The 57,671-nt window shown below is 67.0% G+C and carries 44 protein-coding genes (1 of these 44 running past the window's edge); 12 read left to right on the plus strand and 32 right to left on the minus strand.

All coding sequences use genetic code 11. The annotated features are described in order from the left end of the window. Window positions 1-304: 304 nt before the first annotated feature. The 7 genes from ABH933_RS09180 to ABH933_RS09210 all read right to left on the minus strand — a co-directional run bounded on the left by ABH933_RS09180 (window position 305) and on the right by ABH933_RS09210 (window position 18,405). Complete coding sequence (locus ABH933_RS09180; RefSeq protein WP_429415821.1) at window positions 305-2,527, minus strand: 3'-5' exonuclease; 2,223 nt, start codon at window positions 2,525-2,527, stop codon at window positions 305-307. Beyond that, on the minus strand, window positions 2,527-8,868 hold the full coding sequence (locus tag ABH933_RS09185) for a DEAD/DEAH box helicase (protein ID WP_429415824.1): 6,342 nt from the start codon (window positions 8,866-8,868) through the stop codon (window positions 2,527-2,529). Before ABH933_RS09185 ends, ABH933_RS09180 begins: the two co-directional genes overlap by 1 nt. A gap of 62 nt (window positions 8,869-8,930) precedes the next feature. After that, window positions 8,931-13,517, minus strand: a complete 4,587-nt coding sequence (locus ABH933_RS09190; protein ID WP_429415827.1) for an Eco57I restriction-modification methylase domain-containing protein — start codon at window positions 13,515-13,517, stop codon at window positions 8,931-8,933. A 2-nt stretch (window positions 13,518-13,519) separates the two neighbouring features. Continuing rightward, a complete protein-coding gene (locus ABH933_RS09195) occupies window positions 13,520-16,402 on the minus strand; it encodes a helicase-related protein (RefSeq protein WP_429415830.1) in 2,883 nt (960 codons plus the stop codon). 139 nt (window positions 16,403-16,541) lie between these two features. Then, window positions 16,542-17,177 carry an NERD domain-containing protein gene (locus ABH933_RS09200; protein WP_429415833.1) on the minus strand — a complete coding sequence of 212 codons (636 nt, stop codon included), beginning with the start codon at window positions 17,175-17,177 and terminating at the stop codon, window positions 16,542-16,544. Between the two features lie 79 nt (window positions 17,178-17,256). Then, window positions 17,257-18,012, minus strand: coding sequence for a DUF4352 domain-containing protein (locus tag ABH933_RS09205; RefSeq protein WP_429415836.1), 756 nt, complete (start codon window positions 18,010-18,012; stop codon window positions 17,257-17,259). A gap of 24 nt (window positions 18,013-18,036) precedes the next feature. Then, entirely contained in the window at window positions 18,037-18,405 is a 369-nt protein-coding gene (locus tag ABH933_RS09210) for a DUF732 domain-containing protein (protein WP_429415839.1), read from the minus strand. Between the two features lie 218 nt (window positions 18,406-18,623). Here ABH933_RS09210 and ABH933_RS09215 point away from each other — a divergent pair, with 218 nt between their 5' ends. The 3 genes from ABH933_RS09215 (at window position 18,624) to ABH933_RS09225 (ending at window position 23,290) form a co-directional block, all read left to right on the plus strand. After that, a complete protein-coding gene (locus ABH933_RS09215; protein ID WP_429415842.1) occupies window positions 18,624-20,624 on the plus strand; it encodes an N-6 DNA methylase in 2,001 nt (666 codons plus the stop codon). Between the two features lie 75 nt (window positions 20,625-20,699). After that, window positions 20,700-21,812 (plus strand): hypothetical protein, encoded by a 1,113-nt coding sequence (locus ABH933_RS09220; RefSeq protein ID WP_429415845.1) that lies wholly within the window; start codon window positions 20,700-20,702, stop codon window positions 21,810-21,812. A 41-nt stretch (window positions 21,813-21,853) separates the two neighbouring features. Further along, window positions 21,854-23,290 (plus strand): serine/threonine-protein kinase, encoded by a 1,437-nt coding sequence (locus tag ABH933_RS09225; RefSeq protein ID WP_429415848.1) that lies wholly within the window; start codon window positions 21,854-21,856, stop codon window positions 23,288-23,290. Between the two features lie 214 nt (window positions 23,291-23,504). Here ABH933_RS09225 and ABH933_RS09230 read toward each other — a convergent pair whose 3' ends face one another. From ABH933_RS09230 to ABH933_RS09245, 4 genes are all read right to left on the minus strand, one after another. After that, on the minus strand, window positions 23,505-23,747 hold the full coding sequence (locus ABH933_RS09230; RefSeq protein WP_429415850.1) for a hypothetical protein: 243 nt from the start codon (window positions 23,745-23,747) through the stop codon (window positions 23,505-23,507). A gap of 283 nt (window positions 23,748-24,030) precedes the next feature. Further along, window positions 24,031-24,621 (minus strand): replication-relaxation family protein, encoded by a 591-nt coding sequence (locus ABH933_RS09235; RefSeq protein ID WP_429417747.1) that lies wholly within the window; start codon window positions 24,619-24,621, stop codon window positions 24,031-24,033. Next, window positions 24,555-25,058 (minus strand): replication-relaxation family protein, encoded by a 504-nt coding sequence (locus ABH933_RS09240; RefSeq protein WP_429415853.1) that lies wholly within the window; start codon window positions 25,056-25,058, stop codon window positions 24,555-24,557. Before ABH933_RS09240 ends, ABH933_RS09235 begins: the two co-directional genes overlap by 67 nt. Before the next feature lie 161 nt (window positions 25,059-25,219). After that, on the minus strand, window positions 25,220-25,960 hold the full coding sequence (locus ABH933_RS09245; RefSeq protein ID WP_429415856.1) for a DUF2637 domain-containing protein: 741 nt from the start codon (window positions 25,958-25,960) through the stop codon (window positions 25,220-25,222). Between the two features lie 816 nt (window positions 25,961-26,776). On the opposite strand from ABH933_RS09245, the gene ABH933_RS09250 reads away from it, so the two are divergent. From ABH933_RS09250 to ABH933_RS09260, 3 genes are read left to right on the plus strand one after another with little or no spacing between them, the layout of a single operon-like run. Further along, window positions 26,777-27,646 (plus strand): Ku protein, encoded by an 870-nt coding sequence (locus tag ABH933_RS09250; protein WP_429455019.1) that lies wholly within the window; start codon window positions 26,777-26,779, stop codon window positions 27,644-27,646. A gap of 39 nt (window positions 27,647-27,685) precedes the next feature. Next, window positions 27,686-28,222: a GNAT family N-acetyltransferase gene (locus ABH933_RS09255; RefSeq protein ID WP_429415862.1), complete on the plus strand. Its 537-nt coding sequence runs from the start codon at window positions 27,686-27,688 to the stop codon at window positions 28,220-28,222. Window positions 28,223-28,267: 45 nt separating this feature from the next. Beyond that, a complete protein-coding gene (locus ABH933_RS09260; protein WP_429415865.1) occupies window positions 28,268-29,416 on the plus strand; it encodes an RDD family protein in 1,149 nt (382 codons plus the stop codon). Between the two features lies 1 nt (window position 29,417). Here the strand turns inward: ABH933_RS09260 and ABH933_RS09265 are convergent, their stop codons facing one another. The 9 genes from ABH933_RS09265 to ABH933_RS09305 form a co-directional block, all read right to left on the minus strand. After that, complete coding sequence (locus ABH933_RS09265) at window positions 29,418-29,894, minus strand: DUF2231 domain-containing protein (protein WP_429415868.1); 477 nt, start codon at window positions 29,892-29,894, stop codon at window positions 29,418-29,420. 159 nt (window positions 29,895-30,053) lie between these two features. Then, window positions 30,054-30,476, minus strand: coding sequence for a DUF4189 domain-containing protein (locus ABH933_RS09270; protein WP_429415871.1), 423 nt, complete (start codon window positions 30,474-30,476; stop codon window positions 30,054-30,056). Window positions 30,477-30,617: 141 nt separating this feature from the next. Next, window positions 30,618-30,980 carry a metal-sulfur cluster assembly factor gene (locus tag ABH933_RS09275; protein WP_215923985.1) on the minus strand — a complete coding sequence of 121 codons (363 nt, stop codon included), beginning with the start codon at window positions 30,978-30,980 and terminating at the stop codon, window positions 30,618-30,620. Beyond that, window positions 30,973-31,473, minus strand: a complete 501-nt coding sequence (gene sufU, locus ABH933_RS09280) for a Fe-S cluster assembly sulfur transfer protein SufU (protein WP_429415875.1) — start codon at window positions 31,471-31,473, stop codon at window positions 30,973-30,975. The genes ABH933_RS09275 and sufU overlap by 8 nt, the downstream gene beginning before the upstream one ends. A gap of 3 nt (window positions 31,474-31,476) precedes the next feature. Beyond that, a complete protein-coding gene (locus ABH933_RS09285; RefSeq protein ID WP_429415878.1) occupies window positions 31,477-32,742 on the minus strand; it encodes a cysteine desulfurase in 1,266 nt (421 codons plus the stop codon). Window position 32,743: 1 nt separating this feature from the next. Continuing rightward, window positions 32,744-33,517, minus strand: a complete 774-nt coding sequence (gene sufC, locus ABH933_RS09290; protein WP_429415881.1) for a Fe-S cluster assembly ATPase SufC — start codon at window positions 33,515-33,517, stop codon at window positions 32,744-32,746. A gap of 30 nt (window positions 33,518-33,547) precedes the next feature. Next, window positions 33,548-34,726: a Fe-S cluster assembly protein SufD gene (sufD, locus tag ABH933_RS09295; protein ID WP_429415884.1), complete on the minus strand. Its 1,179-nt coding sequence runs from the start codon at window positions 34,724-34,726 to the stop codon at window positions 33,548-33,550. Continuing rightward, window positions 34,726-36,162: a Fe-S cluster assembly protein SufB gene (gene sufB / locus ABH933_RS09300; protein WP_429415887.1), complete on the minus strand. Its 1,437-nt coding sequence runs from the start codon at window positions 36,160-36,162 to the stop codon at window positions 34,726-34,728. Before sufB ends, sufD begins: the two co-directional genes overlap by 1 nt. Beyond that, the gene (locus tag ABH933_RS09305; RefSeq protein WP_429415890.1) at window positions 36,159-36,974 is read right to left on the minus strand and encodes a helix-turn-helix transcriptional regulator; all 816 of its coding nucleotides are present in this window, start codon (window positions 36,972-36,974) and stop codon (window positions 36,159-36,161) included. The genes sufB and ABH933_RS09305 overlap by 4 nt, the downstream gene beginning before the upstream one ends. 172 nt (window positions 36,975-37,146) lie before the next feature. On the opposite strand from ABH933_RS09305, the gene mptB reads away from it, so the two are divergent. From mptB to ABH933_RS09320, 3 genes are all read left to right on the plus strand, one after another. After that, window positions 37,147-38,826, plus strand: a complete 1,680-nt coding sequence (mptB, locus tag ABH933_RS09310; RefSeq protein WP_429415893.1) for a polyprenol phosphomannose-dependent alpha 1,6 mannosyltransferase MptB — start codon at window positions 37,147-37,149, stop codon at window positions 38,824-38,826. Then, window positions 38,823-39,752 carry an ABC transporter ATP-binding protein gene (locus tag ABH933_RS09315; protein ID WP_429415896.1) on the plus strand — a complete coding sequence of 310 codons (930 nt, stop codon included), beginning with the start codon at window positions 38,823-38,825 and terminating at the stop codon, window positions 39,750-39,752. Before mptB ends, ABH933_RS09315 begins: the two co-directional genes overlap by 4 nt. Before the next feature lie 163 nt (window positions 39,753-39,915). Beyond that, window positions 39,916-40,698, plus strand: coding sequence for an ABC transporter permease (locus ABH933_RS09320; protein ID WP_429415899.1), 783 nt, complete (start codon window positions 39,916-39,918; stop codon window positions 40,696-40,698). A 367-nt stretch (window positions 40,699-41,065) separates the two neighbouring features. Here the strand turns inward: ABH933_RS09320 and atzF are convergent, their stop codons facing one another. The 5 genes from atzF to ABH933_RS09345 all read right to left on the minus strand — a co-directional run bounded on the left by atzF (window position 41,066) and on the right by ABH933_RS09345 (window position 48,355). Then, window positions 41,066-42,697, minus strand: a complete 1,632-nt coding sequence (gene atzF / locus ABH933_RS09325; RefSeq protein ID WP_429415902.1) for an allophanate hydrolase — start codon at window positions 42,695-42,697, stop codon at window positions 41,066-41,068. A 336-nt stretch (window positions 42,698-43,033) separates the two neighbouring features. Beyond that, on the minus strand, window positions 43,034-45,154 hold the full coding sequence (locus tag ABH933_RS09330) for a 5-oxoprolinase/urea amidolyase family protein (protein ID WP_429417749.1): 2,121 nt from the start codon (window positions 45,152-45,154) through the stop codon (window positions 43,034-43,036). A 70-nt stretch (window positions 45,155-45,224) separates the two neighbouring features. After that, window positions 45,225-45,842 (minus strand): urea amidolyase associated protein UAAP2, encoded by a 618-nt coding sequence (locus ABH933_RS09335; protein WP_429415905.1) that lies wholly within the window; start codon window positions 45,840-45,842, stop codon window positions 45,225-45,227. 127 nt (window positions 45,843-45,969) lie between these two features. Further along, a complete protein-coding gene (locus ABH933_RS09340; RefSeq protein ID WP_429415908.1) occupies window positions 45,970-46,725 on the minus strand; it encodes a DUF1989 domain-containing protein in 756 nt (251 codons plus the stop codon). Window positions 46,726-46,840: 115 nt separating this feature from the next. Continuing rightward, entirely contained in the window at window positions 46,841-48,355 is a 1,515-nt protein-coding gene (locus ABH933_RS09345; protein ID WP_429415911.1) for an amino acid permease, read from the minus strand. 199 nt (window positions 48,356-48,554) lie between these two features. On the opposite strand from ABH933_RS09345, the gene ABH933_RS09350 reads away from it, so the two are divergent. Further along, window positions 48,555-49,208: a helix-turn-helix domain-containing protein gene (locus tag ABH933_RS09350; RefSeq protein WP_429415914.1), complete on the plus strand. Its 654-nt coding sequence runs from the start codon at window positions 48,555-48,557 to the stop codon at window positions 49,206-49,208. A 134-nt stretch (window positions 49,209-49,342) separates the two neighbouring features. On the opposite strand, the gene ABH933_RS09355 is transcribed toward ABH933_RS09350, so the two are convergent. From ABH933_RS09355 to ABH933_RS09365, 3 genes are all read right to left on the minus strand, one after another. Further along, window positions 49,343-50,602 (minus strand): MFS transporter, encoded by a 1,260-nt coding sequence (locus ABH933_RS09355; protein WP_429455020.1) that lies wholly within the window; start codon window positions 50,600-50,602, stop codon window positions 49,343-49,345. 217 nt (window positions 50,603-50,819) lie between these two features. Continuing rightward, window positions 50,820-52,103 carry an MFS transporter gene (locus ABH933_RS09360; RefSeq protein ID WP_429415920.1) on the minus strand — a complete coding sequence of 428 codons (1,284 nt, stop codon included), beginning with the start codon at window positions 52,101-52,103 and terminating at the stop codon, window positions 50,820-50,822. 277 nt (window positions 52,104-52,380) lie between these two features. After that, window positions 52,381-52,779 carry a VOC family protein gene (locus tag ABH933_RS09365; protein WP_429415923.1) on the minus strand — a complete coding sequence of 133 codons (399 nt, stop codon included), beginning with the start codon at window positions 52,777-52,779 and terminating at the stop codon, window positions 52,381-52,383. A gap of 120 nt (window positions 52,780-52,899) precedes the next feature. Here ABH933_RS09365 and ABH933_RS09370 point away from each other — a divergent pair, with 120 nt between their 5' ends. Further along, complete coding sequence (locus ABH933_RS09370) at window positions 52,900-53,874, plus strand: COX15/CtaA family protein (RefSeq protein ID WP_308166981.1); 975 nt, start codon at window positions 52,900-52,902, stop codon at window positions 53,872-53,874. A 309-nt stretch (window positions 53,875-54,183) separates the two neighbouring features. Here the strand turns inward: ABH933_RS09370 and ABH933_RS09375 are convergent, their stop codons facing one another. The 3 genes from ABH933_RS09375 to ABH933_RS09385 all read right to left on the minus strand — a co-directional run bounded on the left by ABH933_RS09375 (window position 54,184) and on the right by ABH933_RS09385 (window position 56,428). Beyond that, the gene (locus tag ABH933_RS09375; protein WP_429415927.1) at window positions 54,184-54,771 is read right to left on the minus strand and encodes a Uma2 family endonuclease; all 588 of its coding nucleotides are present in this window, start codon (window positions 54,769-54,771) and stop codon (window positions 54,184-54,186) included. A 184-nt stretch (window positions 54,772-54,955) separates the two neighbouring features. Continuing rightward, the gene (locus ABH933_RS09380; RefSeq protein ID WP_429415930.1) at window positions 54,956-55,735 is read right to left on the minus strand and encodes a transporter substrate-binding domain-containing protein; all 780 of its coding nucleotides are present in this window, start codon (window positions 55,733-55,735) and stop codon (window positions 54,956-54,958) included. Window positions 55,736-56,083: 348 nt separating this feature from the next. Continuing rightward, window positions 56,084-56,428, minus strand: a complete 345-nt coding sequence (locus ABH933_RS09385; protein WP_215924007.1) for a hypothetical protein — start codon at window positions 56,426-56,428, stop codon at window positions 56,084-56,086. Between the two features lie 81 nt (window positions 56,429-56,509). Here ABH933_RS09385 and ABH933_RS09390 point away from each other — a divergent pair, with 81 nt between their 5' ends. Next, entirely contained in the window at window positions 56,510-57,475 is a 966-nt protein-coding gene (locus ABH933_RS09390) for a quinone oxidoreductase family protein (protein ID WP_429415935.1), read from the plus strand. Between the two features lie 29 nt (window positions 57,476-57,504). On the opposite strand, the gene ABH933_RS09395 is transcribed toward ABH933_RS09390, so the two are convergent. After that, a protein-coding gene (locus tag ABH933_RS09395; protein ID WP_429415938.1) for a TetR/AcrR family transcriptional regulator crosses the window boundary here: on the minus strand, window positions 57,505-57,671 show its end. Its footprint extends 508 nt past the window's final position; the window shows 167 of its 675 coding nt (coding positions 509-675); its start codon lies beyond the right edge, outside the window; its stop codon occupies window positions 57,505-57,507.

Here is a 57,671-nt window from a genome sequence, read left to right on the forward strand (position 1 = left end):
AGAATGAAACGGCAACGGAGCTCCTCGGCGACAGGCTGTCTTGGTCGACTACCTGAACCAACGAGCTCCGTTGCCCTATGCCTGAAATCCTCAAACTGCTTGCGCCACCAGCGAAAACACTAACTACCCGGCCTTGGGGAAACCCCAGTGTAACCACGGTTTTCATGGCTACTTTCGAGTTTCGTTTCAAGCGGCCTTCGAAGGTGTTGAGTACGGCTTCCCAGCGGGTGATCCAGCGTTGTCGTGCCGACACCCAACCCCGTTGAAAGATCCGATCATGATCCGCACTGCCGACGGTGAGCCATCACTCTTCGCCCAGCAACTCCGACGGCCGGCCACTCCACGTCACCACCAGCTCATCCCGCGCCCGGCTCGCCGCCACATAGAGCAACGACCGTTCCCGCAACTTCGCCTCATCTCGTTCCTCCTCCGGCACCCCATACAGGCTGTTGCGCAAAGGAACATGGTCTTCATCGACACCGGTGAGGATCACGCAGGAGAACTCCATTCCCTTCGCCCGGTGCATGGTCAGTACCTGGACATGCCCGGGCACCGCCGGAGTGTCGTCGAGCGCGCGGGCGCTGACACCGCGTTCGCCGAGCGCGCGCACCAGCTGCGTCCGGTCGTTCTTGCTGCGGGTCAGGACCGCGATGGTCGAAGGCTCGACCTCGGGGGTCAGCCATTGCTTGACCTTGTCCGCCACCACTTCCAGCTCCTCTGCGACGGAACTGCACTGCCGCAGATCGGGTTTCGGTCCGGTTCGCGCGGACCGATAGTCGCCGGCGAATTCCGGGCCTTGTTCCAGATCGTGGTACTCGCTGCCCTTCAGCACGCCCATCGCGAATGTCAGGTTCTGTGCGGTGGTGCGGTAGTTGAGCGTCAACCGGCGGGAGCGGCCGACGATCTTGATGCCGAGTCGCCCGAGCACGACTGGCTGTCCCCAGATCCGCTGGTGGGAGTCTTCGGCGATGAACAGGTCGTTGGTGCCTTCGGCGACCAGCGCGCGCAGCAGCTTCCAGTGCGTGGCGTGCAGGTCTTGCGCTTCGTCGACGATGACGTGATCGATCAGGTGCGGTAGGCCGGATTCGGCGCGCTTGCTCAGGTATTCGGCGGCGATCGCCAAAACCTCTGGGAAGCTGAGGGTTTCGTCCATGCGGCTGCGGCGCCGATAGGCCTCAATTAGCTTCCATATCGCGATCCGTTGCGGGCGTGACAAACGGACACCACGGCCGGGCCGCGGGGTCCTTGCGTACCGATCCAGTGTGGTGACCTTGTTCGCGAGCACAACCGATGTGTATTCATTGTCGAGGAACGACCACGTGGCCAGCCGTTTGTCGAGACCTGTGTCGATGTTTGCCGCGATCTCCCGCCACACCGTTTGCTGGTCCGTGCGTCTGGTCGGCACCTCGATGCGGGTTCCCAGCACCGCTTCGGTCGCTGCCCCGAGATCATCGGCTTGGCGTACGACGTCGTTGGCGAGTTTGTCCACGCTTTCGACGTAGATGCCGGGATCGCCGGGCTTCGCCGCGATCCGGATGTCCGGATCGAGCGACTTCAGATCGGCTGCGAGGTTCATGGCCAGGACCTTGTTGAACGTGGTCAACACGATGCGCGCCTGCGGATTCCGCCGCAGCAAGTTGCGCGCACGATGGATGGCGACCACGGTCTTGCCGGTGCCCGCACCGCCGGAGAGACGGAACGGTCCGTTGTAGTCCTTCCCGGCGTAGGTGCGCTGTTCGGGGTGCAGGAAGACTCGCCATGCGGCGAAGTCGCCGCCTTCGATGACTCGGCGCAGTTCGTCGCTGCCTGTGATGTAGGTGAATCGCATCTTCGAGGCGGGCCGGTCGAGTGCTTCGATGATGCGGTTGTCTTCGTCGACGGTGGTGTCGACCGGTGTCTCGGTGAACTGGTACTTGTCGCGGATCAGCGCGATGATCTCTTCGATACCGATGCCGCAGGCCAGGTCGAGCAGCGCCTCGCCTTGCCAGCCGTCGACGGTCGCGGCGACGTCGCTCAGGGCGTCGTCGTCGGCGGCGGCCAGGGCGCGTTCGGCGACGGCGGGGTGGATGCCGAGGCGATCGGTGAGTTCGGCGAGCGTGAATCCGGCCTGCGTGAGGAACCCGAGGGGCGGTCGGTTCACCTTCTCACTCGGTTGCGGTGAGGTCGCTTCGGCGCGCTCCGGAATGGTCTCGGTGAGAATGCTTTCGACGATACCGTTGACCGGGTTGACGTGCAGGGTGGCGCGTTCGGCGAGCGAATTCGCCACGTCGTGCGGCCACGTCCCCATATAGACGTAGGTGGTCTCTCCACCGCGAGGATCGACGCGGAAGAGCACCGCACGGTGGTTCAGGTCGACGCGCCCGGTCCGGACCCTGGGGTCGATCGAGCCCTTGATGGGTTCGATGTGCAGTCCCGGGGTCGTATCATCGGTTCCCAGCTTGTGGATGAAGCTGATCACCTTCTGTGCGATCGAGCCGTCGACTCGCTGCATCGCCTTGCTGTTGTGTGCCATCACGATATTCGGCATCACATCACCCCGTTCGCTGTCAGTGCCGCGACGATCGACGCGAGCTCCGGCGGGCAGATCCCCCACCCCTGGTTGATTATCGCTTCCGCGGCTTCTTCTCCGCCGTCGAACAGCACGCCGACGTGGGCGCTGGGCCACGCGAGGTCGATGACGTCGCCCTCGTCGGTCTCGAGCCCCTGCTCCGGCAATGGTGCACCCACCGCCGCGAGCTCGACAAGCAAGGCCCGCTCGATATCGGATACGGCGTTGTCGCACAACGCGTTCCACGCCGGTGAGAGGTCCTGGGAGGACACGGCCGCCACGTCCGGTGCCGAATCGTCGGCGGCCAGCAGCGTTCTGCTCGTGACCAGGTTCGCGGTGTGCAGGCCGAACCAGTTCGACAGGCGCAGCCACTCCCGCCACGCTGCACCCTCATCGGAAGCGATCTTGTCGTCCCGATCGTCCAACACCAGCACCGCCACGTTGGTACCAGTACTCGGCTGGAGGGCGGCGGTGACGGTCAGCGGGCCCTCGGCGTAGGCCCAGCAAGCGTATTCGCCGGCCGGGATCGGGTTGTCCTTCCCGTCGAGCAGGTCAAGGGCCCAGCTTGCGATGGCGGCCACGTCGCCCTTGGCCCGCTTGTCGCGCAGGAACATCATCGGCAGCCACCGGCCCACGCCGGACCATGCCTCGAGGTCAGGATCCTGCATGAAGGCCAGCAACTGTGTGATCGGGTCCGCGGCAAGGAGATCAAACAGTGCAGGCCGGACATTCTTCCTGACGCTCTTGGCTGCGCCCTCGGTATACCAGGATGGCGCATGCGTATCGCTGCGCTTGAACCGGTCGAGATCCTTGTGACCGAACGACCAGACGAGCACGCCACCGGACCGCAGGATGTTTCGCTTGCGGGCGTCGTCGGCGACACGGTTGTTCGGGCCGGGCTCGGCGTGGAATTTCCAGCCGTCGGCGAACACGGCGATCTCCGGCACGTCGGGATCGGTGGTGCTCAGCCCGAAGTCCGGAACGGCGTTGCCCATCTGAACCTGAGGTATCAACGTCCAGCGGCGAATCTTCTTGCCAGGCAGGGTAATTGTCGCCTGGTTGGCGTAGGTGCCGGGCTTCTCCTCGATCGTGGCGCCGAGGGTGCCCAGCCGATCCAGGAACGTGGCGTAGAAGTCACGCTCCAGCGGTGATTCAGCGCTGCCGACCTTCTTGGCAGGAGCCTCTTCGACGATCGACGCCGACCAGCGCTCCCACGATGCGGCCGTGCCAGGCTTCGCATCAAGAATCTGATCGAGGATCTTCGCCGCGGTCTTGCGGGACACCTTGTCGACCTCGTACGGCGGCGCGAACGGCAGCAGGCAGTTGTGGCACGCGAGCCGCTGTTCTGTTGCGCACGAGCAGTTTTCGACCACATCGCGGGCGGCGACCAGAACCGACCACACCTTGGCCGGATCGGCGAATTCGGCGAGATAGCCGGTGCCACCCGGCACCGTGTCGTGGATGAGCAGCGCGCGCTGGCTTTGCGCGTGGAGCGCGTCGGTAATCGTGGCGACATCCAGATGCTCCGGCGACCCGCCGATGACTTGACGCAGGCCGAGCAGGATCGCCGCACTCAGACTGGGATGGGCGAACGTGTCGTATTCCAGGACGTGCGGCACATGCAGCAACACCGCCTGGGTGCGCAATGTCCGGGCCAGTGCGATCTCCCGCACGTGCTTCTCATCGGCGGCCTTGCGGTATTTGCACCAGCTGCGGTGCTCGTGCGGCTGGTTGTGGCCGGCAACGCGGTCGAGTTGCCCGCAGCCGGAGCAGACGCGGAAGAGTCCGCTGGTGGTTTCGATGCCCGCGATGGTCCGCTTGCTGCCCTGTGAGGTCCGCTTGCCCATGTTGAGCCAGCGAATGTCGATACTGCGCAGGTATTCTGCGCCGAAGTCGTGGTCGGTGGCGAACCATCGCCGGGCGATGTTGTCCGGGTTGACGTCTGCGGCGGTGACGACGGTGTAGGTCTCGCGTTTGCGTTCGTCGCGGCTGTCGCTGATCGAGGCTTCATCGCGGCGGACCTCCGCCGACACCTTCGACATCTCGACCACCTGCAATTGCTGGCTCACATCGGCGATGGCACCGGTGTGGCAGCGCGGGCACTGCGTCGGCGGCGCGGCAGTCTCTGCGAGTGCGCTGATGCCGGCCCATCCGCACTGCGGGCACAGCCGCCAGGTGTGGATATTCGCTTCTCCCGCACCGAGATCGATCGCGTCGATCTGCACGGCCAACCCCTGGGCGTAGAAGGTGGATCCAGGTGCGAGTTCGGTGAGCGCGACCCGGGCTCCACGCTGATAGCTCTCGGTGTCGCCGCAGTATTCGTTGGACTCCGGATCGATCCAGGTGATGCCGACATCGAGGGTCACCGAATCATCGAGCAGCGTGTAGTTGGGCAGCACGCCGTAGCGTTCGAGCACACCCACCCAGTGCTCGTCGGTGAGGTCGCTGATGTGCTTGCGGAGCAGGCGCAGCGTGCCTTTCGCGGTCCGAAGGTTGCGACGGTCATCGTCGGTGGCCGCGGGGGAATTGGCGCGCTGCTCGAATTCCGGCAGCGCGGCGTCGACAGCCGTGCGCCGGTTGACCAGGTCGGTGACGTCCCGGTTCCAGCGATGCACAGCCTCCTGCAATAGGGCGACCAGCCCGCTGGGCTCGCCGAGCTCGGCCGGTGACGCCCAGGCCCGCAGGTTGGCGCACGTCTGCGTGTTGAGCAGAGGCCCGAACTGAGCGAGGAAGCCGTCTAGGAGTTCGTCGGCCTTCAGGTTGGCGGTGTCGATCAGCGTCGCCATCCAGGTGCCGTCGTCGAAGCTACCGAGCACGGCGCGCGCGGTGATCGGGTCCAGCGCGCCGGGCTGGCGCGCGAGCAGGTCCACGACGTGAGCCACGTACTGGCGTTGCAGGATCTCTTCAGCGGTGAGGAAGGTGGCCGGTGGCCGCACGTCACCGGAGATCACCGAGGTCGGATCGTAAAGCTTGGGCAGGTGCTCGCCACGGCCACGCACGAACGCCAGCACCAGCGAATTACCGGTGAGACGGCCCGCGCGCCCGACCCGCTGGAGATACGACGCCACCGTGCGCGGCATCGACCCGAGCATCACCGTCGACAGATCGCCGATATCGATACCCATCTCGAGGGTCGGCGTGGCGACCAGGACGTTGGGCGCGGTCGGGTCGGCACTGCCCTGCTTGAACTTGGTCTCGCATTCCAGGCGGATCGTGGTCGGCAGCAGCGAAGTGTGCTCGCGGGACACCACCCGTTTCATCTCGGACCGGTCGTAGAGCCTGCGGTAGAAGTTGTCCTGCTTCACCGCGCGGTGCAGCCTGCCCGGGCATCGGTCGAGCAGGCACGGTGCGCCGTCCAGTTGGTCGACCACGGTGACGCTGCCCGGACTGTACGTCTGGCAGACCTCGCACACCAGCAGGTGCCGACCGGCGGCCAAGTCGCCATCGGCGGGAGCGCCGACGAGGATGCCGTCTTCGCTCAATTCGTACGCGGTGAGCGACTTCTCGGTGGTGACCGTCGTCAGGATGCGTTCCTCGGCGAGTACCCCGAACAGCGAGCGGGCGAGGAAGCCCCCTTCGAACGGGGAAACCTGCAGACACCGCGCCGCCCATCGCGCGTACCAGGACGACGGCGCGGTGATCGGGTCGAAGCCTTCCGGAATGGTCCGTGCGCCCAGAGCCGGAAACGCCGGAGCTGGACGGCCTTTCGGGAAGGCGGGCATACCCTCCCCCTTCTTCCGGCCGCCCCACACCCACCGGCGATTGGCGTCGCGTTTGACGTAGGTGCCCAGCCACGGATGCCGGATCGCGCCTCGGGTCCGCATCCGCTCGAGGGTGCCGCGCACCCACTGTGTGACCGCCGTCGCGTCCGGGTCGGAGAACGTGAGTTGATGCTCCGCGCCCTGCAATGCCGCAACACCCAGTTGCGCAACGCGTTCCGGCGAGCCGAGATCCACCTCGGCGACCACGCTGCCGGTGAGTTCGAGTGTGCGACCGAGCCGGGACTGCAATCCGAATTCCAGGTCGATGTCGAACTGGACCCGCCGCAGCACCTTGCGCCGCGCTGCGCTGCGTTGCGCGGGGGTCTTGTCGGTCTGCCAGTAGGCGATGAACTCCTCGCGTTCGACGATATCGGGGGCGAGTAGATGGTAGCGACGACTCGGGTCGTTGCCGGCCCGGTCGATCACGGCATCACACAGTTCGGTGAGTGTCACCATGCCAGAGTCGGACACCTTGGAACCCAACGCATTGCGCAACGTCGAACGCAAACTCAAAGTGTGCGAGCGGGCCTGGACGAAACCGGCCCGGTGGGCGGCGTCCTGCACGCTGTCGGTGAACATGAGCGCCTTCTTCTCGTCGGCGTCGAGGTCGGCGTCGCCGAACATGCTCGACAGCGCCACCGACAGCTGGGTGGCGATCGCGCTGCCGAGGAACCGGATCCCGTCGGCCGCATTGCAGGCCGGGCACACGTCTTTGCGCGAATCGTCGTCGGCCGCGGGCCCGTGCAGCACCAGGACGGGCAGGACGCGTCCTTCCAGCACCTCGGCGCTGTCGGGATCCGGTGCCTTCTCGCTGATCTCGCGTTCGTCGATGTGTAGCCAGCGCAATCCCTCGACCAGCGTGTCGAGCTGGGCCTCGACCGGGGCGGAAATCAATGCCCGGAACCTGGCGCCGCCCTGGGCGTGGTAGCCGCGCACGGATTTCTGGTCGGGGTCCAGCGCGCTGCCGGTCGGGGCCAGTCGTAGGCCCCATCCCGAGCGACCGCAGTGCCTGCAGAACAGCGCGGTCATGTACTCGAGGTTCGGGTCTTCGACCGCACCGTCGTCGCCCCACCGGAACAGCGTCGTCGCCGACAACGCGCGATCGATACGGGAAAGCTCCCGAACCCACAGGTGCACATCCACACCCAGCGCGCTGCGGCCGATCTCGGCACGCAGGTGCGACAGCGCGGCGAAGAAGAAGTCGAGGTAGCGCTGCCGCTTGGCCTGCCCACGCGGATTGTCCCGCCCGCTGGACGGCGGGGGCAGCACCGCCTCCGCGAGTTCGGCCAGCGACACCGCCTCCGTGGCCCGCTTCAGCACCTGAGCCAACAGGTTGTGCTTTTTCAGCAGGTCGAGTTGCTCGGCTGCGTCGAGCCGACGCAGTGCAGCTGCCATACGCTCCGGCTCTTCGTACACGCCGTCGTTGCGTTCGAACAAGCCCGCCAGCACGGTGGCGGTGAGCTGGGTGTTGCTGGGTGAGGTCTCGACCAGGGCTTCGAGCCGTTCGACGGCATCGTCGACCGCTGGAACGACGCCCCGATATAACCGATCCAGCTCGGTATCGCGGTCCGCCAACCATTCCGCTGGGCTTACCCGGGTTTCGCCGACGAGCGTGTCCTCGGTGAAGACCTCGCCGAAGACGGTGTGCGCGAAGTCCAGCATCGCCGTCGGCTTCCCGTTGGAACCGAGCGTCGCGGACGTAGCGACCGGCGTGATCCGCCCGAGCGGCCGCGCGCGATCCTCGTCGGTGACCGGTGACGAGGAGTCCCAATACGACTTCACCGCCAGCCCCAGTCGGCGCAACAGCATCGCCACATCGGTGCCCTGCGCGCCGTCGTAAGTGTGGAATTCGTCGAGCACCACATACTGCAGTGACAGCGCCGACTGCCGCCACATGGGCGCCCGATCCGGCCGTAGCAGAAGATGATCCAGCATTTTGTAGTTGGTGAGCAGGATGTCCGGCGGTGAATCATGCATCAGCCGCCGATCGGTGATCAACCCCTCCGCCGATACCATCGTGCGCCCACCCGAGGACTGCTCACCGGTGTAGAGGCCGGCCGTCACACCCGCAAGCTCAGGATGCGTGGTGATGAGTTTGGCCAGACGCTGCTCCTGGTCGTTGGCCAGGGCATTCATCGGGTAGATGATCAGCGCTTTCATCCCGGCCACGCCCTGCTTCTTGGCGCGCATCACGTGGTCGAGGATCGGGATCAGGAACGACTCGGTCTTACCCGAGCCGGTCCCGGTCGTCACCAGGGTCGGCAGCGGACGCTGCTGAAACTTGGTCGACAGCCGCTCGAACGCCTTCGCCTGATGCTCGTAGGGGACGAAACCCTTTGGCCACCAATCCAGATGCATGCCCCAATTGCCTTGCGCCGGCGCGAACGGCAGCCGCAGCCGCACATACGGGCCCTTGAACATGCCATCAGCCGGGTGACCGACGAAATCGCTCAACGCACCCTGGGCATCCGGATCGGTCAGGGCGAACGTGGTGGCGAGGTAGTCGGTCAATCCCTCGCGCAGGCGGTCGGCCTGCAACGTCGGCAGTAGCGCCCCCATAGTCGACGTGTATCCCTTCTACTGCTGGCGGTGGTCGCTGACAGCGGTTCGGAGGAGCGGCATTACGACTGGCTTTCGAGCAGCGCGGAAAAGTGCTTGTGGGCCAGTTCCATATCGCGCTCGCGGTCGACGCCGACGAACGGTTCGACGTAGGTGACGCCGTCGACGGTCAGTTCGGATGGGCTGAGGCCGCCCTTCTTCCGGTAGTCGGAGGCGAGTTTGGTCGGCAGCTGGCGGCCGTTGGCGTCGTATAGGGCCTCGCGTTCGTACTTCTGGAGGACCGGGAATTGGGTGCGGTAGATCGTCAGGAGTTCGTCTGCCGTGATGTCGAGCATGATGGCGACTATGGCGTCGATTTCGACGAGGGCTTGGCGGCGGTCAGCGGCGCGGCGGAGGGGAGTGTGCCAGGTCCATTCGGCATCGGTATCACCGAGATCGGTGGCACTACCTACGCCGACACCAGGTACCCACGAATCGTGTTGCCAGCGTGAGCTGTACAGCCCTGACCACAGAGTTGCATACGGCTGCACGAGGCAGTTCAGCCTGAGGGTGCGCAAGAGGAGTTGTGGCTCGAGCTGATGTCCACGTACGTGTGGAATCTTCCCAAGTGCTGAAGTTTTGACGTGTCCAACCCCCATTACCTTGATAAGGAAATCCGCAATAATCGAACTGGTAAACCCAGACATTAAAGCCAGATCAGAGTTGTCTTCGGTGGAGAGTGAGAGTAGGCCGCCAACGTGTGAAGGGCCAGCTGGTATGAGCGCTGAATGAAGCGTACGAACTGTCGCTGAGTCGCACATTTCTCGCCAGGCCAAGCGGAAGTAGTTCGAGCTGGGCTCGCCGTTCCAGTGTGGATATGCTGCTGCATACTCCGACCGTGGCCGGGCTACTCGGTAGTTCGTTCTCGGCATGAAGTCGCCGCCGATGGTTTCGAGTGGAATATCCGAATAATCTTGTTGGTGCTTCGCGGTGCTGTTTGGTTGTTTGAATAATGGAGTCGACACGCTGATATGCGGTCCTTGGAGGATTACATCTTCCCATTTTTCGGGCACCTCGGAACGGGACTCGAAGTAGCCGAGCTTTCGGTCTGCGGATTCGTGCCAACCAGCAGTCCATTCGAAACCCAGGTCGCCCAGGCGAGGTGCGGAGGCGATCTTGTCCAGAACCTCCGCACTGGCACGGTTGACTGGGTACAGCATGCGGGCCTCGTTGGCAGGTGTTCCGGGTGCGTCGATCAAAGCTGCCCACCCGGACAATTCTGATTCGGTAACTTCGATGATTCGCTCTCGATGCGGACGGAGATCCCAATTATCGCTTTCGTCGCGAATCCTAGGGGGTGGACCAGTCCCGTCGTGTGCTAATGACCTTTCAATTACGTCAGGGTGGAATATGGAGCCAGCGTGAAGGAATTTGATGGTGCTGTTTGCTTGTCCATAGATGTGGACTCCAAAAGTGCGCTTGTCGCTAATTTCGCGGAACACGTACATATTGTTCTTGAACCCCCAGTGGCGACGTAATCGCACGTACGCTGCTCGGCGAAGGTTGGTTGCGCGAAGCTCGGTGAAATGACTTTCCGGATGGATCAGCGAAACGATCCCACTTAGCGCGGATGATCTCCACGTGCGCTCCATGAAGCATCGGTACATGTCGGGTTGCAACCCGGTCAGTACAGGCCGGTCGATGCTTGAGCTGAGATGCTGGTTCTGCCCTGCCTGATCCGCGCGTTCATTGAGGAAGACAGCACACGCATCAGGTAGGACTAGGATCTCGGCGGATTTGGCCCGCTTGAGTTGTTCTGATGGTTTTACCGCCAGCTGCCACCACGGATCGAACTCGGCTAGCACGCTTGCCTCGTCCCAATCCGGCCGCACCCACGGCGGATTACCGACCTGAAGATCAAACCCGCCGCGCGCGAACACCGGGGCGAAATCAAGCTTCCAGTGATGGAAGCCCTGCATCTTAGCGATATCGGCCGCGACGGTCAGCCAAGGAAACTCTGCGACCGCCGCCTCGATCGATTTCACTTGCGCGAAAGTACGGTCGGTGTCTTCGGCGATATCCAGCTCGAACCAGCTCAGGTCGCCCGCGATGCTGGTCTGCCCGTACTTCTCGTACTTCCCGGCCTTGGGTGTGATCCCGAGCAGAGCTTCCAGCCCACCGATCCACCGATCCCAGTCCGGTGCGGGGATGTCGGTGGTCAATGGCCATGACCAGAGCGCGCACCAGGCGTCCATGACTCGGCGGAGCCGACGGTAGGCGCCGTTCTCGTCGTGCAGCACCGCTTCGATCTGCTCGCGGGTCACGGCAGGCGTGTACTCGACGGGCTCGCTGCCCCACAGATGCAGGTCACGCCGGATTTCGGATTCGGCAATGGCGAGCCGGCGCAGCGTGAACTGCCACAGAGTTTCTACGCGCTGGGCGAGGGAGGCGAGGCGTTTGGCGATGTCCTTTGACGGGGTCTTGCGGATGTCGTTGCGCCACAGGCGTAGTTCTTCACGCTTGTCCGGTGCGTAGGTCTTGGCTTCGGCGGTGTCGATCACTGCCCCCCACCCTTCGGCGGGCAGCAGGAAGTGGTGGATGCCGATGCCGATCTCCTCGCCGAGCGGCACGTCCTTCGGAACGGTCTTGAGCCACGCCTTTTTCGCGAGCTCGTTCGGCATGTAGACCCCGCGCCGGGCTCCGATGAGGGAGTTGCCTCGGCGCAGATGCAGCCCGAACCACGGGGCTTGCAGACCGGCGACCATGGTGTCCAGCCATAGCGAGATCTCGGCCAGCTCGACGGCTGTCGCGTTCAAGTCGACGCCATACACCTGGTGCAGCGCGATGTGCGCCTTCACCTTCTGCAACTCGACCGGATACTGGTCGGGTTCGATGCGTTCGCCGAGATCTTCCTGCTTGCGCTTGAGGTATTCGGCGGCCAGCTGGCGGACGGCTTCGATCGCGAACGCGCCGGAGCCCAGCGCGGGCTCGCAGATGGTGAGCTGAAGGATCTCCTCGAGGGAGGTCCTACTGTCGTTCTGGTCGAGCAATTCCTCCAGCGCTTGGGACACAACGAATTTCGTCAGCACCTCTGGTGTGTAGTACGAGGCGGACTGCTGCCGTTCGCGCCCGGCGAGCCGGAAGACGAAGGTGCCCTTGCGATGCAGGACCGGCTTGAGTTCGTGCGTGTCGGGGTCCTCCGCCCGCACGAAGTCGGATTCGGCGAGGTGATCGGAGCGGTCCACCGGCACCACCCAGGAGCCCTTCTCCGGGTCACCGTTCTTGGCGACCTCGTAGAGGTCTTCTTCGGCGAAGAACCCGGTGTAGGACATCAGCCCCTCGTACACCGCGCCGAGTTGGTTAATGCCGAGTTCGGCGTAGCTGATGAAACCGCGGTCGGCGCCCTTGCGGGACTTGCTTTCCTTGGTGAGCAACAGGTGTTCCAGCACGCGCTGCGTCGCTTCGTTGCCGAGCTTCACCTCGTCGATGAGCGCGGTGGCCTTGGCGGAGAACAGGTCCGCGCGCAGCGGATTGAAAACCAGGCCGGGCGCGGGATCGTCGGCGACGTCGTCGCGGACATGCGGGGTGTGACCGCCGTCGACCAGGTCGAACAGCTTTTTCAGCGACTCGTACAGGTGGGTGCCGGTGCGGGTGCGGTGCGAGACGAATTCGGTGAGGGTGAGTTCGCGCAGACGGTCGAGGCCGTAGCCTTCTTCGTATTCGGCGGCGCCGGTGGGCAGTACCTGCATTTCCGGTGACGCTTCGGCATACAGCAGGAACAGGATACGGTAGAGGAAACGCAGGGCGTGTTTGGCCAGGTCGTTGCCGTCGATGCCGTCCATGGTCAGGCTGCGTTCGGCGCGGCGGCGGACCACTTCGTTGGCGATGATCTCGATGGACAGCCTGATGCCTTCGCGCAGGTCCTTGGAGACACCGACGGTGTGGTTGACCGAATCCTTCAGGACCTCGGTCCACCAGATGTTCCCGTCGGCGTCCGGCTTCAATGCTTGATGGCCGAAAATAGCAGCGACGCGGTCGATTTCGCCGCCTCGTGCCTCGTGTTTGCGTTCAGCGACGACGAGAAGGTTGACGGCGAGGTAGCGGCCTTCGGCCCAGCGTTCCTTCTCGGTGAGCAGATGCCACTGACCGGCCTGCACCACCACGAACGCCGGCGGCTCGTCGGAGAGGAACGCCGCGGACACCGCCTTGGACACCGAATCGACCGGCTTGTCGTCCTCGAGGGCGGCGCTGATCAGTCGGCCGGTGTCGTGGTCGAGCAGATCCTCCAGGGAGGAGACCGGATTCGCTTGCAGGAATAGCACATTCGGCACGCCGGGCAGTTGCGCGTCGGGGATTTCCAGTTCGGAGCCCGCGCGTACGGCGGTGAACGAACCCAGTTCGCCCAGGTAACCGAAGGCGGCACGCACTGCGGCGTGTGCCTTGGGTGCAGTCTCCGGGTTTTCCGCGAGCGCGGCGAGCTCGGTCTGCAGGTCACGTGTCGCGGCCAGCAGGGAACTGCGGACGGTGGGGCGGCCTTCTTTTGCTTCGGTGTCCCAGAGTTTGCGCAGTTCCATGACCTTGCCGTGGAACGATTCTTTCACCGAGTCGGTGGTGAAGTAGTGTTCGCTGATCCAGTCCTCGCCGACGACGATGGAGTCGAAGGAAGCCATGGTCACTGATCCTTTTCGGGGACGATCACCAGCAGCGGGCGCACCAGTTGCTGGGTGGGGGCGAGCGATTCGGCGAGGCGCTGTTCTTCGGCGATCCGGCGGGAGAGCTTGTCCACCTTCTTTTTCTGACCATGGAGCAGCTCGAGCTGTTCAGCGCCGGAATACCAGCGGTCGGCGCGCTGTCGCCACGCGTCGAGGCGTTCGTGGGCGGTCTGTTCCTGTTGATCGAGGACCAGTCGCATCGACTGGCCGGCCTTCTCCACTGCGACCGGGATGAGCTGTTGCAGGGTGTCGGTGGCTGTGATCGGGCCGGGGTTTGCGGTGCCTGGCTTCAAACCGGTGTCGGTGAGCAGGAATTCGAGGTCGGAGTGGGTTGTCACCATCGCGAACGACGGGTTGTGCGGGTCGAGGAACTCGACGGTGGAGAAGACGCGGGAGATGAGTTGACCGCGCTGGTTCATCAGCGTGCCCATCAGCAGGACGGTGGTTGCGGTGAGTGAGCCTCGGATGGCGAAGATCTGGTTGCGGCCCAGCGCGCTCAAGGCGCGGTCGCTGGCCCAGTCCAGCACCGGATGCAGTGGTCCGAGGAAGTGCGCTTCCGGCCAGGTGGTGTCGTCGACGCCCTTGCCCTTCTTGGCGGCATCCAGTTGGGCGTCGCCGACCTGGCGGGAGGTGGCCAGTTTCAGGCGATCCAGGACGCCGTGCTGGAGATAGTTCTGTGGCAGCTGCCCCAGCCGTTGTTTGAGGTCGCGTGGTGGAACCAGTTCGGCGATACCGTGATTGGCGTGCACGGTCCAGCCGACGCCGCCCGCGGCGGGGTCGGCGTGCGGGATGTCGTGGAAGCCGGCACGCAGGGCTTCGTCTAGGAAGCTGATGTCGTCGGAATACAAGCTCTGGCGCGGGAGTTCCGGCAGGTTGGGTGTGTCCTCGGATTCCAGGTCCAGCTCGGCGAAGAACGCGTCGATGTCGTCGCCGCCGATCACCTCATCGATGCTGCGTACCTGGTCGTCGAGGGTGGTCTTGCCCGCCAGGACATCGCGGATCGCTGATTCCTCGTCGCCCACACTGTGTTTGCCCATCAGTGACGCGACGTCGCCGAGGGTGGAGTGTGCTTGGTTCTCGCGTTCCAGCAGGCGCGAGAGGACACGCAGGTCGCCGGAGAATTCCGGGTCCGCCGGTTCCAGGATCAGCGACGAGATGACCGGTGGGCGTTTCTGGCCGTAGCGGTCGATGCGGCCGTTGCGTTGTTCGATGCGAATCAGCGACCACGGGATGTCGTAGTGGATCAGGTGGTGGCACTGTTCGTGCAGGTTCACGCCCTCGGACGCGACGTCGCCGGTGACCAGCACCCGGATCGGTGAGGTCTCCAGTTTGAAGTTGTCGACGATGGTCTGCTGTTCGATGTCGGACAGGCCGCCGTGCAGCATGGCGACGTTCTCTGGCTGCAATCCGATTGCATCTGGGAGCAATTCGGTGAGCCACTTCAATGTGGCGACGCGTTCGGCGAACACCACTGCGCGGGTGGGCGACTTCGTGCCGACACCGATCTCCCGCAGCCGCTGGATCAGCGCGGCCTGCTTGCCCGCCGACTCGGTGAAGGCCTTGTCGTTGAGATCGGACAGGATGTTGAGCGCGAGCAGTTCGGTGTGCTGCTCGGGAGTGTGCGGGCCACCTTTGTCCTGCAGCTTGGCACGGCGCTGATTGATCGACTCCCGCAACGCGGCGGGCGAGGATAGGAATGCTTTCGCCAGCGTCCAGCTGAACAGCACCTTGGTCTCACCGGAGTACGGTGACGCTCCGGTGAGCGGATGCAACCAGACCTGCGACAGCTCCTGTGCCACAGCGTTTTCCACCAGCGATGGTTCGACCAGGCGGTGCACGGGCTCGGCGCGTTCGGCCCAGTCGCTGCCGACCTCGGCGGCCACCTCGTCGTGATGGCGGTGCCTGCGGATCAGTAATGCGGAGACGTCGTCTTTGGTGAACGACCCGTCCGCCGCGACCGCCGTTGGATCCAGCAGACGCAGCAGTTCGGCGAACGATTCCTCACGACCGTTGTGCGGGGTGGCCGACGCCAGGATCAGTGCCTCGGTGTTCGGGGCGAGCACGCGGGCCAGCTCGTTGTTCTGGGTGCCGACATTGGTGAGGTTGTGCGACTCGTCGATGACCACCGCGTCCCAGTGCTGGCGTTCCAGATGGGCTTTGTAGCGTGGGCTTTTGAGCGTGTCGATCGAGATGATCGCGCGCTTGTAGTAGGTGAACGGGTTGCGTGTGGCCGGAAGCTTCTGACGGACCTTCTGGATGCCGGCCGAGTCCAACCGTACGAACGGCAGCGCGAATCGGCACCACAGCTGGTGCTGCGTCTGCTCCAGCACGTGCTTGGGCGTGACGATGAGGATGCGTTCACCGCGGCCGCGCCGGACCAGCTCGGACAGGATCATGCCGATCTCGAGCGTCTTGCCGAGACCGACGGCGTCAGCGAGCAGAATCCGCGGCCGGATCAGACGCGGATCCAGCGCCTTCGCCACCGCGGCCCGCTGGTATCCGAGCGAATCGGCCAGCATGCGTGTCGACACCGTCAGCGTTTGGTCGCCGTATGGGAATGGCGTTTTGCGTAGCAGAGCTTCCAGCCACAGGCGGGAGTCGCGGTAGCCCGACGAACCATCCGGTACGACTTCGGCTTTGGCGGGATCGAGCACCTCGATGTCGTCGAGACTGTCGTAGAAGGTCGCGGTGGTATCGGCGACCAACTCCGATAGCCCGCGCACCCGGACCAGCCATCCATCCGACCCCTGCTCGGCGGAGGTGACCAGCCACTCCTCGTTGCGGATAAGGACAATCGAACCGGGCGCGACGTTCAGCGAGTCGCGCGCTTCCGCAGAGGTCATCGGTCGTGCTCCTGTGTAAAAGTGTTCAGCCCACTGAACTTACCGTCTCTGGAACGATTTGTGTTTCAGTCTGTTTCGAACTGGGTACTTTGTATTGTTGCCTGTGGGTTTGACATTGGACGGCTCGAAGGCGAACCCTTCACCAGTGCACCCGGAGATGGGTTGTCACCGGGACGATCCCAGCGGCCTCCAGAGCCTCCTCCACGCGGACAACCCGGTCGGCGGTCATTCGTCCCCGAGCATTGTGGGTAGGTCGCCCGAGTCGCTGCATCAACTCGTCGACCGACACCACGTAGCGGCGGTTCCGGGCGGGAAGAACCGCGCGCACACTGTCATTGGTCAGACACAACAGAGCGCGGATGGACACGTCCTCACCAGCAGCTCGCAGCAGGCGCGCCAGCGCTGCGCTTTTGTTGGCTGTGATCCGGAGCGGGTCGCCGTGCTCGATCCGTTCACCGGTCTCCGAGGTCTGGACCCATATGTCACCAATCACCTCGACATCACCTCGCCAGGCTTTGAGCTCAACCATGTGCAGCCCACTCGGCGCGGCAATCAGTAGATCGACCTCGTACAGGCTGCCCATCGCTGTGGCGAAGCTGAAGTTGGACCACGCTCGCCAGGGATCTGCATCAGGCATGGCCAGGCGGATTCGCGCCAGGCCGGCCCGCTCGTGCATGAAGACCGATTCGTTGATCGCCGTCCAGCGCTGCCGAGCTTGCGGTCTGTGCTGCAGCATCATCCGCGGATGCGGCTGTGTGTCGTTCGGGTTGCACACCGTATTCCTCCTTCGGCGCGGTGTCGGTGTGATCGCCACCAGCGGACAGATCGCGATCAGTGCTGACAGGTCGGGTCAGCTACCGCAGCGACACCGTCGCGCCACCGGAAAACATCGAATCGTGCAGGACGATCCGATCCGGAACGTCGCCGGCGGGCAGGTCGAAAACCACCTGGGCGGTCACGGAATTGCCAGGGTTGATCTCCGCGTAGAGGCTGGTGTCGGCTTGCAGATTGATCGCGGCGGACGCGTCGTTGGTGAACCTGCGGTTCTGCGCGTCGTAGACGTACTGGTTGCCGGGGGAGAAACCCTGCGGCACGGAGCCGATGTTGCGCACGGTGATCGAGACGATCGAGTACGAGCCCTGGGCCTTCTTCTGCAGGTACGGGTTGTCGCCGATGATCGAGAGACCGTTCTGCACGTTCGTGACGACGAACTCGAATTTGCCGTCCCGCACTGGGGTGTTCAGGCCGGGTGGCGCGGGTTTGGCCGGTGGCTCGGTCGGCACTGGCTTGGTTGTCGGCAAGCTCGACGCGGCGGGAGCGGGCGCAGCCGCGACGGGTGAACTCGCGGCGGTGGTCTTGCTGTCGGCCTTGTTGTCGTTATTGCCCGACAGCGCGCCGCCGAGCCCGCACAGCAGGATGAACCCGCCGACGACGCTGAGGGCGATGATCAGGGTTGAATTGGACTTCTTCGGGGGTACGGGTGGCCGCGGGTAGGGCGGCCGGCCCGGGATCTGTGGTGGGATCGGGCCTTGCGGGTAGGTTGCCCCGGCTGGGGTCTGTGGCGGAACCGGGCCCTCTGGATAGGGCATGGGACCGTGCGGATTGGTCATCGGAGGCGCTCCTCGTTTCTAGGATCAGAGCTGGTTGTGCGGGCAGTAGGCGTCGATGGAGGCGTCGAGGAAGCTGTACGGGTAATCGACTGCGCCCCGGTTCTTCTCGGCAAGAACGATGTGGTTGTGCTCCGTGTTGCCGTACGCATCGAGCCACTGGCAGTCGGCATGTGCCAGGCGGATGGCAGCGTCCTGGGTGTCGCAGGATTCCTCGTCGAAGTACGACTCGCGCAGGAAGAGGTAGTCGGCGCTGCTGCGCAGGCTGCAGCCACTGGAGGACGAGCCGCCAGCCGAACCGCTGGGCGGGGCGGCGACTGCAGCGGGCGCCAGAGCGGTGAGGGTGGCGGCCGTGCCGATGGCGAGCAGCGTCGCGAACGTGCGGGTGGTGAGCATGAGATTTCCCCTGGTGATGGTGCGGTGAAAACAGCCCGGTGCGGACGTCGGCCGGGTCGGAAGCTGTTGCCGCTCTGGCGAGAACGAGTTCGTCTCGGTGGGCGGCGAAGCTGATGTAAAGATACGGTGGCTGTGAAAGCAATGTCAAACGTTTTTCGGAGGTTGATTTTTGCTCACAGATCGGCCAGGGTGGACGGAACAGCCTCGAGAGGAATGGCATGCCCAAACCCGTGTCCACGGTCAGTGCCGCCGAGCTCTCCCGGCTCGCCGGCGTCACCCGCGCGACGGTGAGCAACTGGCGGCGAAGACACAGTGATTTCCCCAAAGCGGTCGGTGGCAGCGAGGCCCGGCCGTTGTTCGACCTGCATCAGATGCAGGAGTGGTTGGCGGCACGCGACATTCGGCCGGCAGACTCGCCGATGGCCGAGTTGCGAACGATGCTGCGCGCGGACGTGACACCCGACGATGCCTTCCGATTCATGCAATCGCTGCGGCGGGCCGAGGATGGGTGGGTCTTCGACGAGCGCGACTCGGCGAGCGCCGAGTTCGCTACGCGCGCGGTACCTCTCGTGGAGCGAGTGAGCGCGATCGACGGCGCGCGAGTAGCGATCGACGCACTGGCCGAACGAGCGCTCGAGGATGCCGTCGCGACCGGCATCTACGGCACACCGGAGCGGCTGACAGCTTTGATGGCCGAATTGGTCAGCACACCAGGCGAAACGGCGGTGCGCAGTGTGCTGGATCCGGCGTGCGGTGGCGGCTCGCTGCTGTCGGCTGCCGCCGAAATCGGCGCGGTCGATCTGTACGGGCAAGACGTCGTCGCGGTGCAAGTCGAGCGCGCCCGGTTGGCAGTGCACGCGGAGACCGATCTCGCACCGGACGTGCGCCTCGGCGACAGCCTGGTCGCCGACGTGTTCTCCGACCTTCGAGTCGACGCTGTGCTATCCAATCCGCCCTATGGCCAGCGGGACTGGGGCGTCGGGGAACTCGCATTCGATACCCGGTGGGAGTACGGACTGCCGCCGCGTCTGGAGTCAGAGCTGGCCTGGGTGCAGCATGCGGTGGCGCATCTGCGGCCCGGCGGGACCGCGGTGTTGTTGCTGCCGCCCGCGGTGGCGTCCCGGCCATCCGGGCGCAAGATTCGCACAAATCTGGTCCGTTCCGGTGTGCTGCGGGCGGTGATCGGATTGGCCCCGGGGGCGGCGCCGCCATGGCATGTCGGGTTGCAGATCTGGGTGTTGCGGTCACCGCACCCAGACGCGCGGCCATCCGATGCACTGCTGTTCGTCGACTCGACCAGGGTGCCGACCGAGGGCGAGGACCGCATCGCGTGGGATGCCGTCACCGACAGCGTGGTTCGGGCGTGGCGGACGTTCGACGGTGGGAATGACGCGGTGCCCGAGCTGGGGATCGCCGCCGCGGTCGGATTGGTCGACGTGCTCGACGACGCCGTAGATCTCACCCCTGCGCGCTACGTCCATTCGTCGCTGGATTCCGGCGCGGTCTCCGACCGGGTCGACGCAGCCCTAGCACAGTTGAGTGCGTCAGGTGACGAATTCGCCGCAGCGCGAGCGGCGCTGGCGGGATGGACCGGGTCGCCGACGAAGTCGTGGCGCCACGTCACCATCGCGGATCTGGTGAATCATGGTCAGTTGCAATGGATTCGGGCGCAGCAGCCGAGCAAGGAGGTGAGCACGTCGCGGGATCAGCGCTCGGTCCTCACAGTATCGGATGTCGGAGCGGGCAAGCCCCCCTCCGGGACGATGAGTACGGCGCAGCCGGCGGAGCAAGTCGAGATCGAACTTGGCGATGTGCTGATTCCCGTCATGCGCAGTGACCGGACGGGCGGGCGCAACGTGCGTGTTGCGGGGCCGAACGATGTGCAGGCGATTCGCGGCCCACACCTGCACACACTGCGCGTCGACCCGGAACGTCTAGATCCCTGGTTCGTAGCGGGAGTCCTGACCGGCTCCGACAACGTATCCGCGACACGCACGTCCACTGTCCGGTTCGATCCCAGCAAGCTGCGGATTCCGGTGGTCTCGCTGCCGGAGCAACAACGTTACGGCACCCTGTTCCAGCAGTTGTTTCAGCTGCGGATGGCTGCCGCGCGCGCGGCCGAAGCGGCCGAGAATGTCGCTGATCAGATGTTCACCGGGCTCACCGTGGGCGTGCTCGTCCCCGCCGACGAGATTACCGACCCGAGCGCACGGGGCTAGCGCGCAACCGGCGGGTAGCTGAGCGGCGCTGCTACCGTTTCGCTGATACGAGCGACCGAGCGGAGGGGGATGGCCGTGGAGCACGAACCGCTCAGCCGATCGGGTGAGCAAGAGTTCGCGGAACAATTCGGTGCCCCCGTTTACAACACGCGGTACTACGGGAACGACGGCGACCGGCGCTGGTCATCGACAGACGATGCTGTGGGCTGGATGCGTTACTGCCTCGGCCGAGCCGCCAGCGCCGGGGCGATCGCGGTCCTCATGCCCGCGTCGGCGGCGACGAATCGGCAGGCGCGTCCGCTGCGCAGCGTGCTCCTGCGCCACGGAGCGCTTCGCGCGATCGTCTCGGGGCTGCCGGACGAGCAGGACTTGTGGTTGTTGGGTGAGCCCGATGGGGTACGGCCCGATTACCTTCTCTTGGTTGCCGCGTCGCAGAACCCGGCGGCTATATGGCAAGCCTTTCAACAAGGTCCCACGCATCCCGATGCGGCACCGCACGTGGTGCGCATCGTCGACCGTCTCGACGAACGAATCGACCTGACTCCGGCCGAGATTCGGGGGGACCAGCTCGACCGGTACCCCGCACTACGCACGGAGCTCGAGCAGCCGGTGGGAACGCCGCCGCTGCTCGAGCCGAACGCCGTCGTGCACGCAACGGTGTCGCTCGGCGAACTAGCCGAGGCCGGGGCGGTCAGCTTCCTGCGATCGCCGCCGACGGTCGCAGCGGGTGACGGCGCGACGCCGATGCTCACCGTGAAAGACGTTCGGTTGGGGCGCCCGCCGTCGCGGCAGGGGGACGCCGGTGTGCCGGGTGCCGTGCTCATTCGCTCGGGCGATGTCGCGGTGGTGCCGAGCGCACCGGTGGTGCGGGAGTGCACCGACGACGGCGTGTTGCTCGGGCCAGGCATCGAGCTCGTGCGAGCCGATGCGAAGCTGATCGATTCGCGATTCCTCGCCGGTGTGCTGCGGGTGGCGGTGGATCGGGTGAGCGCCGGCGGCGTCGACCTGTATGACGTGGGGTTCCCGCGGCTCCCACTGGCCGAACAGGGCCGATACGCCAATGCCTTCACACAGCTGCAGGAACTCGAGCAGGAATGGCATCGGCGGCGCGGGGAACTGGAGCAGTTGGTGCGCATCGGTTTTGAAGGTCTGGCCACCGGGCGTCTGCGTCCCAGCGGTGGCGGGTAATTTCGAGTATTTGGCTCGGTGGACTCACGGAGGTAATTGCGGTGCACCCGCAGGTCGTCGGTGGCCGATACGAACTCATCCGTCCGGTGGGTTCGGGTGGGATGGGGCAGGTCTACGAGGGGTTCGACCGGAACCTGAAGCGCCGGATCGCGGTGAAGCTCACGCACGCCAATCTCGATTCGGACCCTGAGTGGACCACACGCTTCCTGCGCGAAGCCGAGGTGATGGCGAGTGTCAGTCACCCGGGCATGCCGGCGATCCATGACGCGGGAATCGTCGAAGACCAGTCGCAGCGGCCATTTCTCGTCATGGAATTCGTCGATGGCGACACCTTCGAGGACCTACTGGCGCGACAGGGGCCGTTGCCGATCGGCGTCGTCGCCACGCTCGGCGCCCAGGCCGCCGCGGTCCTGGCCGCAACGCACCGGCACCGGATCTACCACCGCGACCTCAAGCCCTCGAACCTGATGCTCTGTGACAACGGGACGGTCAAAGTACTCGACTTCGGGCTGGCTGTGGCCCTCGATTCCGGCCACAGCCGTTACACCACCACCGGCCAGACCATCGGCACGCCCGCGTACATGGCGCCCGAACAGATCGAGGCGCATGAGGTGACACCGCAAACCGATCTTTATGCGCTAGGGCTGATTCTACACGAGTTGCTCACCGGCGATCGTGTGATGGTGGGAGACAACCCGTTCACGGTCTGGACACACCAAGTCTCGCGACGTGCACCAGAAATCCGCACCGAGAGGCCCGATACACCAGCCGATATGGCCGGAGCGATCATGTGCATGCTGGAAAAGAACCCCGAGAGTCGCCCAGCCAGCGCAGGAGTGGTGCATACGGTGCTGATGCGCCACGCAACCGAACTGCGTGCGCTCGTGGACGACATACACAGTCCGGCAAGGATGTACGCACTGGCCGTGGGGGCTTCGTCGGGGTCGGGCACCTCGCCCACGATGCTTACCTCCACGGCGCTCAACCATCCCGACACAGCCACACCGGCAGGTTCTATTCCAACTGATGATTTCAGCCGCGGCGACCTGCACCGCGCGATAGATCGAGCACGCCATCTCGCCGACGAGTCGCGCTACCATCCGGCGATTCGCGAACTGAAGACTGTGGTGGAAGCTGCTGTACCCCTATTGGGTTCACGCGATGCCGATGTGGTCGACGCCCGGGTGAAGCTCGCTGACCTGCGCGCGGAAGCGAGCGCTCACAGCGAGGCGGCCGAACACTATCGCGCCCTCATCGACGACCTCACCGCCGAGCGCGGACCCTACGATGACCAGGTCATGCACTGCCAGCGCCAACTCGCTGTCTGCCAGGTGCACCTCGGCGACCTGAGTGCGGCACGGGATCGTCTGGAGAGATTGAAGATTCAGATGGAGGCACGGCACGGACAGGCCGACCTCCGGGTAGTGGAGTTGGGCGAGCTGATCGAGGGGATTCGCGCTCGGGGAGCTGAACATTGAGGAGTGAACTCGAGCGATCTGGCTCGACGGTCCTGGTACTGGCCGAAGGCTTCGATCATTTCCGCATCAAGCGCGACGTGAGTGAGCAATTCGCGCCGGAGGGTGTCGTGGTCATTTCGCAGCTGCATCCCCAGCAGCTGTGGGCGACGCAAGCTCGGTCATGTAGTGCACCCCACATGCGCTGCTCGGCAGTCGGCTCGGTCGGCGGGTGAGATCAGGCCGGGACCGACGCGAGACGCACCACCGATGCGGTTTCGTCCGTTTCGTCGGTCTCACTGGTGGTCTCGTCCACAGTTTCGGCGCGATTCCGCTTCAGCGCACGGTTGAGCAGTTCGGCCGCGAGCAGTAGCGGCAGGGGCAGGGGCAGGGGCAGGCATGCTGCCACCGCGACGCTGAACATGCTCGGCTTCGGCGCCGCTGCGATGTTGGCGCACAACGACAGGCAGATCCCGAACATGAACGCCAATCACGCTGCCCACCGACGACCCGCGTGGTGACCGCGAATGGTCGTTCCGCCACCGTTGACATCGTTCGGCGTCGTCGTTCCGGTGGTGGTGCGCAGTGAGCACCGACGAGATCATGATTGGGTTGACTCCGTTGCAGGCCGAGGGGGTAAACCCGCGCGCATCAAGACCCTCGCCGAGTGAGCAGGTCCCGCCAGCCATCCCTTACGGCGGGGCCAACTCGGACTGTCGCCCCCGGGGGTCACCGGTCATCGGGAGCAGGGGTGTCCAATTCGATCAGGATGCCGTCCTGAGTGACGTCGTGAGAGGCCCCGGGTATCCGGTGGTGGGCCGAGACTGGTTGGGGTAGAGGAGGTCTTGGATCTGGGGGTCGCGTTCGGGTAGATCGGCCAGCCGTAGCCGTTGGGTGACGGCGCCGCCGCTCTCGGCTGTCCACAGTGCCCACACCGGCCCTGCCGGGCCGTCGGGATGGGTCAGGTCACGACTGGTGGTCGCGATCACCAGGTCGGGGCGGTAGCTGCCGAACGCGCGGCTCAGCGCGGTCCGTAACCCGGTCTCACGGCGGGCCGAATGCACAGAGAACAGCAGGAGACCGAACTTGTCGGTCGGGAAGCGTTGATAGTCAACGAGTTTGGAAACAACAGTGGTCAACGACTCTGTGCCGGTGTCGTACTCGAGGAAGAACCGCACCGCGCGGCCCTCGTGCTCCCAGCAACCGTAACCGTCCGGGTGGAGTTGGTCCTCGCCGGAGGCGATGGTCCAGAACATCTCGGCGCATTGGCGTTCCGACCACCACTGCGTCAACCCCTGCACCGAATCCGGAATGGCTGGGTCGTGGTGGCGAGCGGGGTTACGGTGGGCGGCCAGGGCGCAGAAGAAGAGCCGTTCACGCCCAGGCGGTGACCGAGCATCGGCGAGCACGCCAGCCGCTCCAGACCGAGGGCGTACTCGGCCGGGGCGGGTGGGGTCTGCGCGCGCTGGGCCGCGATCAGGCGTGCGCCGGGATATCCGAGGGCGTGGCGTGTTTGGGTGGTGCCGCCGCCGTAGAGGGATTCGCGGAAGGCGAACAGCATGCCCATCTCGCGCAGTTTGCGCAGCCTGTCCTGTGCGCGGCGGACCGAGGCGAACTCCAGCGACGCGATTTGGTCGGTGGTGAACGCCTTGTGCTCGGCAAGCAGCGCCAGAAGACGTCGGTCACGATCGAGCAGACGAAACCACGCACCCGCATCCGGATGCCCACCCCGATGCATGCCACGCCCGCCACGCCGCCCCGCGGGGGAATACGTATGAGTATTCGTATTCATTCTGGATTCCGTCCCCTTACCCCGAATGCGTGCCCGACCGGCCCGAATGCCGTTGTCGTATTCGGCGTTTGGGGTGGCGGCTATAGGACGCCGAACACCCGCCACCCCATCCGCCCCACCACACGCCGCCCCACCCGCAACCGTGGTGTCGCCGTGGCCGGTTATCGGGCATCACCGCCGACCGGTTGCCCGGTCCCTGCCGCACGGACCTGGATGTCCGGCCCGTTGACCTCCACCGCGCGGTTCGCATGCTCGCCTGCTGCCTTCCACCGCCGCAGCACCCTGCGACCGTAGTTGTTCGTGCCTGCAATCCGATCCAGCTCCGCGCCAGTCGGTGTCCGCCCCTTCGACCGCTCGCTCAGGTAGTACGCCCACATGCGATGCCCCGCCGTCAACTCCGCGGGTGGGCCCGACCGTGCCGGGATCGGCACGAGACGTACTACCGGCGCCGTCGATTCCGCAGTCTCGTCCGTCCCGCCGGTCTCGCTGGTGGTCTCGGCGTGATGCCGCTTCAGCGCGTGGTTCAACAGTTCGACCGCCAGCAGCAACGCCAGCGGCGGGCACGCCGCCACCGCGACGCTGAACACGCTCAACACCGGTGCCGCAGCGATATTGGCACACAGCGACAGGCAGATCCCGAACACGAACGCCAACCACGCCGCCCACCGGCCGCCCGCGCTCCGATCGCGACCGGTCTTCCACAGCTCGACCGTGGCCAGGGTCAACAGCCCGTCCACGATCAACGGCCAGATGCTGGCCATCGTCTCGTCCGCGCCGAAGCGCAGCGCAAATTCCCGACCGTGCCGGTACGACGCGTACGCCGCACCGATCGCGACCACTGCAGTACACGCGCACTGGATCCACAACGTCCGGTCACGACGATCCGAAATGGCGGTGCTCATCCCAGCACACCTCCCACACGACACGCGTCGCTCAAATGGCAGGAGGCACAGGCGAATACCTGCGAACCGGTGACCGATCGGCCGACCGGCACATGCCGAACACAGATGCGGAGGTAGTCAGCCCCCGCACACCACGCAGGCCAGCCCATCGGCCTGCAACGCGGTCAACCCCGTGATGATCTGTTCGGCATTCACAGCGCACCGCCGGAACGACGACGCCGCCGAACGATGTCAACCGTGGCAGAAACTCGCAGTTCGCGACGGGTACGGTTACGTGCAGATCCTGTACGTACCGCGCCGAGGGCACGAACCTGCGACCGGCACCGAACTTCAACACCCGGCGGCCCGAATCAGCCCGGGACACCATTGCCCCGAACGACGTTCCAGCGCGCCCTTCGCCCGTCACCGGCCTGAAACAGGCAACCGGACAAGCTCAACAAAAAGACCGTCACCGACTCTTGGCGGCCAGCGATGCAAGCAATGCTCCCCTCCAATACCACGTTCTGAAGCCCGGCAACGCCGATTACGAAACCCGACATCTAATGTTTAAATGCGCATATATAGGTACCAGAGTATTAACAAGGTGGTACAAAGCAGGCGATCCGGTCGCCAGAGCCGGTCACCCAGCGCAGTTCCACCACCAACCGAACCGCCCCGAAACGGCACGAGACGTCGCCGAATCGTGTCGATATCAGGATGTCCACAGGACGTCACAGATCCACGAACAGCAACAAACAACAACCGACAACAACCACGAACCCGCAGGTCACGCCAGTTCGCAGGACAAAACCAACCGGTCAAAAGTAGCATCCAAGGATGCGATCGATCTGGAAGGGTTCCATCGCGTTCGGGCTGGTGAACGTCCCGGTGAAGGTCTACACCGCCACCGAGGATCACGACATCAGGTTTCACCAGGTCCACGCCAAGGACGGTGGGCGGATCAAATACGACCGGGTGTGCACGATCTGCGGGCAGTCGGTGCAGTATGCCGATATCGATAAGGCCTACGAATCGCCCGAGGGCGACAAGGTCGTGCTCACCGACGAGGATTTCGCGAAGCTGCCGGTCGCGGAGAAACACGAAATTCCGGTCCTGCAGTTCGTGCCCGCGGAGCAGATAGATCCGATCCTGTTCGACAAGAGCTATTATCTCGAGCCCGATTCCACCACGCCGAAAGCCTATGTGCTGCTGGCCAAGACGCTCGATCAGGTGGAGCGGGTCGCGCTCGTGCATTTCACGCTGCGGCAGAAGACGCGGCTCGCCGCGCTGCGGGTGCGGGACGGGGTGCTGGTGCTGCAGACGCTGCTGTGGCCCGACGAGGTGCGCGCGGTCGACTTCGCCGCGCTCGACGGCGCCGCCGAACCCCGCTCGCAGGAGATCACGATGGCGCAGACCCTGGTCGAGAGCATGTCCGACGGATTCGATCCGGACCAGTACACCGACGAGTACCAGATCGAACTGAAGCGGCTGCTGGACGAGGTGATCGCCTCGGGTTCGGGCACGGTCGCCCGCCGCGAGGAACCGGTGCCCGCCGAGATGGACGCGGAGGTCGTCGACCTGGTCGCGGCCCTGCAGCGCAGCCTGGAGGCCTCCGGTCGCCGGACCGGCACACCCGAGCCCGAGAAGAAGCCCGCCAAGAAAGCGGCCAAAAAGACAGCGAAGAAGGCCGCGCGCAAGGGCGCGTGAATCGTCGGCCGGGAACCGCGCGATGGCACACTGTCGGCCATGGAATCCGACGCCGCGATCGTCCCCATGGGCCTGGGCCACCTGCGTGAGGTGCTCGATCTCGGCACGGAGGTGTTCAATACCGAGGTCAAGCCGTATACGTCGTGGTCGCTGACCTCGGTCGCGGAGCATCTGGACAATCCCGACGGCTCCTGCTGGGTGGCGGTGGATTCCGACCGGGTCGTCGGATTTGTGCTGGGCTCCATGGAATTCGAACTGCGCGAGGACTGGGCCTACCTGGAGTGGATCGCCGTCGCCCCCGATATGCAGGGCCGCGGCATCGCCGGGCGGCTGGTCGAGATGTGCTGTTCGGCGCTGTTCGCGTGCGGCGCGCGCCGCATCGTCACCGACGTCGAGGTGGGCAACACGGCCTCGGCGACGATGATGACGCGGCACGGATTCACCGACGCCACCACCGTCACCCTGTTCGTCCGCCCGAATCCGGTAGAGGCCGAGCGTGCCGCCGACGGTGCGACCCCGGGCCTGTCGCCGGCGGCCAAGCGCACCTTCGCACGCACCGGGCGGCTGCGGCGGTAACGTACGTGGTCTGAGCTCTCGTCCCTTCACCATCGGAGGAATCGCATGAGCAATCCGCCGGAACCGGGCGATTCGAGCGCCCCGGAGCCAGCCGACATGCCACATCCCGAGTTGAATCCACCGGAACAGCTCGGATTCGAGCTCTCCGGGACGCCGGGCTCGATCGCTCCCCCACCGGGAGCTCCGTCCGAAGACGACGCGCCCGCCGCGGGACTCGGCACACCACCTGCCGCTACGCCCGGGCTCGGTCCGGTCCCGCCCGGATACGGCGGGACCGGGGGCCAGTCCCCGTCCGGCGGCCCGAATTTCAGCCAGCCTCCCGGATACGGCGCGCCCGGCGGACCGACCTTCGGACAGTCCCCCGGATACGGCACCCCGGGGCCCGCGACCCCCTTGGGCGAGCCGCCCTATGGCGCGCCCCACGACTATGGAACCGGAGCCGGATATGGCCCCGACCACGGCGGCCCGTCGTCACCCGGCATGCCGACCTACGGCGCGCCGTCGGCCTACGAGACCGGCCCGGCGGAGCACGACGCGCCCGGATGGGCCGATCCCTTCGCCCCCGGCACATACGGATACGACGCGCCGACCGGGTACGGCGCCGGGTACGCCGGTATGACGCCGGGCTACGACCAGGCGCCGGGCGGACACGGCCGGCCCGCACCCGGCTACGGCGGATATCAGCCAACCGCACCGGGTTACGGCTATCCGCCGCCCGGTTACGGACCGCAGCCCCCGTACGCCAGCTGGCTGCAGCGCGTCGGTGCGGCCCTCGTCGACGGGATCATCATCGGCATTCCGGCGCTGATGTTCTACATCATCGGATTCTCCGTCGGCATGCGGCCGCTGGATTGTACGACCGATGCCAACGGGTATTCGGTCTGCACCGGCGGCGGGCTCACCGGTGCCGGCTGGGCGCTGGTGCTGATCGGCTGGCTCATCACGGTGTGCGGCGGCCTGTATCTGACCTACCTCGTCGGCACCACCGGGCAGACGCCGGGCAAGAAATTGCTCGGCATCACGCTGATTCGCGAGGCCGACGGGCAGTTCATGGGTTTCGGCATGGCCTTCGTGCGCAACCTCTGCCACATCCTGGACAGCTTCTGCTACATCGGCTATCTGTGGCCGCTGTGGGACAAGAAGCGTCAAACCTTCGCCGACATGATCATGAAGACGATCGTGGTCAAGGTCTGAGTCAGCCGGCCGACGTCGTCGCGACCTGATCGCCCCACGTCGCCCGGGCTCCGCTGTCGCCGATCCGGTACACCTGCACGGTCGCGGCCACCCCGGCCGCGATAGCGATCACCGCGACGACGCCGACCAGGGCCCGCCCCAGCGGCCGATTGCGGGTCTCGCGCAGGTGCACCAGCAGCAGCAACAGCACCGCCACCAGCAGGCCGAGCGCGAAGTAGATCATGGTGTCGCCCAGATGGGCGTGGTTTCGAATGGCGGGCGAGCGGCCGATCTTGTGCTCGAGCCATTCGCCGGCGTCGGTCGTGATCGGGGTCATCACCACGCAAAACACGGACAGCGCCACCAGGAGCCAGATCAGCCTGCGGCGCGCGGCGGGCCACAGCGCGCTCACGATGGCCAGCAGGGCCGTGAGCGGCACCAGGACCACGATGATGTGGACCAGCAGCACGTGGGCGGGAAGACCGTTGATGGTCGACATAGCGAGCCGTTTCTCCTGAGGATTCGGAACGAGGCAGTCACAAGTATCGAAATCGTCGCTGAGAAGACGCTGAGGCCCCGGGCCGAGTTCACTCGAGCACGACATCGGGCTCGGCAGCGAGCCTACTCGCCACCGAGCCCGATGTTGCTAACCACTCGCTCAGACGTTGTCCGTGCACCCCGACAGCACCACGCGCGCCGCACGCGGCGAGGCCGAACCCAGATCCGGGAACGGCGGGGCACTCATGCCCAGCGATTTCACCGCGGACTGCTCGGCCTCGGTCTTGGAGGCCGACCAGTTCCAGGAGTAACGCCCGTCCGCGCCCTGCGCGACCGCACCGCAGGCGTTCACGATCTGAATAATGTTGTGGCAGTCCGGATGTCCACACTTGGCATCGGCCGCGTGAATGGCATCGGGATAATTCGCGTAGTTCAGCGCGTAGGCGACGGTACCCGCACTTTCCGAGAGCGAAAAGGCACCGTACGCATTGGGATTCGCGTTCGCGGCGCCCGCTCCGGCGACGCTGAGCCCGGCGGTCGACGCGACCACCAGACCCACGGTAGCCTTCCGCAGCAATGACATCGAAGAATCCTCCCCGGTTCGAGAAATATGTCGGGGAGGATCATTGCCGAACGAGGGTGCTTTGTCCAATTCGAATCCGATATGGCGGCGCCCGAAATCTCCCGCGCCGCAACCGGATCGACAGCCGGCTCCGTCGGTGGGTCAGACGGTGAAACCGAGCGCGCGCAACTGCTCGCGGCCGTCCTCGGTGATCTTGTCCGGGCCCCACGGCGGCATCCAGACCCAGTTGATCTTCAGATCCTCCACCAGACCGCTGCGGACCAGCGCGTTGCGCGACTGATCCTCGATGACATCGGTGAGCGGGCAGGCCGCCGAGGTCAGCGTCATGTCCAGCACGGCGATGTCGTCCTCGACCCGCATGTCGTAGACCAGGCCCAGATCCACGACGTTGATCCCCAGTTCGGGGTCGACGACGTCGCGCATGGCCTCCTCGAGATCCTCGAGGAGGCTGAGCTCCTCCGCCGAAGGCTGCGCCGGAGCCTCGTTCACTGGCGTTTCACTCATTGCTACTCCCGTTCGTGGAGATCGTCTTCGCGGCCTCGGCCAAGTTCGTGCCGTCCGCGGACGCCGCCCGCACGACGGCGTCTTTGAACGCCATCCAGCCCAGCAGCGCGCACTTCACCCGCGCCGGATACTTCGCCACACCCGCGAAGGCGATGCCGTCGCCGAGCACGTCCTCGTCGCCCTCGATGGTGCCACGGCTGGAGATCATCTCGCTGAACGCGTCGACGGTCTTCATCGCCTGCTGCACCGGCAGGCCGATGACCTGGTCGGTGAGCACCGAGGTGGCGGCCTGGCTGATCGAGCAGCCCTGGCCGTCGTAGGAGATGTCCGCGACGTCGCCCTTGTCGTCGATGTGCACCCGCAGGGTCACCTCGTCCCCGCAGGTCGGGTTCACGTGGTGCACCTCGGCCTGGAAGGGCTCGCGCAGCCCCCGATGATGCGGGTGCTTGTAGTGATCCAGGATCACTTCCTGGTACATCTGCTCCATGCGCATGGCTTATGCAACCCCGAAGAAGTCCTGCGTCTTCCGCACCGCCGCGACCAGCGCGTCCACCTCGTCGAGGGTGTTGTACAGCGCGAAGGAGGCACGGGCGGTGGCCGCGATGCCGAACCGGCGGTGCAGCGGCCAGGCGCAGTGGTGGCCGACGCGGATCGCGACGCCCTCGTCGTCCAGGATCTGGCCCACGTCGTGGGCGTGAACGCCGTCCACGACGAACGACACCGCGCCACCGCGGTTCTCGTTCTCCGTCGGGCCGATGATCCGCACGCCCTCGATGGCGTCCAGGCCGTCGAGTGCCGCGGTGACCAGCGAATGCTCGTGTGCCGCAACAGCTTCCATCCCGACCCCGGACAGGTAGTCCACGGCCGCACCGAGCCCGACGACCTGCGAGATCATCTGCGAACCGGCCTCGAACCGCAGCGGCGGCGGCGCGAAGGTGCTGTGGTCCATGTAGACGGTCTCGATCATCGAGCCGCCGGTGATGAACGGCGGGGTGTCCTCGAGCAGCGCGCGGCGGCCATACAGGATGCCCACCCCGGACGGGCCCAGCATCTTGTGGCCGGAGAAGGCGGCGAAATCGACGCCGAGCTCGCGGAAGTTCACCGGCATGTGCGGCACCGACTGGCAGGCGTCGAGCACCACCAGGGCGCCGACTTCCTTTGCGCGCCGAACCAATTCGGTGACCGGGGAGACCGCGCCGGTGACATTGGACTGGTGGGTGAACGCGACCACCCGGGTGCGCGGCGACAGGTCCAGCGAGTCCAGGTCGATCCGGCCGTCATCGGTGACGTCGTACCAGCGCAGTGTGGCCCCGGTGCGGCGTGCAAGCTCCTGCCACGGAACGAGATTCGCGTGGTGCTCGAGCTCGGTGATCACGATCTCGTCGCCCGGGCCGAGCCGGTAGCGGAAGCGGTCGTCGGAGAACGCGTGCGCGACCAGGTTCAGCGATTCGGTGGCGTTCTTGCTGAACACGATCTCGTCCGCGCCGACGCCCACGAAGTCCGCGATCCGCGCGCGGGCGCCCTCGTAGGCGTCGTTGGCCTCCTCGGCCAGCGCGTGCGAACTGCGGTGCACCGCGGAGTTGTGGTGGAGCAGGAACTCCCGCTCCGCGTCGAGCACCTGCAGCGGCCGCTGCGAGGTCGCCCCGGAGTCCAGGTACACCAACGGTTTTCCGTCGCGCACGGTGCGGCTCAGGATCGGGAAGTCGGCCCGGATACGCCCGGTATCCAGCGCCGGCACTGCCACGTCCGAGACAGCGGTCATCTCATGCTCCTACAGCGGCCGAAGTGAATCGCACATACCCATTGGCATCCAGTTCCTCGGCGAGCTCGCGCCCGCCCTCCTCCACGATGCGCCCGCCGACGAAGACGTGCACGAACTGCGGCTCGATGTAGCGCAGGATGCGGGTGTAGTGGGTGATCAGCAGGATGCCGCCGTCCTCGCGCTCCTTGTAGCGGTTCACGCCCTCGGAGACGATGCGCAGCGCATCCACGTCCAGGCCCGAGTCGGTCTCGTCCAGGATCGCGATCTTCGGCTTGAGCAGCCCCAGCTGCAGGATCTCGTGACGCTTCTTCTCGCCGCCCGAGAAGCCCTCGTTCACGCTGCGCTCGGCGAAGGCGGCGTCGATCTCGAGCTCGTTCATCGACTCCTTCACCTCCTTGACCCAGGTGCGCAGCTTGGGGGCCTCGCCGCGGACCGCGGTGGCGGCCGTGCGCAGGAAGTTCGACATGGACACGCCCGGCACCTCGACCGGGTACTGCATGGCCAGGAACAGGCCCGCACGGGCGCGCTCGTCGACGGACATGGCCAGCACGTCCTCGCCGTCCAGGGTGATCGTGCCCCGGGTGACGGTGTACTTGGGGTGCCCGGCGATCGCGTACGACAGGGTCGACTTGCCCGAGCCGTTGGGGCCCATGATGGCGTGCGTCTCACCGGATTTGATGGTGAGGTTGACGCCCTTCAAGATCTTGATGGGCTCGCCGGTCTCGTCGGGGTTGGCGACCTCGACGTGCAGGTCCTTGATTTCCAGGGTGGTCATACAGGCGGTTCCTTTGCGGGGTAAGTGGTTTCAGACGCCGATGGCGGCGAGTTCGGCCTCGACGGCCGCCTCGAGCCGCTCCCGGACCTCGGGGACGGTGATCTTCTGGATGATCTCGTGGAAGAACCCGCGCACCACCAGGCGCCGGGCGGCCTCCTCCGAAATTCCGCGGGCGCGCAGGTAGAACAGCTGCTCGTCGTCGAAACGCCCGGTGGCGCTGGCGTGTCCGGCGCCCACGATCTCGCCGGTCTCGATCTCCAGGTTCGGCACCGAATCGGCGCGGGCGCCGTCGGTGAGCACCAGATTGCGATTGGCCTCGTAGGTGTCGGTGCCCTCGGCCGCGGCGCGAATCAGCACATCGCCCACCCAGACCGTGTGCGCGTCGGGCTTGTGCGAGGCCGGATCGCCCTGCAGGGCGCCCTTGTACAGCACGTTCGACTTGCAGTGCGGCACCGCGTGATCCACCAGCAGGCGTTGCTCGAAGTGCTGGCCGTCGTCGGCGAAGTAGAGGCCGAGCAGTTCGGCCTCGCCGCCGGGGCCGTCGTAGCGGACGGTCTCGGTCAGGCGCACCAGATCGCCGCCGAGGGTGACGTTGGTGTGCCGCAGCACCGCATCGCGGCCCAGCTTGGCGTGCTGCGCGGTGGCGTGCACGGTGTCGTCGGCCCAGTCCTGCACGGCGACGACGGTGAGCTTGGTGCTGTCGCCCAGCACGAATTCCACGTTCTCCGCGTAGGTTCCGCTCCCGCGGTAGTCCACGACGACCGTCGCGTTCGCGAAGTTGTCCAGGCGAACCTGCACGTGCCCGAAGGCCGTCTTGCCCTCGCCCGGGCCGGTGATGGTGACCACGATCGGCTCGGCCACTTCGGTTTCCGCACCGACGGTGATCACGGTCGCCTGCTCGAAACTCGAATATGCCTGGGCGGCAACGCGATCCGCGGGCACGCCGCCCTCGCCCAGGCGAGCGTCGGCGCGGGCCACGGTCTCCACGCTCACCCCGGCGACCGGCGCGACCTCGACCAGGGCCGCACCGTCACGCACCGCGGTGCCGTCGTGCAGCCCGCGCAGGCGGCGGATCGGGGTGAAGCGCCAGGCCTCGTCGTGGCCCGAGGGCACCTCGAACGCGTCCACGTCGAACGAGGTGAAGACCTCGCCCTTGTTGAGCCCGGGCACCCGGCCCTCGGCGGCCACAGCGATGTTATCGACCGGCATCAGCCGACGGCTCCTTCCATCTGCAGCTCGATCAGGCGATTCAGCTCGAGCGCGTATTCCATGGGCAGTTCCTTGGCGATGGGCTCGACGAAGCCGCGCACCACCATCGCCATCGCCTCGTCCTCGGTCATGCCGCGGCTCATCAGGTAGAACAGCTGATCCTCGGAGACCTTGGAGACGGTGGCCTCGTGGCCCATCGTCACGTCGTCCTCGCGGATGTCGACGTACGGGTACGTATCCGAGCGGCTGATCGTATCCACCAGCAGCGCATCGCATTTCACGGTCGACTTCGACCCGTGCGCGCCCTTGTTGATCTGGACCAGGCCGCGATAGGAGGCCCGGCCGCCGCCGCGCGCCACCGACTTCGACACGATGGTCGAGGAGGTGTGCGGCGCCAGGTGCAGCATCTTCGCGCCGGTGTCCTGGTGCTGGCCCTCACCGGCGAACGCCACCGAGAGCACCTCGCCCTTGGCGTACTCACCCATCATCCACACGGACGGGTACTTCATGGTGACCTTGGAGCCGATGTTGCCGTCGATCCACTCCATGGTCGCGCCCGCCTCGGCCTTGGCCCGCTTGGTGACCAGGTTGTAGACGTTGTTCGACCAGTTCTGGATGGTGGTGTAGCGGCAGCGGCCGCCCTTCTTGACGATGATCTCGACCACCGCGGAGTGCAGCGAGTCGGACTTGTAGATCGGCGCGGTGCAGCCCTCGACGTAGTGCACGTAGGCGCCCTCGTCGACGATGATCAGCGTGCGCTCGAACTGGCCCATGTTCTCGGTGTTGATCCGGAAGTAGGCCTGCAGCGGGATGTCGACGTGCACGCCCGGCGGCACGTAGATGAACGAGCCGCCCGACCACACGGACGAGTTCAGCGCGGAGAACTTGTTGTCACCCGAGGGAATGACCGAGCCGAAGTACTGCCGGAACAGCTCCGGGTGCTCCTTGAGGCCGGTGTCGGTGTCCAGGAAGATCACGCCCTGCGCCTCCAGGTCCTCGCGGATCTGGTGGTAGACGACCTCCGACTCGTACTGGGCTGCCACACCGGCGACCAGGCGCTGCTTCTCCGCCTCCGGGATGCCCAGCTTGTCGTAGGTGTTCTTGATGTCCTCAGGCAGGTCTTCCCAGCTCTCGGCCTGCTTCTCGGTCGAGCGCACGAAGTACTTGATGTTGTCGAAGTCGATGCCCTCGAGGTTCGAGCCCCAGCCCGGCATGGGCTTGCGGTCGAAGATCCGCAGGGCCTTGAGCCGGAAGTCCAGCATCCACTCGGGCTCGTTCTTCTTGCCGGAGATGTCGCGCACGACGTCCTCGGACAGGCCTCGCTGCGCGGCGGCGCCGGCCGCGTCGGAATCCGCCCAGCCGTAGCCGTAATTGCCCAGGGAGGCGATCGTTTCCTCCTGGGTCAGCGGCAGGGCCTGATCGGCCGTGGTCGTCATTGCGCACTCCTTCCGGAGTTGGGTCGCGCCACCGCGGGCTGCGCGGCGGCGTCGGTTTCGTTCGGTTCGGGAGTAGGTATCTCGGGGGTCGGCAGGAACAGTGGCACGTGGGTGGTGCAGGCGCAGTCGCCGTTGGCGATGGTCGCCAGGCGCTGCACGTGCGTGCCCAGCAGCTCCCGGAAGGCGTCGAGTTCGGCGGCGCACAGCTCCGGGAATTCCTCGGCCACGTGCGACACCGGGCAGTGATGCTGGCAGATCTGCACGCCCGCACCGACTTTGCGCGTGGAGGCGGCGAATCCCGCGTCGGTGAACGCCTCGGCGATCTCGTGCGCTTTCTCCGCGGTGGTCTCCGGCGTGTGCGGACCCAGCGCCTCGATCCCGGCGACGATCGTGCCGACCCGCTTGCGCGCGAATTCGGTGATCGCCGACTCCCCGCCGATCTCGCGCAGCTGGCGCATGGCCGCACCGGCGAGATCGTCGTAGGTGTGCCCCAGGCGGCCGCGGCCCGCCGCGGTCAGCTGATACTGCTTAGCCGGACGGCCGCGCCCCTGCTGCTGCCAGCGCGCGGAGCGGGTGGCCCGCGCCTCGCCCGACTCGATCAGCGCGTCGAGGTGCCTGCGCACCCCGGCCGGGCTCAGGCCCAGCCGCTCGCCGATCGCGGTCGCGGTGATGGGACCCTGCTCGAGCAGCAGCTGCACCACCGCCTCGCGGGTGTGACCCTCGCTCGCCGGCGCTGCGGGCGCAACAGCGTTCCGGGCGCCAGCCTGGCGCCCGGACTCCGCACTCGCGTTCCGCAAACCCACGGTTTTCACAACATCAGTGTGACGGAATTCCTTCCCGCATTCTAGTAAGGGTCGCCTGAGTAGTCCGGCCACCGGGGAGAACCGGCCGGTCGGGCCCGTATTCCGGCCTTCCCGCGAGCCCGGGTGAATTAGTCCGATCCCGTCACCGCCGCGGCTCGTGCCCGAACTAGGCTCTTTCCCCGTGGCGGTAGTGGAGGACATACGGCGCAGGTCGATCGCGGTAGGGCGCCGGGCGTTGGGCCTGGACGTCCCCGCACCCGATCACACCATCGCCGCGCTGCACACCAACGAGTCCGAGGCGCCCGGCCTCGACGCGCGGGAAATGGTGCAGTTCAAGCGGATTCGGTTGCTCGGCGCGACCGGCGCGGTGCTGATGGCGATCAGCGCGCTCGGGGTGGGCGCCCAGCCGGTGCATCAGAATCCCGTGTCGGGGATGCGGGTCGTCGGGATGTTCGCGCGGGCGGCCACCCCCACGCTGGCCATGTGCATGATCGGCACGGCCGCGGTCGTCGGCGCCTGGCTGCTGCTGGGCCGCTTCGCTGTCGGCTACGGCGGGGGTCCGCTGCACCGGCTGAGCCGGTCACAGCTCGATCGCACGCTGTTGCTGTGGATTGTCCCACTGTCCATCGCTCCGCCGATGTTCTCCAACGACGTCTACTCCTACCTGGCGCAGAGCGAGATCGCCGAGCGCGGCATGGACCCGTACGTCGTGGGTCCGGCGAACGGCCTGGGCCTGGCCAATGTCCTGACCAACAACGTGCCCAACATCTGGCGCGACACCCCCGCGCCCTACGGCCCCCTCTTCCTGTGGATGGGCCAGGGCATCGCCAAGCTGACCGGCGACAACATCATCTTCGGCGTCTGGGCGCACCGGCTGCTCGAGCTCGGGGGCGTGGCGCTGATCGTGTGGGCGCTGCCCCGGCTCTCGCGGCGCTGCGGCGTCGCGCCCGTCAGCGCGCTGTGGCTGGGTGCGGCCAACCCGCTGGTGCTGTTCCACCTGGTCGGGGGCGTGCACAACGATGCGCTGATGCTCGGGCTGATGCTCGCGGGCTTCGAGTTCTGCCTGCGCGGGCTCGAGGACGGCGTCGTCCTGGACCGGCGGGCCTGGGCGTGGATCGTCTTCGGTGCGACGGTGATCACGCTGTCCGCATCGGTCAAATTCACCTCGATCATCGCGATGGGCTTCGTCGGAATGGCCCTGGCACGCAAGCTCGGCCAGGGCATCCGCCCGGTGCTGCTCGCCGCGGTCGTGATGCTCGTGATCGCGGTCGGCGCCACGCTGCTGGTCGCCGAGGTCAGCGGCCTGGGCATGGGCTGGATACACACCCTCAACACCGCCAACAGCGTGCGCAGCTGGATGTCGCTGCCGACGGCGCTGGGAGTCATCACGGGATTCGGTGGCGTCCTGCTCGGCCTGGGCGATCACACCACCGCGCTGCTGAGCATCACCCGCCCGATCGCCGAGGTCGTGGCCGGATTCTTCACCCTGCGCATGCTCGTGGCCACCTGGAAGGGCCGGCTCCACCCGGTCGGGGCCATGGGGGTGTCGCTGGCCGCGATCGTGCTGCTGTATCCCGTCGTGCAGCCGTGGTACCTGCTGTGGGCGATCGTCCCGCTCGCGGCCTGGGCCACCACGCGCACGTTCCGGGTACCCGCGGTGGTGTTCTCCGCCGTGGTCAGCATGATCCTGATGCCGCGCGGCGCAGACTTCGGCGTCTTCCAGATCATCGAGGCCGCGTCGGCCGGTTTGGTCGTCGGGGTGATCTTCATCGTGCTCACCCGCCATCTGCTGCCGTGGCGGAACCGTGCGGGGGTGTCTGCTCCATCACAGCCGCCCGCGGCATACGGTGTCACTTCGTGAACGGATCCTCTTGCGCCGTCAGGGTCGATGGTGTTGTCAAGCGCTTCGGCGAGACCACCGCCGTCGACGGCCTCGGCTTCGAGGTGCAGCGGGCGGAGGTCGTGGCGCTGTTGGGCCCCAACGGCGCGGGCAAGACCACCACCGTGGAGATGTGCGAGGGCTTCTCCGCACCCGACGCGGGCACGGTGCGGGTGCTCGGCCTGGACCCGATCGCGGACACCGACGCGCTGCGTCCCCGTATCGGGGTCATGCTGCAGGGCGGCGGCGCGTATCCCGGATCCAAGGCGGGCGAGATGCTCGACCTGGTTGCGTCCTATTCGGCGAATCCCCTGGATCCGCAGTGGCTGCTGAACACCCTGGGTCTGCAGGACGCCCGCCGCACCCCGTACCGGCGGCTGTCTGGCGGCCAGCAGCAGCGCCTAGCCCTGGCGTGCGCGCTGGTCGGGCGGCCGGAGATGGTGTTCCTGGACGAGCCGACCGCCGGCATGGACGCGCAGGCGCGGCATCTGGTGTGGGAGCTGATCGATGCGCTACGCCGCGACGGGGTCGGTGTGCTGTTGACCACCCACATGATGGACGAGGCCGAGCAGCTCGCCGACCGCCTGGTCATCATCGACCACGGCCGCGTCGTCGCCGCGGGTACGCCCGCCGAGGTGACCTCCGCCGGGGCCGAGGGACAGCTGCACTTCACCGCCCCGCCGAAACTCGACCTGACGTTGCTGACAACCGCACTGCCGGAGGGTTTCTCGCCGCAGGAGACCACCCCCGGGTCCTACCTGCTGCGCGGCGACATCACCCCCCAGGTGCTGGCCACCCTGACGGCCTGGTGCGCGCGAATCGACGTGCTGCCCACTGATATTCGCATCGACCAGCGGCGCCTCGAGGACGTGTTCCTGGAGTTGACCGGAAGGGAGATCCGCAGTTGAGCCCCTCCCCCGCCACTGAGATCGGTATCGGATCACCGCGACGCACCGCAATCGCGACTCCGCACGACGTTCGACGAAATGCCAAGCACAGGAAGCGGTTCGGCCCGCCCTCGGGAGCGCCGACCTTCCATCCGATCAACGACCCAGACGAAGGGCAGTCCAGATGACCGACACGGCCGCCCGTTTCGAGCCGGGCACCTTCACCCCCGACCCGCGCCCGGCCGCGCGGACGGCGATGCTGGCCTCGCAGACCCGCATGGAGCTGATCCTGTTGCTGCGCAACGGGGAACAGCTGCTGCTGACCATGTTCATCCCGATCGCCATGCTCATCGGGCTGACGTTGCTGCCGCTGAGCAGCCTCGGCGCGCACCGGGTGGACCGGATCGTGCCCGCGGTGATGATGGTGGCCATCATGTCCACCGCGTTCACGGGTCAGGCCATCGCCGTCGGCTTCGACCGGCGCTACGGGGCGCTCAAACGCCTGGGCGCCACCGCATTGCCGCGCTGGGGCATCGTCGGCGGCAAGTGCGCGGCCGTGCTCATCGTGGTGGTGCTGCAGTCGATCCTGCTGGGGCTCATCGGTATTGCGCTGGGCTGGCGGCCGGGCGCTGCCGGGCTGGTCTTCGGCGCGGTGGTCATCGCGCTGGGCACCGCCACCTTCGCGGCGATGGGACTGCTGCTGGGCGGCACCCTGAAGGCCGAAATCGTGCTCGCCCTGGCCAATATCGCGTGGTTCGTCATGCTCGCGGTCGCCAGCCTCGTCTTCGCCGCGGGCGACATCCCCAAGCCGCTGAGCGTCGTCGCCCGGTTGATCCCGTCCGGGGCGTTGGCCCAGGCGCTCGATCAGGCCCTGCGCACGAGCGTCGACTGGTACGGGCTGGTTGTGCTCGGCGTGTGGGCCGTGGTCACCGGCTGGCTCGCGACGCGGTACTTCAAGTTCGACTGATCGGCCTCTGCTTGCGATCCGGTCCCGACCTCCCGCCGCCTCCGCACCCACCGTTGCGAGCTGCGCCGTGCGTCACGTCCGGATGCGCTCAGCCGACAGTGTCTGCGGTCGGGGCCCGCCGTAGTCGCTGACGTCCTCACCCACATCGGCCACGCAGCCGAACGCTACCGCGCATCCGGTCGTCGTCGAATCCGCCCCACCCGCGTCTGTGTCCCCGCGCGATGTCGCGTCCGAACACGGTCAACCGGCCGCGCCCGCGTGAGAGCCGACGCCCTTGCCCGCCGCCGCATGCTCTACTGCCGTGCCCCGATTCGATCGCGCCGACCGACGCACGGCGGACGTCCGTAGAGGTCACGTCCGGAAATAGTCAGCCGACGGCACCCGCCGCCAGGGCCGCCGCCCAGCCGCCGTACTCGCTGATGTCCTTGCCCGACGCGGCGGCCGCTCCGTCGCAGCCGAATGCGGTGTGCCAGGAGCCGTCCTCGAGCTCGACCGCGCCCAGTTGCATCGGATGCGGAAGCTGCGCGAGGAAGCGACCGAGGGCTGCCGGCGACAGCAGCCAGCGCTCCCCCGCCACCGCGATGCCCGTCTCGCCGGCGGGGCGGCGGGTGACCGCGGGTTTGGGTGGGGTGGTGTCCAGGGCGGCCAGGCGGTAGTGGGGCGCGGTGCGCACTGGGCCCATCCAGCGGGCGCCCAAGTCTGTGAGCTGATGCTCGAGCGGCTGGCCGCGCAGGTGGGCGCCGAAGACGATCAGTTCGTGTGCGGGCGCGGCGCGCAGCGGCCAGACTGTCTCCGGCGGTGCCGCGGATTCGTTGTCGCCGTTCGGGATTCGGGAGGCGATATCCAGGGCCACCGCGTCCTCGAACGCCCGGGCGAGCACGGTGACGCCGAATTGCCCCGGGCCCGCGGTTCCGGCCGGGACCGCGACCGCGCACAGATCGAACAGATTGCAGAAATTCGTGTAGGTACCGAGCCGGGAGTTCGCGCCGATCGGATCGGCGGCCACCTCGCCGAGCGTCGGCTGCCCCGGCGCGGTCGGGGTCAGCAGTGCGTCGGCCCCGTCGAGACTCGCCAGCGCCCGCGCCCGCAGCGACTCCAGGGCGGCCAGGTCCGACACCAGTCGGTGGGCCGGAATATCGCGGGCCGCGCGGATGATCGATCCGACCGTCGGGTCGACCGATTCGGGGTGGGCGTCGACGAATGCGCCTACCGCGGCGTATCTTTCGGCGACGAGTCCGCCCTCGTACAGCAGCCGGGCCGCGGCCAGGAACGGCTCCGGATCGACTGTCACGATCCGCACACCCCTCCCGCGCAGCGCCGCGACCGTGCGCCCGAAGGCCGTGCGCCACAGCAAATCCAGCTCGGGCAGCGCATCGAACACCGCCACGACGGGGTCCGGCGGCGCGGCGAACCGGACATCGGCGGGCCAGGCGCGGGCCCCCGCACCCGCCGCCAGCGCACCCATCGCCCGGTCCGCCAGCGGCAGATCTGCGGCGAAGATCGTGACGCAGTCGTAGGAGCGGCAGGCGGGCACGACCCCGTCGGTGGACACCACCCCGACGGTCGGCTTGATCCCGACGATCCCGCCGAACGCCGCGGGCACCCGCCCGGATCCCGCCGTGTCGGTGCCGATGGCGATATCGACCGCACCGCCCGCCACTGCCACGGCCGAGCCGGAACTCGAACCTCCCGAGACGAATTCGGGCCTGCGCACATCGGGCACCGCGCCATACGGGGAACGCGTGCCGACGAGTCCGGTCGCGAACTGATCCAGATTCGTCTTACCGACCACCACTGCCCCGGCCGCCCGCAGCGCCGCAACCGCCGCAGCATCCCGCTCGGGGAGGTACGCGAATGCGGGACACCCCGCGGTGGTGGGAATCCCCGCGACGTCGACGTTGTCCTTGACGGCCAGCCGCAGCCCAGCCAGCGGGCCCTGCGCCGTGGCGATCTCACGGGCGATGTCATCATCGGCCCGCCGGTGAATCCATACGCTCATGGCCGGTACTCCTCACTCGTAGTCATCGCTTCCCCAGATGCATCATGTTTGCTCGGGACACTGCATGTCCCCTTGCGGTGCCGCACGCTCCCGTGTCCTCCCGCGGCTCCAGCGTCGCACCCATCCCCGGCGTCGCCGCCCGTCTCGGCACCGTGCCCGACCTCCGGCATCACCGCCCGGCCCCGGCATCACCGCCCGGCTCCCGCATGACCTCGCGGCCCCGGCATCACCCGGGCGCCCCCGGCGTCGTTTTCACATCGTCACCGCGCCGACCGGGTGACGACGGATTGCGGCGCGTTGGGCACGCACGCGGGGTGGACCAGGGCCCAGTGGCCGTCATCGGCTCTCGGCGAGTTCTCCCGCGGTGCGCCAGGATTCGCGTTCGGCGGCGAAGGCCGCGGCCTGGTGGGTCCGGAATTCGGCGATCGAGGCGGCGTTGTCGTGGACGAAGCGACGGTGGTCGGCGAGGCGGAACTCGCCGTCCTCGGTGCGGAGTTCTCCCCGGCCCGAGGCGAATTCGGCCCGCAGGTCCAGTAGTTCGTCCGGTTCGACGGGATACCAGCGGATGCGGTCGAAATATCGCAGCAACCAGGGGGATTCGCCGGATCCGTCGCCGCCGTGCCGCCATACCGGGGTGGTGCGGCCGACGAACTGGTAGCCGCCGGGGCCCTCCATGCCGTAGATGCACAGGTAGGCGCCGCCGATGCCGACCGCGTTCTCGGGGGTCCAGGTGCGCGCCGGATTGTATTTGGTGGTCACCAGGCGGTGCCGGGGATCCACCGGGGTGGCGACCGGTGCGCCCAGATAGACATCGCCGAGGCCGAGCACGAGATATTCCGCGGCGAAGACGGTGTCGAAAACATCTCGCACCGAAGGCAATCCGTTGACGCGGCGAATGAACTCGATATTCCACGGGCACCAGGGCGCATCGGCGCGGACGCCGTGCATATATCGAGTGATCGCCTCCCGCGTCGCCGGATCATCCCACGACAGCGGCAGATTCACGGTCCGGCTCGGCACCACCAGATCCTCTGCGGACGGCAGGTGCGCCTCCGCGGCGGACAGCAGCCCCAGCAGCTTCGCGGACCACAGCCGATCCGGGTCGAAACGCACCTGCAGCGATCGCACGCCGGGCGTCAGCTCGACCACACCCGGCTCGCGATGCTCGAGCAGATGTTCGTGCAGCGCGTGCACCCGCGCCCGCAGACCCAGATCCAATGTCATATCGCCGTATTCGACGAGGATGCCGTCGTCGCCCGCACGCCGATAGGTGATCCGCGTGGTGTCGTCCGCCTCGGCGCGGGCGAGCACGCCGTCGTCGCCGTCCCCGCCGCTCGACAGCACGAACGGCCATCCGGCGCGCCGCGCTGGCCCCAGCGCACGCGGCGACGCCGCCCGTGCCGCCCGCACAGGAACGAAACACACGCTGTCGCCCGGCGTCAGCTGGCCGAGCTTCCAGCGATCCGCGGCCACCACCGTGACCGGGCAGACGAAGCCCCCGAGACTCGGCCCGTCCGGCCCGAGCAGAATCGGGGTGTCCCCCGTGAAGTCCAGCGCGCCGACCGAATACGCGGTGTCGTGGATATTGGACGGGTGCAGCCCCGCCTCGCCCCCGTCCGGGCGCGCGAACCGCGGTTTCGGGCCGACCAGCCGCACGCCGGTCCGATCGGAGTTGAAATGCACCTCGTAGTCGGTGCCGACGATCGTCTCGATATCGGCGCGGGTGAAGAACTCCGGCGCCCCGTGCGGCCCCTCGGTCACCGCGAGCTCCCAGCGCCGCGACAGCACGGGCCGTTCGTCGGCGGGCACTCCCGAGCCGATCCGCCCCGCCCGCCCGAGCGCTAGGCTCTGCCCGGCCCGCAGCGCGGCCCCGGTGCCGCCTCCGAAATGTCCTAGCGTGAAAGTCGCCGCACTGCTGAGATATTCGGGAACATCGATCCCTCCGGCCACCAGGATATAGCAGCGCATGCCGGGCCCGCGCACGGCGCCCACGTCCAGCATCCCGCCCGCAGGTACCTGAATCGCCCGCCACATCGGAACCGATGCGCCATCGATGGTGACCGGCACGGGTGCACCCGTCACGCACACCCAACCCGCCTTCCGGAACCGCAATCCCGGTCCGGTCAGCGTGCATTCGAGCCCGGCCGCCCCCTGCGCATTGCCGAGCGCGCGATTGCCCAACCGGAACGACAGATCGTCCATAGGCCCCGACGGCGGCACCCCCACATGCCAATATCCCACCCGCCCTGGCCAATCCTGCACCGTCGTCAGCATTCCCGGCCGGATCACGTCGATGCCGGGCCGCTCCCCCGGAGCCGATTCTCGTGTGCCCGTGGGACCTTCCAGTGGAGAATGAACCACAGACGCGACTCGTGCGGATACCCGAGTCGGTCCGTGCGCGGCCACAGGACTCTCCGGCGTATGGGCGGTGGGATGCGCGAGGGTCGCGCCCGTCACTTCGGCGGCGTTCATAACCGAACCTCCTGAACGAATGGGTTGCAGTGCAATGGCATTCGGGGTGCGGACGTCAGCGCGTGATGACCATGCGCACCGGGGTGGGGTCGAATCCGTTGCAGGGGTTGTTGATCTGCGGGCAGTTCGAGACCAGGACCAGGGTGTCGATCTCCGCGCGCAGGGTCAGCTTCTTGCCGGGGGCCGAGAGGCCGTCGACGATGCCGAGGGTGCCGTCCGCCTCCACGGGGACGTTCATGAACCAATTGATGTTCGAGACCAGATCCCGTTTGCCCAGGCCCCATTTCATGCCCTCGGCGAGGAAGTTCTCCACGCAGGCGTGCTGGTGGCGGGTGTGGTGCCCGTAGCGCAGGGTGTTCGACTCCTGGGAGCATGCGCCGGCGACGGTGTCGTGATTGCCGACCTCGTCGGCGACAACCGTCATCAGCGCGGCGCCCGCGTCGGTGCGCAGCACGCTGCCGGCGGTGAGGAAGATGTTGCGCTGCGCGGTGATCGTGGCCTGGGCGCTGTAGCGTTCGGCGTGGTCGGCGGCCGAATACAGCAGGCAGTCCACGGCCTGGTTGCCGTGCAGATCGACGATGTCCAGATGCGCCCCGGCGGGCACGATCGCCGACCACGGCGCCCGGGCGGGCACGGTCTGATCCAGCAGTACGGTATGTGCGAGGGTGTTCATACGATTCTCCTTTGCGTCCGGGCTGGTGCGAGACGTCCTGACCCGCTCGAGGTGTGGTTACGCCCCGCCGCCACCTCCGGCCCGCTCGGCTCTGGCATGCCGTGGGGCCCGGGCGCGCCTACTTCGCTTACTCACGCCGCGTTCTCCCGCCGAGCGCGGCATTCCAGGCCGACTCGGTGTTCTCGACCGCCCGTTGATATTCCGGGTCGTCGTTGTGCGAGACGGCCAGATCACCGGAGGCTTGCCACGCGACGACATCCAGGTCGGTGGCCGGCGCATCGTCCAGCGGATGCGGGGCATTGGCGATCAGCAGCGTGACCGGCAGATGCGTCAGCAGCTCCACCGCGGCGCCCTCCCCGCCTCCGCCGGTCGGAGTCAGTGCGCCGTCCGGCTCCACGCGCACGCCGCGGAACAGCGAGACGGTCGGGCCGATATCCCGCGGCGCCAGACCGTGTTTCGCACCGGCCAGCCGCAACGCCCGGCGAGCATCCGGCCCCGGACCACAGAGCGCGTCGTGGTGCCCCGAGGAATCGGCGACGAGCGTGGCCAGGATCCGCCCCTGATCGGACAGCAGGGGATGTCCGATCTGTAGGTACGCCTGCCAGGGCACCTTGACGGTATCCGCGACATTCAGCCGCTCCCAGGGCGATTCGGCGCGCAGCAGCAGTATGTGCGCACACGCCGCGCCTCGCGGATCGGACAGCCGGATCCGGGTTCCTCTGGCAAGCACCACATTGGCGTAGCCGCCGTCCGGAATACGTTGCGCGAAGCGTACGTCCGTGGCCTCGATTCCCGCGGGCAGGTCGGGGCCCATGATCTGCGCGGCTGCCGCCTGGGAGCGGGCATGTACCCGCGCCCCGGTCGTGGATGCGGTGCCGGTCATACCAAGTCCTTTCTGCGTCGAAGTGATGCGATGTCCCCCGCGGCGATTCGCCGGATCAGGTCGATGAGCAGCAGCGCGAGGGCCGGCCGACCCAGGGGAACGCCGTCGCGTCCGGTCATGCGGGCTGCATCGCGGGCGCGGAGTTCCCGGCGGGGCGGTCGGCGACGAACTGGTGCGCCACCGCGCCGACCGCGATGCTCGCCAGCACGAAAAGCGGTGCGGCCCAGAGCATCCACCACCCACCGCCGGTCGGCGTATACACCGCGGCGCGGGGCCAGGCCAGATTCACCGCCATCCCGAGACCCCACAGCACCGCCAGCGCATTCACCGGAATTCCGAAGCGGCCCAGCGAGAACAGTCCGGAATCGTCCGCGATCGCGCGGTTCCGGATGCGATGGACGAGCAGCGGCACGGTGACCAGCAGATAGGCCAGATACAGCATAACGATGCAGACACTGGCCAGCGTGGCGAAGATCGCGGCATTGCCGAGGTTCAACACCAGCAGCGCGATGGCGAGCGCGCCGATTACCACGGCCGGGAGCACCGGGGTGCCGAAGCGCGGATGCACCGCCGCCAGGCGCCGGGCGAACGGCAGCCGCCCGTCCCGGGCCATCGAGAATATCAGCCGCGACCCGGCTGTCTGAATCGCCAAGGTGCACACCGTGATCGCGACGGCCACGCAGCACAGCAGCACCCGCCCCGCCGGGCTGTCCAGCTTCGCGGATATCACATAGGCCAGGCCGTCCGTGGCGAGTTTGCCGTCGCTCAGGCTCGGAGCCGCGATCAGCGCGCCGAGCAGCATGAGCCCGCCGCCCAGCGCCGAGACCGCGAGCGCGGTCAGGATCGTGCGCGGCGCGACCTGGCGCGGATTCCTCGTCTCCTCGGAAAGCTCGCCGGCGGAATCGAATCCGACCATCACATAGGCCGCCATCAGTCCGGAGACCAGGAAGGCCGCCCAGTATCCGCCCGGCGCGGCGGTACTGTGATCGAAGACGACGCCCGGGCCGCGTTCGGTGTGGGTCAGGAACAGCGCGACGGTCGCGATCACGCCGACGATCTCGACGGTGACGCCGATGGTGTTGATCCGCGACATCACCTCGATGCCGACCACATTGACCACCGTCGTCAGCACCAGCAGCACGCTGCCGAGCAGAACCGCGTTCGCCGCACCGGATTTCGAGGTCAGCGCGGTGTCATGGCCGATGACTTGGAAGCCGCTCCAGACCGAGGGCAGCACCACCTGCAGGGCGATGGCGGCGGCCGCGGCCGTGACGACCTGGGCGATGATCATCATCCACCCGGCGAACCAGCCGACGACCTCACCGGCCAGGCGCCGCGACCACTGGTAGATGCAGCCCGAGATCGGGTATCGGGCGGCGAGTTCGGCGAAATTCAGCGCCACCAGGAACTGCCCGGCGAAGACGATCGGCCACGTCCAGAAGAAGGCCCCGCCGCCGAATCCGTAACCGAATCCGAAGAATTGGAAGATCGTGGTGAGGATGGAGACGAAGGAGAATCCGGCCGCGAACGAGGCGTAGCGGCCGAGTTTTCGGTGCAGGACGGGCCGATAGCCGAACGCTTCGAGGTCGGCGCTATCGGACGATGTTGGAGCGGTGACGGTGGTGGACATGGGTGCGTGTCCTTCGGCGTCGGGGTCAATATCTATCGACTGATAGTTTTGCGATCCGGATCGCGTTCCCGGTGACGTCGATGTATCCGATCCGTGACGTGCGGTAACTTTTGGATTGCGGCTATTTCTGTCAGATGACAGAAATCTCCCCGCGCAGGTCGCGGGCATCGACCACCACCGATGAGCCAGAATGGGAGCCGTGACGCAACTCGGACCCGGCCGCCCCCGCCTCGAGCCCCGGCGCCGCCGCGGGCCGACCCCGCGCGCGGAGATCCTCGACGCCGCCGCCGAGCTGTTCACCACGCGCGGCTACGCGAGCACCTCCACGCGGGCCATCGCCGACGCGGTCGGTATCCGGCAGGCCTCGCTCTACCATCATTTCTCCGCCAAGGACGACATCCTCGAGGCGCTACTGGACCAAACCGTCTCCGCCCCACTGGAACTCCTCGGACGGATGAGCGACGAACCGGAGCCGACGGAGGTCCGCCTCTACGCCCTGGCCTGGTTCGACGTGCACCAACTATCCTCGGCGCGTTGGAATCTCGGCGCGCTGTACCTACTACCGGAGTTGCGGTCGGAGCGCTTCGCGGACTTCCGGCTGCGCCGCAAAGAATTACGCGAACACTATGAGCGCCTGGCCGCCGCCGTAACCGGCGATGCCGCGGCAGACGCGTGGGCGCTGCCGTTCCGCCTGGTCGAGAGCGTGATCAATATCCGCTCCGACGAGACCGCCACGCCCGGCGATGTTGACCGCCTGATCCCGGACGCGGTCCTGCGCATGCTCGGCCACGACGATACGGCTGCAATCCGCACCGCCGCCGCCGACCTCCTGGACCGCCTCGCCGCCCAATAGCGCGAGCTGCCTGCGCCCGCAGGCGCCTGGGGCTGCGGGCAGCCCGAGTCGTCTCGACCATTCGTGACAGCTCGAGGACCCTGCCGAGTTCGCGTATCGCGGCGGCCACGTCCGGCAGCTGCGCGGCCGAGTCATCACTCGGCCGTTCGCGACCGATCCAGAGGCCGAGCCAGCAGCGCGGTAGCGGCCGTAATCACCAGCAGCAGGGCGATATACAGCGAGAACAGCCGCGGATGCGGGGCGGAAAGCTCCTTGAGCGCCGGGGTGGTGCCGCCGAAGATCGCGCCGGCGACGGCGTAGGGCAGCGCCATCACCGTGACACGATGCCGGGCCGGGGCGATCGCGGCCGAGGCGCCGGTCAGCGTCGCGGACAGGGTCGCCACGCATACCGCCGCCCCGATCATGAGCACCCAGTAGGTGGTCACCGTCGCGGAATTCATCAGCAGCTGCATCGGCAGCGTCGCCACCGCCAGGATCAGGGATGCCCCTGCCATCCAGCGCAGCACGCCGATCCGGTCGGCCAGCCAGCCCCAGGCCGGGGCGATCACCATGAACGCCAGCTGCGACACCACCCCCGCCCACAGCACCTGGGTGTCGGGCATCTTCAGCACGCTGATGGCGTAGCTGGTCGGCGCGCTGATCCACAGGTAGTACGACGACAGCGAGCCCGCGGTCAGACCCGCCACGGCCAGCACCGGCCAGATCAACGTACGCCACTCCCGCAGCACGGCAACGGTTTCCGAGGCGGCGACGCGATCCAAGGTCTCGGGCAGGGTGCGCCGGGCGAGCAGGAATACGAACGACAGCACCGCCGCAACCGCAAACGGCACGCGCCAGTACCCGGCCGTCATCGCCGCCGATCCGACGGCGGCCAGCAGCGCCGCGGCGATCAGATTCGCGCAGACCGTGCCCAATCCGTAGAAGATCGAATACACGCTGGTGCCCAGGATCCGCCGACCCTCCGGCGCGGATTCGTACATGTACGCCTGCGCGATGGCCTGCTCGCCGCCGAAGGAGAACCCCAGCACCAGCCGCCACACCAGTAGCAGCGCCGGGGCGGCCGCCCCGATACTCTCCCGGCCCGGGGTCAGCGCCATCGCCAGGGTTGCCACGCCCGCGAGCGAGATCGATACCATCAGTGCCGGCCGCCGCCCACGCTGATCGGCCAGGCGCCCCAGCACCAACGCGCCGACCGGCCGGATCACGAACCCGAGCGCGAAAACGCCCAGGCCGTACAGCACCGAATGCTGCAGCGAGCCACCGAAGAAGTGGGGCGAGAAATAGGTCACCAGCAGCGCGTACAGCGACCATTCGTAGGCTTCCAGCGCGGCACCGGCACCCGAGGCGGTCAGCCGATGGGCCAGGCGGGTGCGCGCAATCACAAGAGTATTCATGAGCGCGCCAACTTTAACACCGTTCAAGTGTTGGTGCGACGTGCGGGTTCGATGCCAACCCGGACACCACACGGCCGATGCGCGTCAGCGCGACCGACGCCCTGGTTCGGCTTGCCAGATCGCCGCGACGGGACGGCGAGCGGGACCGGTTCGGCGCGAACCGGCAGGCAGCTCCCGTCGCACCGGCCATGTGGGAGTCAGGGCTGCCCACACGGCTTCACGGTTGGACGACGACCGGAATCACCACCCCCACAACGTCTTCCGCCACCTCCCCGTCCGGCGACTCCGCACCGCGTCGCGAGGTCAGCTGCAGCGTCGCGAACGTGATGAGCAGCAGCAGCGCCACATAGCTGCCGATCAGCGCGGTGTGGTCGGCGGTGAGCTGCTTGAGCATCGGCACCGTCCCACCGAACAGCATCGTGGTGAGCGTGTACGGCAGCGCCTCGGCGGCGACGCGGTAGCGGCCCGGCACCAGGCCTGCGAGCACGGTCGGCATCATCGCCAGTATCGGCGCGTTCAGCAGGTGCGCGGCGACGATCACCAGCCAGAAGCCCAGTACCCCACCGTTTTCGAGCCCGTACTGCAGCGGGACGACGGCGATGGCCGCCGCGAGCGCGCCCGCCGCCATCAGGAACCGGCACCCCACCCGGTCGCCCAGGCGCCCGAGCAACGGCACGGCGATGGTGGTCGCCAGCGTCGCGGACATCGCCGCCAGCAGCACCTGCTGATCGTCGAGCTGCAGCACGCTGATGGCGTAGGTCGTGGACACTCCGCCCCACAGGTAGAACGATGCCGACGCGCCGATCGTCACGCCCGCGACGACCAGCATCGGCAGCGCGAGCCGCCGCCGCGCCGACCACCAGGAGTAGTCGTCGTGGCGGTAAGCCTGGAACTGCCCGGATTCGACCAGGCCGCCACGCAGCGCGGCGAATACGAAGGACGCCACGGCGCCGACCAGGAACGGAACGCGCCAGTATCCGGCGGTCATCCCGTCCGATCCCACGGCCGAGACCAGGCCCAGCACAAGCAGATTCGCGAGGATTCCGCCGACCCCCGCGGCCGCGGGCAGCCAGCTCCCGCCCGTGCCGCGGCGGCCGGGCGTGGTCATCTCGTAGACGTAGCCGTGCCCGAGCGGGGCCTCACCGCCGAAGAAGAATCCCAGCAGCGCCCGCCAGCCCAGTACCAGCACCGGCGCCCCGGCGAACGCCGCCGCGCTCGGGGTCACCCCCATGCCCAGCGCCGCCACCCCGGCCCCGGTCATGCAGACCAGCATCGCGGGCTTGCGGCCGCGCACATCGGCGAAGCGGCCCAGAATCACCCCACCGAACGGGCGCGTGACGAATCCGACCGCGAAGACCGCGAAGCCGGACACCAGCGAACGCTGCACATCCGCACCGAAGAAGTTCGGCCCGAAATAGCTCAGCAGCAGCGGATACATTCCCCAGTCGTAAGCCTCCAACCCGAACCCGGCACACACCGCGACAACCCGGATCTTCGACATCGGCCACCTCTCTGGCGTCGGCACGCACCCATCCACGCGGCGCGGAGCCGGTCTGGACGAAAGGAAATGCACCACCGGCAACGGCCGGAGGGGGGCGGCGATTCGGTAGTCCGAGCTGCTGTGTGAAGCGACGGCGAAGTTCACTGGATATTCGCTGCGGATTTCACGCTAGCGAAATCCCTTGCGACAACACGCCATAACTCGCGAAAGTGATCGGCGCGTCATCAGAAATCGGGATAATTCGTATCAAAACCGACTGGTCGGTGTGATTATTACATCAGTAGACCAGGTCGGCCGGAGTCGCCGTCGCGGGCTCGGTGCAAATACAGAACGGATGCCCCTCGGGGTCCAGGAGCACGCGGAAGCGTTCCCCGCCGGGCTGGTACGACGCGAGGGTGGCACCCACCTCGAGCAGCTGCCTTTCCGCCTCTCCGAGGTCCTCAACGCTGAAGTCCAGGTGGACCCGGCCGGGCGCTGCGGGGTCGGGCCACGGCGCCGGTTGACGGTTGGCAACACGCTGGAAGTCGAGGCGAACACCGTGGTCGCTGGTGAGCACGACGAAATCCGGGCTCCCGGAACGCAGCTGCCCGCCGAGAAGGGTCCGGTAGAACCGTGCCAGGCCGACGGGGTCCGGGCAGTCGATGGTGGCGGCGAACAGGCGCGCACGGAGGGTCATGTGGAACACCTATCAGCCGCGCGGTCCCCTGTCAGGCGTTCGGGTGACCGGTGCGGCTACAACGACGGGCCGTAGTAGCCCGCGTGCGGCGGCTGTGTCGGCCCGGACTACCATCGTTTTGTGCTGTCACGCGCCTTCATGCGACTCGTCGACCTGCTGCCGCTGCCCTCCCTGCGAGTGCAGCGGATCATTGCGTTCCTCGTGGTGTTGTCCCAGGCCGGGATCTCGGTCACCGGTGCGGTGGTGCGCGTCACGTCCTCGGGCCTGGGCTGCCCGACGTGGCCGACCTGCTTCCCCGGCAGCTTCACCCCGGTTCCGCACGCGGCGGTGCCGTTCTGGCATCAGGCCGTCGAATTCTCCAACCGCATGGCGGCCTTCGTCGTCACGTTCTTCGCGGCGCTGGTGGTGCTCGCGGTGCTGCGGGCGCGGCGGCGGGGCGAGGTCGTCGCCTACGCGTGGCTGATGCCCGGCGGCACCGTGCTGCAGGCCGTCCTCGGCGGCATCACCGTGCGCGCCGGGCTGCTGTGGTGGACGGTGTCGATCCACCTGCTGGCCTCGATGCTGATGGTGTGGCTCTCGGTCCTGCTGTTCGCGAAGATCGGCGAGCCCGACGACGGCATCGCCGCGCCACGGGTGCCCGCGCCGCTGCGCTGGCTGACCGTCCTGAGCGCGGTGGCGCTGACGGCCACCCTCGTCGCGGGAACCTTCGTCACCGGCGCCGGGCCGCATGCGGGCGATGAGAGCGTCACCAAACCCGTTGCGCGCCTGAAGATCGAGATCGTGACCCTGGTGCACGCGCATGCGGAGATGGTCGTGGCATACCTCGCGCTGATCATCGGCCTCGGCTTCGGCCTGGCGGCCGTCGGCATGACGCGCGCCCTGCGCAACCGCCTCGCCGTGGTGATCGCGCTGGTGTGCGCGCAGGGCCTGGTGGGCATCGTGCAGTACTTCACCCACGTTCCCGCCGCACTGGTCGCCGCGCACGTGGGCGGCGCGGCCGCCTGCACCGCCGCCACCGCCGCCCTCTGGGCCGCCATGCGCACCCGCGAATCAATCACGGCGCAGACGGAGAGCCAGGTCGCGCACGCGTCCTGATCGTCACCGTCGTCCCAGCTCACGGGAGCGATGCACGGCCCCCGCCCGGTATCGGCGATAATTCCGAAACTTACGCGTACCGCTGCCGCGAATGCACCGAGACCTTCGAGCTTACGGTCAAACTCCTCACCACCATCGCCCTCACCGGCTCCGCGGGCGGGTCCGCCGGCCCGACCCCGCACCCGCGGCCGGAGGTTGCTGCGGCGGCGGGTGCTGCGGATAGGCGGATCTCCGCAAAGAGCCGCAGCGGATCCGGGACCCGGTCAGGGCGCTGAAGATGCGCAGCGGAGCTGTGGTCGGGAAGTCGGCTCAGGAATAATCGCCGAGACGCGAAACCGGAAAACTGATCGGAAACGGCACGTCGACGTCGAGTGTCGCGGTTTCATCCAGAACTATCGGATCGGTGTAACGATCGCTCGTGAGGTAGCGGATCTGGATACGCGGACGCGGATCGAAGTCGACGATCCAGTACTGACCGATACCGGTACGCGCGTACTCGGTGACCTTCCGGCCGCGGTCTTCGCGCTCACTACCCGATCCGCGCGAGACGATCTCGATGGCGAGCTGGACCTCGCTGCCGGGATACAACGACAAGCCGAGATCGCGAGCATTGCGGGCTGCCGCGGCATCCATTACCGCAACGTCCGGCTTTCGGGCACCCGCCGGTGTCGAGATATCCATCGGAGCCTGGACGTATGCAGACACACCGGCATCCTCGGCGCAGCGCTCCAGAATGCGCTCGATAACCCGGCCGAGATAGTCGTGACGCGTGCTAGGCGACAACTCGATCAGCCAGCCATCCACAAGCTCGAACGACTTGCCCTCGTCCGGTAGGGCGTGCAGGTCCTCGACCGTGTAGGGGCCGTAACCATATCCGTAGTCGAATGCGACACTCACCGCTCCTGTCCTCTCGTGCGGGAGGAGGGACGGCACCCAGTGCTGGGTGAATCCCGGTTTCGGCGCTAAGTCTAGCGGTCAAGGCGCCAGATCAAGCCGCCGACGTCGCGGCCGCCCGGCGACCATGCCTCTGCTCGGACGGATCCGGACTATCGATGCGGAAACCTCAGGGGCCAGCCCTCTCTCAGGCGGTCGCGTTGGGCCCGATCCACTGGTCGAACAGCCGGTTCATGCCGTCGGTGACGAGCTGGGACTCGAGCCAGCCGTTGACCTCCGCGGCCAGCAGCGGATCGTTCTTGCGGAGCAGGAAGATTTTGCCCGAGGAGTCGAATGTCTTGTCCGGGTGCAACACTCGCAGGTCCGGATGCTGGCGCACCCGATAGCGGCCCTCCACCGAATCGGTCACGAATACGTCGGCGCGACCGTTGGCCACCTGGTCCACGATCGTCGTGTTGTCCGGCCACAGGATCAGGTGTGCGGCAGGGAAATGCGCGTGCGCGAACTGCTCGTTGGTGCCGCCGGGATTCACGACGACCCGCACGCCGGGCCGGTTGATCTGATCGATCGTGGCGTACCTGCCCGCGTCGGCAGCACGAACGATCGGCGTCTTGCCGTCGGTTCCGTAGTTGATCGAGAAGTCCGAGAACGCCCGCCGCGACGCCGATTCCGAGACGCCGCCGACCGCGATATCGCAGTTCTTCGCGCCGAAGTCCGCCGCCAGAGTCGGCCAGGTCGTGTGCACGAATTCCACCGGTTGATGCAGCAGCCCGCCCAGGCCGTTCGCCAGATCGATGTCGATGCCGCGATATCCGCCGTGGCCATCGGCGATCGAATAGGGCGCGTAATCGCCGGTCGTGCACACCCGCAGCGCCTCGCCGGGCTGTTGCGCCCCGGCCGGAACCGTCACGGGCACAAGGGATACAACACCGGCCGCGGCGGCGGCAAGAACATATCGGACTCGCATAGAACTTCCCAATGCCTCACGTCATTTGCGCACGTATCGTGCAGGTGCGCTCCCGGCATTCACCGGGCTTGACGGAGACAATACGTCACCTGGACGCGGACGGCTCCGGCGCTGCGAATCGCAGTGGCAGCCGCACAGCGCGTCTGCTCCGGGATCCACGTGGCCGGGCGGAGACGTCGACGTCACCGGGGACCGGTCCGGACACCTCGCTCACGATGCCGATCCGATCGCGGGCCGGTACGACCAGGGGAGCCGCTCGAGATACCAATCCGAGCGCGACCGGTTCGGCGGTGCGAGGAATCTCGTACGGCGAGAACCCTTCAACGCCGACTACTCGGCGCGGCGGGATCAACGCTCGTTGCGCGCCTTGGGGAATCGAGTCTGGCGGGCGACCCAGCCGGCCATCTTGGCCCAGTGGCCAGGGGCCGGGGTGACGATGGAGGTCAGCTCGCGGTCCCAGTGCTCGGTCTCGGTGAGGCCGTCCACGAGGCCGAACAGCGCCTTCGCCGTGGCCATATCGCCGACGACGCGGTCGCCCAGGATGCCGTCCTTGCCGACCAGGGTGATCCGCACCCCGGCGCGGCCGATCGGCTGCAGCACCGCGGTGGCGGAACCACCGTGGTCGGCGACGAATTCCTTGACCGAATCGATCACGGCGGGCGACGGCTTCGCGGGGGCCGCAGTAGCACTCATGACGGCGAGTTTACCGCCCGGTAGGTCCGTTCCCGCGCGCCACCGGGAATGAACCGCGCCACTGCGGTGTAGAACGAACCCATGCATGCGATTCAGGTTTCCGAAAACGGCGGTCCCGAGGTCCTGCACTACACCGAGCTGCCGGATCCGGAGGCCGGCCCGGGTCAGCTGCTGGTCGACACCGACGCCATCGGGGTGAATTTCATCGATACGTACATCCGCGCGGGCGTCTACCCGCAGGAGTTGCCGTACGTCCCCGGCGCCGAGGGCACCGGCGTGGTGGCCGCGATCGGCGACGGGGTCACCGAATTCCGCGTCGGCGACCGGGTGGCCTGGGCGGGCGGTGCGCGGAGCTACGCGCAGAAGGTCACCGTCGATGCGGCGGCCGCGATTCCGGTACCCGCGGGAGTCGATCCGGCCGTGGCCGCCTCGGCGCTGCTGCAGGGCATGACGGCCCATTACCTGATCGAATCGGTCTACCGGCCCGAACCCGGCGAATCCGTGCTGGTGCACGCCGGCGCGGGCGGCGTGGGCATGATCCTGACCCAGCTCGCGGCCGCCCGCGGGGTACGGGTGATCACCACGGTCTCGACCGACGAGAAGGAGGCCCTCTCGCGCGAGGCCGGCGCGGCCGAGGTGCTGCGCTACGACCCCGAGCTGGCCCTGCAGGTGCGCAAGCTGACCGACGGCGCCGGCGTGGCCGCGGTCTACGACGGCGTCGGCAAGGACACCTTCGACGCCAGCCTCGACTCCCTGCGCGTGCGCGGCATGCTCGCCCTGTTCGGCGGCGCCAGCGGCCAGGTGCCCCCCTTCGACCTGCAGCGCCTCAACCGCGGCGGCGGCCTGTTCGTCACCCGCCCCTCGTTGGCCCACTACACCCGCGACCGCGCCGAATTGCTCTGGCGCGCCGGCGATATCTTCAACGCGATCGCCGCGGGCACGCTGAAAATCCGGATCGGCGCCCGCTACCCGCTCGCCGAGGCGCAGCAGGCCCACCGCGACCTCGAGGGCCGCAGGACCACCGGGTCCATCGTCCTGATCCCCTGAGTCCGTAAATCTCTGCCACAGAACGGGCTTCAGCAATCACGGCCGGTGAGACCGCGGTAGATGAAGCGGGTCAGGCCCGCTACCGCTTCGTCCTCCGCGAGCTCGACCGTGCCGTCCTGTTGCGCCTCGAGTAGACCCTGCACGGTCAGGAACATCATTGCCAGGCTGGCCTCCGGGGTACTCGGCAACGAGACCC

It is taken from the genome of Nocardia sp. GP40, assembly GCF_050434125.1.
Classification (GTDB): domain Bacteria; phylum Actinomycetota; class Actinomycetes; order Mycobacteriales; family Mycobacteriaceae; genus Nocardia; species Nocardia albiluteola.

Bases quoted from the DNA above. Each gene is read 5' to 3' on its own strand.
- atzF (WP_429415902.1), bottom strand. From the start codon at position 42,697: ATGAGCGTATGGATTCACCGGCGGGCCGATGATGACATCGCCCGTGAG.
- ABH933_RS09255 (WP_429415862.1), top strand. From the start codon at position 27,686: ATGGAATCCGACGCCGCGATCGTCCCCATGGGCCTGGGCCACCTGCGT.
- ABH933_RS09190 (WP_429415827.1), bottom strand. From the start codon at position 13,517: ATGGCTTCCTTCGACTCCATCGTCGTCGGCGAGGACTGGATCAGCGAA.
- sufB (WP_429415887.1), bottom strand. From the start codon at position 36,162: ATGACGACCACGGCCGATCAGGCCCTGCCGCTGACCCAGGAGGAAACG.
- ABH933_RS09250 (WP_429455019.1), top strand. From the start codon at position 26,777: ATGCGATCGATCTGGAAGGGTTCCATCGCGTTCGGGCTGGTGAACGTC.
- ABH933_RS09195 (WP_429415830.1), bottom strand. From the start codon at position 16,402: ATGACCTCTGCGGAAGCGCGCGACTCGCTGAACGTCGCGCCCGGTTCG.
- ABH933_RS09365 (WP_429415923.1), bottom strand. From the start codon at position 52,779: ATGACCCTCCGTGCGCGCCTGTTCGCCGCCACCATCGACTGCCCGGAC.
- ABH933_RS09345 (WP_429415911.1), bottom strand. From the start codon at position 48,355: ATGTCCACCACCGTCACCGCTCCAACATCGTCCGATAGCGCCGACCTC.
- ABH933_RS09210 (WP_429415839.1), bottom strand. From the start codon at position 18,405: ATGCTCACCACCCGCACGTTCGCGACGCTGCTCGCCATCGGCACGGCC.
- ABH933_RS09245 (WP_429415856.1), bottom strand. From the start codon at position 25,960: ATGAGCACCGCCATTTCGGATCGTCGTGACCGGACGTTGTGGATCCAG.
- ABH933_RS09380 (WP_429415930.1), bottom strand. From the start codon at position 55,735: ATGCGAGTCCGATATGTTCTTGCCGCCGCCGCGGCCGGTGTTGTATCC.
- ABH933_RS09340 (WP_429415908.1), bottom strand. From the start codon at position 46,725: ATGACCGGCACCGCATCCACGACCGGGGCGCGGGTACATGCCCGCTCC.
- ABH933_RS09215 (WP_429415842.1), top strand. From the start codon at position 18,624: ATGCCCAAACCCGTGTCCACGGTCAGTGCCGCCGAGCTCTCCCGGCTC.
- ABH933_RS09230 (WP_429415850.1), bottom strand. From the start codon at position 23,747: ATGTTCGGGATCTGCCTGTCGTTGTGCGCCAACATCGCAGCGGCGCCG.
- ABH933_RS09260 (WP_429415865.1), top strand. From the start codon at position 28,268: ATGAGCAATCCGCCGGAACCGGGCGATTCGAGCGCCCCGGAGCCAGCC.
- ABH933_RS09275 (WP_215923985.1), bottom strand. From the start codon at position 30,980: ATGAGTGAAACGCCAGTGAACGAGGCTCCGGCGCAGCCTTCGGCGGAG.
- sufD (WP_429415884.1), bottom strand. From the start codon at position 34,726: ATGCCGGTCGATAACATCGCTGTGGCCGCCGAGGGCCGGGTGCCCGGG.
- ABH933_RS09185 (WP_429415824.1), bottom strand. From the start codon at position 8,868: ATGGGGGCGCTACTGCCGACGTTGCAGGCCGACCGCCTGCGCGAGGGA.
- ABH933_RS09265 (WP_429415868.1), bottom strand. From the start codon at position 29,894: ATGTCGACCATCAACGGTCTTCCCGCCCACGTGCTGCTGGTCCACATC.
- ABH933_RS09320 (WP_429415899.1), top strand. From the start codon at position 39,916: ATGACCGACACGGCCGCCCGTTTCGAGCCGGGCACCTTCACCCCCGAC.
- sufU (WP_429415875.1), bottom strand. From the start codon at position 31,473: ATGCGCATGGAGCAGATGTACCAGGAAGTGATCCTGGATCACTACAAG.
- ABH933_RS09180 (WP_429415821.1), bottom strand. From the start codon at position 2,527: ATGCCGAATATCGTGATGGCACACAACAGCAAGGCGATGCAGCGAGTC.
- ABH933_RS09285 (WP_429415878.1), bottom strand. From the start codon at position 32,742: ATGACCGCTGTCTCGGACGTGGCAGTGCCGGCGCTGGATACCGGGCGT.
- sufC (WP_429415881.1), bottom strand. From the start codon at position 33,517: ATGACCACCCTGGAAATCAAGGACCTGCACGTCGAGGTCGCCAACCCC.
- ABH933_RS09205 (WP_429415836.1), bottom strand. From the start codon at position 18,012: ATGACCAATCCGCACGGTCCCATGCCCTATCCAGAGGGCCCGGTTCCG.
- ABH933_RS09335 (WP_429415905.1), bottom strand. From the start codon at position 45,842: ATGAACACCCTCGCACATACCGTACTGCTGGATCAGACCGTGCCCGCC.
- ABH933_RS09355 (WP_429455020.1), bottom strand. From the start codon at position 50,602: ATGAATACTCTTGTGATTGCGCGCACCCGCCTGGCCCATCGGCTGACC.
- ABH933_RS09240 (WP_429415853.1), bottom strand. From the start codon at position 25,058: ATGAATACGAATACTCATACGTATTCCCCCGCGGGGCGGCGTGGCGGG.
- ABH933_RS09390 (WP_429415935.1), top strand. From the start codon at position 56,510: ATGCATGCGATTCAGGTTTCCGAAAACGGCGGTCCCGAGGTCCTGCAC.
- ABH933_RS09270 (WP_429415871.1), bottom strand. From the start codon at position 30,476: ATGTCATTGCTGCGGAAGGCTACCGTGGGTCTGGTGGTCGCGTCGACC.
- ABH933_RS09360 (WP_429415920.1), bottom strand. From the start codon at position 52,103: ATGTCGAAGATCCGGGTTGTCGCGGTGTGTGCCGGGTTCGGGTTGGAG.
- ABH933_RS09385 (WP_215924007.1), bottom strand. From the start codon at position 56,428: ATGAGTGCTACTGCGGCCCCCGCGAAGCCGTCGCCCGCCGTGATCGAT.